The sequence below is a fragment of the Micromonospora sp. NPDC048935 genome (genome assembly GCF_043197875.1).
Taxonomy (GTDB): Bacteria; Actinomycetota; Actinomycetes; order Mycobacteriales; family Micromonosporaceae; genus Micromonospora.
The window spans coordinates 57,336-110,280 of sequence record NZ_JBICTZ010000018.1 but is presented as its reverse complement, the minus strand read 5'-3'; the positions used below and the strand labels follow the sequence as shown (position 1 = coordinate 110,280).

Genomic DNA, 52,945 nt, shown 5'->3' with positions numbered 1-52,945 from the left:
GCCGGATGCTCGGAAACGGGCACGTCCGGTTCGGGAGGCGGCATGGGGAAACGGGCCGGCCGGAAGACCGACACCGCGCCCCATGCCGACCTCACGAGCTGAATGCCGCAGGTGACGCGGTGGCTCGGCGGGAGCTGTTCGTGATGCGCGGTGGGGTGCAGGTCCTGGCGCAGGCAGCACGCACCGCCAGCGAGCCCCGCCGTCCGATTCGCCGCGCCCCATTGAGGGTCGGCTGATGGTGAGACTTGAGGACCACCTCCCGATCAGGCCCTCCTGGCGCTGCCCGGCCTGCGGCATCCTCTGGCCCTGTTCGGCAGCGAAGCTGCGCCTCCTCGGCGAGTACCGCAACGATCGGCCGGGGCTGTTGGTGCACCTGACGAAGGTCCAGGAGGAGGCGGTTGCCGACCTGGTCAAACTTAACCCGGGCACCGTGCTTCCCGACCTGACGCCCCGCTTCGTCGGGTGGGCCGAGGCCCGTTAGCCCCGCCCCCGGCAGGCCCAGCACGCGTTGTTCGAGAGGCTTGCGTCGCCGAAAGCCGTCCTGATGACGCACATTTGTCCTAGCGCCGACCCGGCCCCGCCCGCCAGTCGTCCCGTCCAGCGTTCGGACGTTGCCGGTCGTCGCCTGTGTCGGCAACCCGCCGAGGACGCCCGATCCGGTGGCAGCACCGCCCACGAAGGCCGACGCGACGCCGTCAGGCGGCACGCCCGAAGGAACTCATGCCCGCCTGACCCGGCTGCCGGGGTCGATCGGACACCAGCCGGTCGGAAGCCTCAGCGCTGTACGTGGCGTCGGCCAGGCAACGGGCAGCGCCAGTCCCCGTACTGGGGCGGGCGCTGTCGCCTCTTCGGTCGGTTAGCTCCGAATGCGGAACAGATCGGCCAGCGCCCGCAGAACAGCCGGCAACTTATCCGGCGGGACCTTGAACATCGCGACCAAGGCGACGATCAGGCGAGGCACGGCGTAGGCGACCAGGACAGCAATCAGGGTCCACGGTCCAGCGTGAGCGAGCAACTCTAGCGTGGGCACAGCGAAGCAACCCCTTAGGGTCAACCTCGCGGCGGCCAAGGCACGCGAGTCAGGTTCGCCGATCCCGGTCAGGCATGAAGTTCTGCTGGCAGCCTACCCCGGCGGCAGCTACTCGGCGACACGCGCCCAGGTCGGCGCGCCAAGAGGAATCTGTTGGATAACGCCAACACCGGGCAGTAGCAATACTCCAGTCCGGCAGCGCCCGCAGATCGCCGTCGCTGGATAGGCAACGTCTCCAGGGCGACGCGGGAGCGGAACCGCGCGTGGCGGGCGCCTCTCCGGTGCGATGGGGCCGTTTACAGGCTGATCGGGTCGGTTTGTGGGCCCTCGGCCGCTGGGTGTCCACAACCAAACCTGACCGCCCTTACCGGCATACAGGATGGCAATCGTGGTGTGTGGCTTCGAGCAGTCACACGTCAGTCGATCAAGCTCCCGGTACTGACCCGGATCAGCCTTGATCGTCGCGGCCTGCTCCTCGAAGACGTCCATAGCTCAATCCCTCTCGTCCCGCTTGATCAACGACTGCGCCGCCCTGACGGGATAGATGGACATCCGGTGAATGGCGGAAACCGGGGGCGGCGATGCTGCCGCCCCCGGTCCTTGTCAGCCAGCCGGCGGGAAAATCTCCGTCACGGCGACTGACATATCTCGCTCCCGGTGTAGGTCTAGGCCTACACTCGTTACATCGTCCGCCTCGTTACAACTCGTTACAACGAGGCGAGGCGACACGAGGGCCGACGCCTGGGCGTGGAAACTTCGGCGACGGCTTGACGCTGGTGGTGTGGGTCTGCCGGCCTGTTGGTTCAGGTGGGCCCACCCCCGGATGAGTCGGTCAGGATGACGACCAACGTCACCACGTAGTAGACGATCTTCAGTGCAGTTGCTGCTACTTCGCCCGCTCTCCGGCACCAGTCGGTGTTGAATCGCGAGCCGTGGCCCGATGGACGGGCCGAGTGTTTTCCCACTACCACCTCCCAAGGTCCGGGGGCCCACTACGGACCTTCCGTCGCCCCCGCGCGCTGGGGACGTGCTGTGAGACGTGGTGAGCGTTCCCATTTCAGGCTGGCCGATAGGGTCCCACCGCAGCCCTGGCCGCCCTCTCGACTCCTCCCTTCCTCCTTGATGGAGACGCTACAGCGCGCCAACAGCAGGCTGAACCCAACGTGTAGTCGCCTTGCAGCAAAGCAACTACTACATACAGTCGGTCCCACAGGAAGCCGGGTCAAGTTGACCGGCATGGCTGGCGCGTCATGGAACGTTCAGGTCCTCCTGGGATCACCGTGCAACAGCAAGCAGCATTGAGCGATGTGGAGAAATGCGGAAGCGAGCGGTCTAGACCGCTGTTCGCGATTTGCGATATCCGGCAATCGGGATGTGCAACGCAAAGACCCATTCGCGATCAACCCCAGGCTCGTCGGTCTGCGGCTGGACCTGGACAGGTCTTGAGGACCAGGACCGAGCCCAGCTTTGAGGACGCCTTCCGGCGTGGTCCGACAGGTCCGCCAGACCTACTAGCGACACGGACATGAGGGCCCTCGGGGATCTTGCACCCCGGGGGCCCTTGCGCGTCCTCGGTGCCGTGCCCGTGACTGTCCAGCTTCCCCTACCACGCCCCGGTGCCGGCCCACCCCGGCCACTCCGGTGGCCCGACTCCTGATTCGGCCGCACGGCACGCCGCGTCCTCGCCGTGAGCGTCGCGTGGTCGCGACTTGCTCAGCGTGAGGGTTTCTGTCGCGACCCTGGGAGTGATCCCCCTTAGCGCCGCCCCCACCGAAGTGGCATAGCGCCTCCCGGTCTGTACGGGCGTAGAGGTTGCGGTCAGCGGTTATGCGGCTGGCTCAAACAGCTCTCGGAACTGGTCGTCACTAACGACCGTCAACGATTTGCCGATCTTGACGAGCCACTGTCCCCGCTCAACCACGAAGTTCGCGCCGTCGTTGTACGCGTTGAAGTAACCCCGCGCGTTGTCGACGCTTGCTTGCGGGTGGACACCCTTCACGAGAGCCGCGAGGGCTTGAAAGCTGTCCTCGCCGTATTGCACAGCTTGAACCGGCTTACGCAACGTATACATGCCTTCTCCCAACCTTCCACTACTCAAAGCAGCGCCTATTGATCAACTATGACTCGGCAACAATAGCGGTCAGGTAGGACAATTCATCCCCAGTGGATGGTTCATGACCTTCAGCAGCCATCGAGCGCCTGCGGTCGCACACCTGACCTAGCCTGTGGTTGTGGTTAGACGAATCGCAGACCTTCGCCATGTGCCGGACGATGAACTTATAGCCGAGCACGACAATTTGGCCCAGCACACCATGTCCGGAACTGCCTACTATATGGACGAATTGGAGCGCCGCGAGCGCCGCAGAGCCATCGAAGCCTCAGACCGCCTCGCGCGTCGCGCCTACCGCCTCGCCTGGTCTAACACCCTCCTCGCGCTGGTCGCCGCCGCTGCCGCGATCGTGGCCCTCTTCAAGTAGTCCTGGCATGAGACAGTGTCCCGCCCGGCTCGATTCCGGTGCGGGGCCTCTCGGCTTTAGGCGGCGAGGGCTCCCGTCGGACGTTGAAGCCTCCGTCACGGGCAGAGGCAGGTCGTCAGTCCCCTCGGTAGTTGCCTACCCGTGTCGCCGGATGGTCCGACCGTACGCGTAATGGCCCTCGGAGGTCGCCGACTACCTCGGCGTCTCCCGCAGGGCGCCACGATCCTGGTTGGCCGCCCAGATTCCCCGGCCCCGACCGAGACGTTGACCGTCGGCCGAATCTGGGACGCGGTCGAGGGCCGCGAGTACGCCGCAAAGCGGCGGGAGCGCAACGAAGGCGGCGCGGGCTAGAAAGCCCTCGGCCGTTTGTCATCCGGGTCACGACGGCCTGCCCGATGCGGCGTGGCAGGCTGGCAGGTATGGGAACGACAGCGCGCGTACGTGCGCCCGAACTGCGGGGCCGCCAGTGGCTCAACACGGGCGGACGGAATCTGACCTTGCAGGACCTTCGCGGCAAGATCGTGATCGCGGACTTTTGGACGTTCTGCTGTATCAACTGCCTGCACGTGCTCGACGAGCTGCGCCCGCTGGAGGAGAAGTACGGCGACGTGCTCGTCGTGATCGGGGTGCACTCGCCGAAGTTCGAGCACGAGAAGGACGCTGACGCGCTCGTCGCCGCCGTCGAGCGGTACGGGGTGCACCACCCCGTGCTCGACGATCCCGAGATGGACATGTGGCAGCAGTACGCGGCCCGGGCCTGGCCGACCCTGTCGGTGATCGACCCCGAGGGTTACGTGGTGGCCACCATGGCGGGCGAGGGTCACGCCGAGGGGTTGGCCCGGCTGATCGACGAGCTGATCGCCACCCACGAGGCCAGGGGCACCCTGCACCGGGGCGACGGCCCGTACGTCTCGCCGCCGGCCCCGGAGACGGCGCTGCGCTTCCCGGGTAAGGCGGCGCTGCTGCCGACCGGCAACCTGCTGGTCTCGGACTCGGCCCGGCACTCCCTGGTCGAGGTGGCCCCCGACGGCGAGACGCCGGTACGCCGGATCGGCTCGGGCGAGCGGGGCCGGGCCGACGGGTCGGGTGCCGAGGCGACGTTCTCCGAGCCGCAGGGGGTGTGCCTGCTGCCCACGCATGTCGCCGAGGTGGCCGGCTACGACCTGGTGGTGGCCGACACCGTCAACCACCTGCTGCGCGGCGTACGGCTAGAGTCCGGCGAGGTGGTCACCGTGGCCGGCAGCGGCCGGCAGTGGCGCGCCGAGGTCGACGACCACGCCCACGACGCCCTCGCGGTGGATCTCTCGTCCCCGTGGGATCTGGCCTGGTACGACGACAAGCTGATCATCGCGATGGCCGGCATCCACCAGCTCTGGTGGTTCGACCCGATCAAGCGGACGGCCGGCATGTACGCCGGCACCACAGTCGAGGCGCTGCGGGACGGCCCGCTGGCCGAGGCGTGGATGGCGCAGCCGTCGGGGCTGTCCGTCTCCACCGACGGCACCCGGCTCTGGATCGCCGACAGCGAGACCAGCTCCCTCCGGTACGTCGAGAACGGCGTGTTGGGCACCGCCGTCGGGCAGGGCCTGTTCGACTTCGGGCACGTGGACGGTCCGGCGGAGTCGGCACTCCTGCAACACCCGTTGGGTGTGTGCGCGCTGCCGGACGGCTCGGTGCTGATCGCGGACACGTACAACGGTGCGGTTCGGCGCTTCGACCCGGCCACCAACCAGGTCTCCACCGTCGCCGACGGGTTGGCCGAGCCGAGCGACCTGGTGCTCACCCCGTCCGGTGAGGTGCTGGTGGTGGAGTCCGCCGCGCACCGGCTGACGCGGCTCGCCCCGGGTGCCCTGTCGGCGGCGGGTGCCAGCACGGTGGACGGCCCCCGGCACCGCACCGAGCGCAAGCCGACAGATGTCGCGGCCGGCGAGGTCACGCTGGACATCGTCTTCACCCCGGCGCCGGGGCAGAAGCTGGACGAGACGTTCGGGCCGTCGACCCGGTTGGTGGTCTCCGCGTCCCCGCCGGAACTGCTGGTCGACGGTGCCGGCACCGGCACCGAGCTGTCCCGCCGGCTGGTGCTCAACGCCGAGGTCACCGCCGGGGTGCTACAGGTGACCGCCCAGGCTGCGACCTGCGACGCGGACGTCGAACACGCGGCCTGCCACCTGACCCGGCAGGACTGGGGCGTACCGGTGCGGGTCGTCGACGGCGCCGTGACCCGACTGCCGCTGGTGCTGCGCGGCCTGGACGCCTGAGGTGATCGGAGGGGCCCGGGTGGGGCCCCTCCGATCACGCGAACGGGGCCAGGGTGATGTCGGCGTCGATCAGGCTGGCGCGGACGAGTTCGGCCGCGGAGACCGCGCCCGGGGTGTCGCCGTGTACGCAGATCGAGTCGACCGAGCAGGGGATGACGGTGCCGTCGATCGCCACCACGCTGCGTTCGGTGGCCATCCGCGCCGCCCGTTCGGCCACCTGCTCCGGGTCGGTGATCACCGCGCCGGGGGTGCCGCGCGGCACCAGTGCCCCGTTGGGCAGGTAGGCACGGTCGGCGAAGGCCTCCGCGACGACCGGCAGACCCGCGCCGACGGCGAGTTGGGCGAGCGTCGAGCCGGGTAGGCAGAGGATGGGCAGCTCGGGGTCGTAGCCACTGACCGCGGCGACCACCGCCGCCGCCTGGGATTCGTCTGTGCTGGCCGCGTGGTAGAGCGCGCCGTGCGGCTTGAGGTAGCGCACCCGGGTGCCGAACAGCCGGCAGAACGCGTCAAGCGCCCCCACCTGGTAGGTCACCTCGTCGCGTAGTTCGGCGAAGTCGTACGCGATGTGCCGCCGGCCGAAGCCGGCCAGGTCCCGGTAGCCGACCTGCGCGCCCACCGCGACCCCACGCCGCGCGGCGCCCTCGCAGACCCGCCGCATGGTGGACGGGTCGCCGCCGTGGAAACCGCAGGCGACGTTGGCGGAGGTGACGAGGCTCAGCAGCGCCTCGTCGTCGCCGAGTCGCCAGATGCCGAATCCCTCGCCCAGGTCAGCGTTGAGGTCCATGGAATCTGACGGTAGTCCCTGGCCGGGCCTGCGCGAGCAGGGTCACGTCGGTGACCACCCCGATGACGGGGTATCCGCCCGTGGTCGGATGATCGGCGAGGAAGATCAGGGGTTGTCCGTCCGCCGGCACCTGCACCGCGCCGAGCACGATGCCCTCGCTTGGCAGTTCGCCGGCCACCGCGCGGGGCAGCGGCGCTCCGGCGAGCCGCGCGCCGACCCGGTTGCTCACCGGGCTGACGGTGTACGCGGTGCCGAACAGCCTGTCGAAAGCGGTCGGCGTGAACCAGTCCTCGCGCGGGCCGAGGCGCAGCATCAGGTGCAGCTCCGGTGGGGGCGAGGAGCAGACGGTCAGGTCCACCGGCGCGGGTGCGCCGCACGGCTCACCGAGCGGCAGCAGATCGCCGTCGCGCAGCGCGGGCGGGCCGAGCCCGGACAGGGTGTCGGTGGCCCGACTGCCGAGCACCGGCGACACGTCGACACCGCCCGCCACCGCCAACCAACTCCGTACGCCCCGTCGGGCGGGACCGATCCGCAGCACCGTCCCCGCCGGCACGCTGAGCGGACGCCCAACGTCACCGGGCCGGTCGCCCGCGCGGACCGTCACCTCGGCACCGGTGACCGCCACCGTGGTGGCCCTGGTCAGCCGCAGTGTGCAGCCGGACAGGGTGATCTCCAGGCCGGCGGCGTGCTCCGGATTGCCGACCAGCCGGTTGGCCAACCGCAGAGCTGCCGGGTCGAGGGCACCGGACCGGGGTACGCCCAGATGCGCCCAGCCGGGCCGCCCCAGATCCTGCACGGTGGTCAACGCGCCGGCGTGGAGCACCTCGACAGCGGCCGAGCGGGTCATGCGGCCGCCATCCGGACCGCGGTGCCCGGGCCAAGCCGGGCCGGTGGGTCGGCGTACTCGTCGAAGAGGACCAGCTCGGTCCGGCCGACCAGCAACCAGCCGCCGGGAGACGCACTCGGATAGATGCCGGCGTACGGCCCGGCCAGGGCGACCGACCCGACCGGCACCCGGGGGCGAGGAGTGGCCAGCCGGGGCAGCGCCAACTCGCCGGGCAGCCCGGTCAGATAGGGGAACCCGGGGGCGAATCCGCAGAACGCGACCCGGAACCGGGTGCCTGTCAACCGACGCAACACGGCCGACACGGTCACGCCCCAGTGCTCGGCCACCGTCGGCAGGTCCGGCCCGTCGAACTCGACCGGAACGACCACCTCCGTACCGCCCCCGTGCTCGTCGGCGGCGTGCTCGTCGGCGGCGTTGGCGCGGTTCGTCTGGGGGACATTGGTCGCCCATTGGGTGAGCTGCTCGATCGTGACGGCCGGGTCGGGCAGGCCGTCGAGCAGGACGGTGCTGGCCGCTGGCACGATCTCGGCGGCGAGCAGTTCCCCGTGCTCGCGACGCCGCCACAGTTCGGCCCGCCAGGCTTCGACAAGCGTGGCTTCGGGAACGTCGGCGGGGGCGGTGCAGTCGAGGAGCAGGGCGTGCGCCCCGACGGGTCGGATCCGCATCCGTTCATCCTCGCCGATGTCGTGCCGATACGGAGTCCACGATGACGGGTGCCGGGTGTCACCAACGCCACTACTTGCAAGTAACCTACGGTGCCGTAGCCTGACTGCGTGAGCACCTCCGCCCCGCTGCGCCTGAAGCCGGTCGACATCGGTAAGCCCCGGATGCGCGGCTGGCTCCACACGTACGCCTTCTTCGTCGCCCTGCTCTGCGGCATCGTGCTCTGCTCGATCGCCGCCACCCGTCCGGGGTGGGCACCCCTGGTCAGCTGCCTGATCTACAGCCTCACGGTGTGCGGGCTCTTCGGCACGAGCGCGCTCTACCACCGTCGCGTGTGGTCAGAGCGCGGGTACCAGGTGATGCGCCGGATGGACCACTCGATGATCTTCGTGTTCATCGCCGGGACGTACACGCCGCTCTGCGTGCTGCTGCTCGCGCCCCGGCCGGCCACCGTGATGCTGGCCCTGGTCTGGGGTGGCGCACTTGCCGGCGTGGCCCTCAAGGTGATCTGGCCGCACGTGCCGCGCTGGGTGTCCGCGCCGCTCTACCTGGCGCTGGGCTGGGTGGCGGTGGCCATGCTGCCGGAGATTCTGCATGGTGGCGGTGTCGCGGCACTGGTGCTGCTGATCGCCGGTGGCGCCATCTACAGCGCGGGAGCGGTCTTCTACGCGTTGCGCCGGCCCAACCCGTGGCCGACCGTCTTCGGTCACCACGAGTTCTTCCACGCCTGCACACTGCTGGCGGCGCTCTGCCACCACATCGCGATCTACTTCGCACTGCTCGCCTGAGCGCCCACCCGACGACGAACGCAATCCAGCGCGGGTCAACCACTGCCTGATTGAGCCGGGGCCCCGCGACGCTGCGGGGCCCCGGAGTTCGCGGGCGAGGGTCAGACCGGGCGGCCCGGTCGACGCACCTCGCGGTACTCCTGGACGACCTGGTCGTCCTGGACCGGAACGACCCGGTCCGCTACGACGCGCTGCTCGCGGACCGGCGCGGCGACCACCGTGCGGCGGCGGCTGCTCCAGAAGTAGAGGGTCGTGATCAGGCCGGCGACACCGGCCAACATCAGCACCCAGCCGACCACGGACAGGTCCAGCCAGCCCAGGTCGGCATCCACGGCGAATGCGAGGATCGCGCCCAACGCGATCAAGAAGATGCTGCCACCAATGCCCATGTCTCGCTCCTCGGCTCTAACCTGGCGTACGACGCGCCGCGGCCGTCGGTAGGGGTGCGGCATCCATTGACTTACCCCGGCACGGAGATCGCCAATCGGGCAAGCTGAGGGCATGACGGACGCCGACCCCGAGACCCGGACACTGGTGTTGCTGCGGCACGCGAAGGCCGAGCAGGGCAACGACGCGGCAGACGATGCCCAGCGCCCACTCAGCGCACGTGGGGGCGCGGATGCGGCAGCGGCCGGCGCCTGGCTGGCGCACCACGGGTTGCTGCCCGACGTGGTGATCTGCTCGACGGCCAGACGCACCCGGCAGACCTGGCACGGGGTGGCGATGGGAATGACCGGTACGCCGCCGGAGGGCGGCCCGACCGGTCCTCGCCCGACGGTCCGTTACGAGCCCGGCGCGTACGACGCGCATCCCGAGGAGTTGTTGGCGCTGGTCCGCACGGTCGACCCGGCGGCCCGCACGGCGCTGCTGATTGCCCACAATCCGGGCATATCGCTACTCTCGGCTCTTCTCGACCCGGAGCGTGCGTCAGATGACGGTCTGCGAACCGCCGAAGTGGCGGTGCATCGTGGCCGGTTCGCCTGGGCGGAGTTGGCTCGCGCGGGAGCGCCGACCACGGCACGGCACACCGCACGCGACTGAGCCACCCGCCGATCACGACGGGTGGCTCAGGGGCGCGTGCCGGCTCAGGACGGCGGCGCGGTTGGTGGCGGTGGGTCCGGCGGTGGCGGCATCATCGCCGTCGGATGGGAGAGCCGGTTCTCCTCCACGATGAGGGTCCGGGCCCGCTTGCGTCGGTCCTGCCAGAACCAGACAGTGGTCAGCAGTACGGCCAGCCCGGCCAGGATGAACACCCAGCCGACCGCCCGCACGTCGATCCACCAGACGTTGGCCCTCAGTGCGAAGGTCAGGATCGCGCCGATCGCGATGAGAAAAATGCCGCTTCCTACACCCATGTGCGCTGCACTCCCCCGTGCGGTGGCTCTGGGCGTTCCCTTTCGAGGTCACGCGACGGTTACCCGCCACGCCGCCGGCATACCCGGCCAGCCTTGCCGAATACCTGCCCGCCCTCGCCGCGTCGGGGCTGACCACCTCTCCGCCATCCTTTGCTCTGCACCCGCGGAGGCACCAGCTACGGACCGTGAGCGTCGCCTCCGCGGGTGCAGAGCAAAGGAGCTGCGAGGGGGTGTGGTGGGTGGGAGCCCGGCGGCCCCCGGGGGAGGGAGGGAGGGGAGCACCCGCCCGCCCACCCACTCACCCACGGACGCGGCGACGGCCGGCGGGGCGGGTGCCCTACCGGCCGTCGATGTCGGTGCCGGGTGCTGCGATGCGACCCGGGATCGTCGGGAGTGCCGCTAGAAGGCCTCCTCCGGTAGGTCCATGATGTCGAGGTCGGCACCCTCGATGATCCGCCGATCGGCGCCGATGCGGGGCAGCACCTCGCGGGCGAAGAAGCGGGCGGCGGCCACCTTGCCGGTGTAGAACGCCTTGTCGCTGGCCGAGACCTCGCCGGCAAGCGCCTTCAGCGCCACGTCGGCCTGCTTCTGGAGCAGCCAGCCGACGATCAGGTCGCCGGTCGCCAGCAGGAACCGACGGCTGCTCAGCCCGACCTTGTAGAGCGCCCGGGTGTCACCGCCCTGCGCCTCGCCCAGCCAGCCGGTCAGCACACCGAGGATGTTCTGGATCTCGGCCAGTGCCTTGCCGAGCGCCTGCCGCTCCTCCTTGAGCTGACCGTTGCCGGCCTCGGAGGAGATGAACTCCTGGATCTCACCGGCGACCGCCATCAGCGCCTTGCCGTTGTCCCGGACGATCTTGCGGAAGATCAGGTCCAGGCTCTGGATGGCGGTGGTGCCCTCGTACAGGGTGTCGATCTTCGCGTCGCGGACGTACTGCTCCAGCGGGTAGTCCTGAAGGAACCCGGAGCCGCCGAAGGTCTGCAGGGCCTCGTGCCCGAGCATCTCGTACGCCCGCTCCGAACCGACGCCCTTGACCAGCGGCAACAGCAGGTCGTTGACCCGCTTGGCCAGCTTGGTGGCCTTCTCGTCGCCGGCGGCCTCGGCGATCGCGACCCTGTCCTGCCAGGTGGCGGTGTAGAGGACCAGGGCACGAAGACCCTCGGCGTACGACTTCTGCAGCAGCAGCGAGCGGCGCACGTCCGGGTGGTGGGTGATGGTGACCCGTGGGGCGGTCTTGTCCGCCTGCTGGATCAGGTCGGCGCCCTGCACCCGGCTCTTCGCGTACTCCAGGGCGTTGAGGTAGCCGGTGGAGAGGGTGGCGATGGCCTTGGTGCCGACCAGCATCCGGGCGTACTCGATGATCATGAACATCTGCCGGATGCCGTCGTGCTTGTCGCCGAGCAGCCAGCCCTTGGCCGGTACGCCGTGCTCGCCGAAGGTCAGCTCGCAGGTGTTGGAGACCTTCAGGCCCATCTTGTGCTCGACGTTCGTGGTGTAGACGCCGTTGCGCTCGCCCAGCTCGCCGGTGGTCTCGTCGAAGTGGAACTTCGGCACCACGAAGAGCGACAGGCCCTTGGTGCCCGGGCCGCCGACGCCCTCCACGCCCACCGGGCGGGCCAGCACGTAGTGCACGATGTTGTCGCTCAGATCGTGCTCGCCCGAGGTGATGAAGCGCTTGACGCCCTCGATGTGCCACGAGCCGTCCGGCTGCTGGGTGGCACGGGCGCGGCCGGCACCGACATCCGAGCCGGCGTCCGGCTCGGTGAGCACCATGGTGGAGCCCCACTGCTTGTCGATGAAGAGCTTGGCCCACGCCTTCTGCCGCTCGGTGCCCTCGACGTGCAGCACGTGCGCGAAGGACGGGCCGGAAGCGTACATCCAGATGGGGGCGTTCGAGCCGAGCACCAGCTCGGCGAGGGCCCACCAGAGGGCGCGCGGCGCGTTGGTGCCGCCCAGCGCCGGCGGGAGGTCGAGCCGCCAGAACTCGGAGTCCATGAATGCCTGGTAGGACTTCTTGAACGACGCCGGCAGCGGCGCGGTGTGCGTGGCCGGGTCGAACACCGGCGGATTGCGGTCACTGTCGGTGTAGCTGGCGGCCAGATCCTCGCGCGCGAGGCGGTCCAACTCGGCGAGGAAACTGCGGGCGGTGTCGGCGTCGAGGTCCGAGTACGGCTCCTGACCGAACGACCGGTCGGCGCCGAAGACCTCGAACAGGTTGAACTCGAGGTCCCGCAGGTTGCTCTTGTAGTGGGTCATGCTCACTGGCCCCGCTTCCGGACAGGTGTTACCGATCAGTAACCCCGACTGTATTACTCGCGGGTAGGCAGCGACAAGCGGATCACCCAAGTGACGGCGATTACACACAAGCCCGTAACAGAGCCCGATCAGCTCTCGGCGGCACCGACCTCCCAGCTCGGGACGGCCGCCGCAGCGCCGGTACGGGCACCGACGTACTCCATCAGGACCAGGGCGATGTCGTCGTCGAGCCGGCCGTGCACCCACTCGATCAGGGCGGTCTCCAGCGAGGCCAGCCCGTCGGCGACCGTGCCGTGACCGAGCAGTCGCCAGGCGCGGTCGGCGGTGGGGAAGAACTCGCCGTCCCGCCGCGCCTCGCCGAGGCCATCGGTGAACAGCAGCAGCCGGTCGCCCGGCTCCAGCCGCTCGACCCGGGGGCGGACCACCGGCATGAAGCCGAGCGGTGGCGCCGGTGCCGGCGGCTCCAGTGGGATCACCGCGCCCCGGCGCAGCAGCAGCGGCGACGGGTGACCGCAGTTGACGATGGTGAGCGTGCCGCCGCGCTCCTCGACAAGTGCCGCGGTCACGAAGTCCTCGTCGCCGACGTTACGTGCCACCGCGCGGTCCAGGTCGGCGACGACGGCACGCAGGTCGGCCCGCTCGTACGCGACGTGTCGGTAGGAGCCGAGAACGATGCTGGCCAGCCGAACGGCGTCCAGGCCCTTGCCGCGCACGTCACCGATGATCATGCGTACGCCGTAGGGCGTGTCGATCGCCTCGTACAGGTCGCCACCGATCTCGGCCGTGGCGGTGGAGGAGATGTAGCGTCCCGCGACCGAGAGCGTCCCGACCTGCGGCCCGAGCGGGCGCAGCACCGCCTGCTGGGCCACCGAGGCCAGCTTGGTCAGCTCGACGATCTGCTCCGTCTGTCGTTGCCGGAGCGACGCCATCGCCACCGCGAGTCCGGTGGCGACCGCGACCGTGACGACGTTGACCGGGGTGATCAGTGACGCCTCCGGCTCGGCCAGGGCGAAGCCGGCCCCGGTCAGGGTCGCCACGACCCCCACCCCCAGCACCACGGGCCAGGACGCAAGGGCTGCGGCCAGCAACGGTACGGCCGACAACAGCGCGACGTAGTGCGCGAAACGGCCGTCCGCCGCCTCCGCCGCCGACACGATCGCGAGCAGGACAAGGGCCGCGCCGAGGCCGGCGCGGGATCCGGGGCTCAGCGGGCGACGGCCCGGCTGGAGGAGTCGCGTGGATACGACTGACAGTTTGCCTGATCGGAGTGAACCAGTGAATGAACCTGACCCGTCGTCCAGGAAGGTTCTGTCCGGCCGGCCTGGTCGAGCGTCCGAATCGGCGCGACCCGACCCGGTCAGCCGAGCACCTCGTAGCGGACGGTGAGCGCGCCCACGTCGACCGAGGCGATGCTGGCGAACGCGGCCCGGGAGAGGTCGAGGCAGCGGCCGTCGATGAACGGGCCGCGGTCGTTGATCCGCACCACGATCGACTTGCCGTTGGCCGGGTTGGTCACCCGGACCTTGGTGTTGAACGGCAGCGTCTTGTGAGCGGCGGTCAGCGCGTCCGGGTTGAACGACTCACCGTTGGCGGTGAGCTGCCCGTCGGAGTAGAACGAGGCGCCACACGAGCCGCTCTCCAGCACCTTCGCCGCCGCCGTGGTCTTCTTCGCGGTCGGCTTCGGCTTCGGCGGCGCGGTGCGGGTCTTGCCCCGGGAGGCGGCCTGCGGCGACCGGATGGCCGACGGACTCGCGGACGCGCTGGCGGACGGGGAGACGGCCGGGGAGCTGGGGGTGAGGCTGCTCGCGGCCGTGGTCGGGGTGAGGTCGAGGGTCGTCTGCCCCGACTGCGCGGAGCCGGAGGTCAGCTGAACGGCACCGACGGTGCCCCCGACCGCGAGGGCGACGCCGACCGCCGCGGTGGCCACGATGCCCGCCGGGGAGGAGAAGATGCGGGTACGCGAGTGCTTGGCTGCCACCGGCCCGGTCCTTTCGTCGTCTGAACAAACCAGGTCGGACCGTAACGAGAGAAGCACTTCCGACGTCAACGTGATCATTGTGGTATGCCCGTATTTGCACTGGTACGTGTAGCCGATCATCCGACCCGGGGTGGGCCGGCCGGGCCGGGTCTCGGCACGCCGGCCACGGGTGCCGCAGGATGAGCGGATGACCGCCGAGCTGACCGAACGCCTGGCCACCCTGTTTCGGTGGGTCGACCCCGGACCGGACACCAGTCATCTGGTCAGCGACATCTCCGGCTGGTGGCGGGACCCGGCGGTGCTGGCCGAACTGGGACCGGCCCTGGTCGCGCCGTACCGGGCCGCCCGGCCGACCGTGGTGCTCGCCCCGGCGGTCACCGGGCTGCTGCTCGGGCCGTTGGCCGCGACCGCGCTCGGGGTCGGCTTCGTGGCCGCCCACAAAGCCGGCGACGGGCGGTTGCCGGCCGGCCCGCTCACCTGGGCGCAGAGTCCACCGGACTATCGGGGGCGGCGGGTCGACCTGGCCGTACGCAACCGGCACCTCGGCCCCGGCGACCGGGTCCTGGTGGTGGACGACTGGGTGCGTACCGGCGCTCAACTCCACGCTCTGTACGACATCTGCGCGGCCCGCGGCGCCGAGGTGCTGGGCACCGCCGTGGTGGCGGTCGACTGCCCACCCGAGGTCGCGGCCGACCTGCGGATCACCGGCCTGATCGACGGCGCGGACCTGCCGGTGTGACGGCGTATTGCGGCGACGGCACGCGCCATCCTGGCCTAGCCTCGGCAGGATGTGGCCTCGGATCGGTGAACTGCGCACCCTCGCCCTCGGCACTCCGGGCGAGCTGCGGGCGACCCTCAACACCCTCGTGCTGGCCGGCGTGAAGACCGCGACGGCCGGGCGGCTCGCGTACTACGCGGAGGAGGGCGAGGAGTTGGAGGAGGTCGGGGAACGGCTGGCCCTGGTCGACGACGACGACGCGCTGGCCGGTGTCGTGGAGATCACCGGAGTCGAGGTGGTCCCCTTCGCGGACGTGCCGTGGGACTTCGCCCGCGCCGAGGGCGAGGGGGATCGCTCGATCGAGGAGTGGCGGGCCGGGCACTCGGCCTACTGGGCGCGGCTCGGCACCCCGGTCGACGGCGACACCCCGATCGTCTGCCTCCGCCTACGCCTGGTCTCCGGCGGCGAGGGCGGCGTGGCCAGCGGCGACCTCGGCACCTGACGCCGTCACCTCAGCCCCGCAACTCCGGCAGCAACCGCGTCGCCACGTCCACCAGGACGGCCTCGTCGCCGGCGTACCAACTGCTGGCACGCGGCCAGTGCGTCACCATGTCGGTGAAGCCCAGGTCGGCGGCCCGGCCGACCTGGTCGGCGAAGAACTGCGCGCTGCTGAGAGAGAAGACCGGTGCGGCGTCCAGCGAGAGATAGCGGTCCAGAGTGGCGGGATCACGGCCGGCCTCGTCCAACGTCCGGTCCATCCGCGCGGACAGTGCCGCCACGCTGTCCCACCAGCCGGCCAGGTCGTTGTCGTCACCGGTGCCGGTGGTCACCCAGCCCTGGCCGAAGCGGGCCACCAGCCGCATCGACCGTGGCCCGTTGGCGGCCACCACGAACGGCACCCGGGGTTGCTGCACGCAGCCTGGGTTGTTGCGGGCGTCCACCGCGGCGAACCAGTCACCACGCCAGGTGGTGCCGTCCTCGCGGAGGATCAGATCCAGCAGCTCGACGAACTCGGCGAACCGGTCCACCCGCTGGCGCGGCGGCAGTGTCTCGCCGCCGAGCACCGCCGAGTCGAAACCGATGCCGCCCGCGCCCAGGCCGAGCAGCAGCCGACCGGCGGAGACGTCGTCCACCGTGGTGATCTGCCGGGCGAACGCGGCCGGGTGCCGGAAGTTCGGCGACGCGACGAGGGTGCCCAGCCGGATGCGGGAGGTCACCGTGGCGGCGGCGGTCAGCGTGCCCATCGAGTCGAACCACGGGCCGTCGACGAGGTCCCGCCAGCCCAGGTGGTCGTACGTCCAGGCGTGGTCGAAGCCCCACTCGTCGGCCTGCCGCCAGCGCTGCTGCGACTCGGCCCAACGCTGGTCCGGCAAGATCACGATGCCAATCCGCATGATCTTCAGCCTAGTCGCGTCGGAGGGGCCCCCGGCACCTCGCCACAGCAGGCAGCCCGGGGCTGGATCCGACACAGATCGTGATGCGCGTCACACGGTGGTCCGGTAGGGGGATCCCGGGCGGCTCCGACCTCTCCGGGAGCGGCACCCACGGTGAGGTGTCCGCCGAGGAGAGGACCAGACGCGATGACGAAGGTGACCGCACAACTGTCGGTGTCGGTGGACGGCTTCTACGCCGGCCCACGGTTCGAGGGCGACGGCAACTGGATGGACTCGGCGGAGAGCGCCGGGTTCTTCCGGGTCACCCGCTGGGTGACCGAGGCGTCGGCGTGGCGCGAACGGCAGGGCTTCGCCGGGGGCGAGCAGGACACCAACTCCGACGTGGTCGCCGAGTCGTTCGGGGCCGCTGGCGCGTACGTGATGGGACGCCGGATGGCCGACGGCGGTGAGGTGCCGTGGGGCGACGAGCCGCCGTTTCGCGCGCCGGTCTTCGTCGTCACCCACCGCCCCCGCCAGCCGTTGCTGCGGGGAGGAGGCACCAGCTTCACCTACGTCACCGATGGCGTGGCCAGCGCCGTCGAGCAGGCGCGCGCCGCGGCCGGCGGTAAGGACGTCGCTGTCGCCGGGGGAGGCAGCCTGGTGCGGCAGGTGCTCAAGGCCGGTCTGCTCGACGAGTTGGAGCTGCACGTCGTACCCGTCGTGCTCGGCACCGGTCTCCGGTTGCTCGACGCGGACCTCGACCTCGGCGAGAAGGAGGCGATCGAGCTGACGCCGATCCGGGTCATCCACACACCGCAGGTCACCCACGTCCGGTACGCGGTGCGCGGTCGCGCCCCGCTCGTGCTCGACGACCGGGGCAGCGGCGGTGGCCCGACGGTGACCACGAACTGAATCCACCCGGCAACCTGAGGAGAGAAAGCCATGCCACAACTACTGCGGGTGCAGTGCTTCAACGTGTCGCGGGACGGTTTCGGCACCGGTGTGGGGCAGAGCCTGGAACGGCCCTTCGGCCATGCGGACCCCACCCCGCTGTTCTCCTGGCGGGCCGCCACCGCCAGTTTCGTGTATCGCACCGAGCCGGGCGGCACTCGCGGCCTGGACGACTACCTGACCCGCGACGCCGAGTGCAACATCGGCGCGGAGATCATGGGTCGCAACAAGTTCGGCCCCCAGCGTGGCCCCTGGGAGAACCACGACTGGCAGGGCTGGTGGGGCGACAACCCGCCGTTCCACACGCCGGTCTTCGTGCTCACCCACCACGTGCGCCCGTCGTTCAGCCTGTCCGACACCACGTTCCACTTCCGCGACGTCAGCCCGGCCGAGGCCCTGGCCGAGGCGAAGCAGGCGACCGACGGTCGGGACGTACGCCTCGGTGGTGGGGTGGCCACCATCCGCGAGTTCATCGAGGCCGACCTGGTCGACACGATGCACATCGCCGTCGCGCCCGTCGACCTCGAACGGGGCGAGCGGTTGTGGGACAGCCCGGACGAACTGCTCGACCGTTTCCACCTTGAGTCGGTGCCCAGCCCCAGCGGAGTCACCCACCTGCTGTTCTGGCGACGCTGACGGCACGCCGACCGCTCTCCCCGGGCTGGTCGACCGACTCCTCGGCGACCGTCGTCATTCGCCTACCCTCTTGCGCAGAATGATTTGCGATGCAAACCTATTGGCAGCGCAGGGAAGCCGAGCAGCCTGGAGGCCACCGTGTCGGAACAACGGAGCACCGCGCCGGACGACAGAGACACACCCGGAGAACTCCTGGCATCGGTGGCCGCGCTTCGGCGGCGTACCCGGACCGACCGGCACGCCTACTGGTTGCCGCTCCTGCTGTTCGGGCTCCTGGTGGTGGCGGCGGCACCCCTGTACGTGGAGTCGGCCGACCCCCTCGCCATGCGCGCCACGCAGGGCAACCCCGCCCTGACCGGCCTCGGTGGTGACTTCCTCGAACGCTCGGCGGCCCTCGGGTGGTACTGGCTGGTGGCACTCATCGGCGGCTACCTGCTGACCCTCGGGTGGTACCGGTGGCGTGGCGCGCGGGCGGGCGTGCAGACCCCGACCCGGACGTACGTCATCGCCGGCATCGTCGGCACGCTGGTCGGGCTCGTGCTGCCGATCGTGCTGCGGTTCCTGCTGCTCAACTCGGCGACGGCGGTGTCGAGCGCGACAAGCTGGGTGACCACACCGCTGTTGGGCGTCTCCAATCGCGGCATGTTTCCGCACCTGGTCATCGCGGTGGGTCTGCTGGTCCTCGCCCGGCTGGAACGCAGTCGCGGCCTGACGGCCGTCAGCGTGGGCTACGCCGCCGCGGTCGTCCTCGTGAACGTCTACTTCCAGACCGCGAACTTCGAGCCGGGCGACCTGAGCCGACACAGTTTCCTGCTGGCGGCCCTACTGCCGGCGCCGATCCTGCTCGTCGGTGGCATCATCGCTCTTTTCACCACGGGTAAGAGGTCGACATGAGCACCGACACCGGCCCCGGCGGGCACCCGACGAACGGGCTCAGCGACACCGTCCACCAGCGCAACCGGCTCGGCATCCTCACCATCGCCGCCGAGGCCGAGCGGGTGGAGGTCGCCTACCTGCGCGACGCACTCGAACTCACCGCCGGCAACCTCTCCCGACACCTCGCCGTGCTGGAGGAGGCCGAGCTGATCCAGATCGACCGGGGCTACCACGGCCGCAGACCCAAGACCTGGATCAGGATCACCGAGCAGGGGCAGGCCGCACTGGCTGCCGAGATCAACGCCCTACGGGAACTGCTCCGCCGCCACCAGGAGTTGGGCAGCGCTCCGCCGGCCCGCTGACGTCGACCTACTGAGCGCGGTGAACGCCGGACAGGATGCGGGCGTTCACCGGGCTCGCCTATCGCCCCCAGGGCTCGGCGGGTCGGCAGTCAACTCCCGGCTCGCCGTAGACGAGGGTGCCGGCGGAGTCCACGTAGCAGTAGTCGAACTGCATCGACGGGCGAAACAGCAGGCGGCGGTCGATCTCGGATCCGGTGGCGTCATAGCTGATCAACTCGGCGTCCCTGGTGACGTTGGCACCCTCGGTGAGCAGGCCGAACACCCCGTTTACCAACCGCGCCGTGGTGGTGTGACCGTCGCCGTGTTCCAGCACCAGCCGGTGCACCCGAGCGCTGACCCGGCCGGTCACCGCGACGTCGCCTCCGTCGACTTTGCTCGACATGAGCAGGAGCTGCTGGATCGAGCCAGGCAACCAGTCCCGTTGCGGCCAGACACGTTCACCGCTGGTGCCCCCGGTGACCTCCTCGTGTGGCGGTCTTGCGACGTTACAGGTGAAGTACCCAGTTTTCGTCATGAACAGCGCCACGGCACGGTGGTCCTGCTCGGCGGCCACCGCCAAATCGTCAATCGACACCGGAAGCCGTTCGTGCTGCGCGTTCCACTTCAGGCACTGCTCCATCGCCCGGTGCAGCGTCGGTGACAGTTCACTCGAACCCATCGCCAGGTGCCGCACCTGCTCGTCGTTCGGCACCATCGCCACGCCGGCCACCACCGCCGCAGCCGTCGCCACGGTGGCGATGCCGAGTCGTACGCCCGTGCGGCGCCGGCGCCGAGGTCGGCGGATCGACGTCATCAGGTCCGCTCGCATTCGCGCCGCCTCGCCGGGCGGCAGATCACGCTCGGCAGGCGTGTCGAGAATGTCCTTCATCGCTCATCCTCCTGCTTGTTGCCGTCGGTAACCATCCGTGCCAGCCGAGCCCGTGCGCGACTCACGCGCGAACGGAGCGCGCCTTCGCTGATGCCGAGCACCGTCGCCGCCTCGCCGTACGGCACGCCGGACCACAGACACAGGGCCACCGCCTCCCGCTCCGCGCGAGGCAGCCGGCGGACCACCGCCAAGATCTTCTTCATCTGCCGTTCGTCATCGAGCCGCGCGACGATGTCGCCGGCCGGGTCCGCGCCCGCCTCCCGCTCCGGTGGCAACCTCCGCAGGGCTGTCCACCACCGCCGGGCCGAACGCCACTCGGTGCGTGTCGTATTGGTGGCGACCACCAGCAGCCACGGCAACACCAACCCGTCCACCAGGACCGCCGCTTCGCCGCGCCTACGCCACGCGACCAGGAAGGTCGCCTGCGTCACGTCCTCGGCGAGCGTCCAGGAGCCGGTGAGCCGGAACACGTGGTTGTAGACCGCCTTGGCGTACCTGTCGAAAAGCCGGGCGAAGGCGACCTCGTCACCGGCTGCGATTGTCGACCACAGATCCTGGTCGGACGGTTGAATCTGGCTCGTCACACCTGACTATTGCCGGTCGGGGCGAATCTGTTGCAGTCCTGCCCGAGGTCGGGGCGGGGACGAGGTAGGACACCGTGTCAGTGGCCGTGTCACGGTCGTGGCAGGGCGGTGACAGACCGCCCGCCGATGGTAGCTGCATGACGAGTTCAGCGATTGCGGTCTCCGGGCTGTGAAAGACCTACAAGGACAGGGTCCGGCGCGACCGGCCAGAGCGCCTCGCCGGTGCTGCCGAGCGGTTCAGCAACCCGCGCGGCCGCGCGCCCGGCACGTCGATGACGGTGCCGACGTCCGTGCGAACCTCGACTGGACCAAGCATCCTGACCTGCACCTGGCAGATCCTGCCACGAACGTGAGAAGCATCCGTGTCGCCGTGGTGCTCCGCCAACGGCTCTCCGGGCCGAGGTCGACCACGCTTTCCTGGCCCTGCGCGCGCCGGTGGCACGCGGGGTCACCCAGCGCGGTTGCGCCGGGTGGCGTTGTCGTACGACTCGCGGGCGTCGAGCAACTGGTCCCAATGCTGCTCGGTCCAGGCGCAGGCAACCGCGATCGGTTCGAGCATGCTGCGGCCCACCGGCGTCAGCTCGTACTCCACGTGCGGGGTGACCTCGGTGAAGACGGTGCGCTTGACCAGCCCGTCCCGTTCGAGGGAGCGCAGCGACTGGGTGAGCACCTTGGCAGTGACGCGGTGCAGCGGCACGCGCAGCTCCGAGAACCGGCGAGGCCCCTGCTCCAGACAGCGGATGATGAGCGCCGCCCACTTGTCGCCGAATCGGATCGGGTTGAGCGAGGACGGGCACAGCTCGTCGAACATGTCGGCGGGCAGGGGTTGCCTCATCACCAAACGATAGCTGGTATCCCGGCGGTAACCACGACCCTCGATAGCGTCGGCACATCGGCCGGGTGCACGGGCTCCGGCCTCTGGCGAGAGGCGCGACTCATGAGGATCGTGGTCTTTGGCGCGGGCGGTCGGGCCGGACGGCAGGCCGTCGCCGAGGCGCGACGGCGCGGCCACCAGGTCACCGCCCTGGTGCGCAACCCCGCTGACCACGGCGACCTGCCCGACGTACGGGTGGTGGCAGGCGACGTGACCGACGCCGGGAGCATCGCGCAGGCAGCCGCCGGGCACGACGCCGCCATCAGCGCCGCCGTCGACCTGTCCGTACCGCCGCACGACTTCTTCACCGCATCGTCGCGCGCCCTGGCCGCCGGCCTGACCAAGACGGGGGTACGTCGCCTGGTGGTGGTCGGTCTCGCCTCGATCATGCCCGGGGCATCCGGTGCCGCCCTGATGGACCAGCCCGGCTACCCGGACGAGTACCGGCCCTTCTACCTCGGTCACGCAGCGGGCCTCGACGAGATTCGGGCCTCCGACCTCGACTGGGCCTACCTGGCCCCCGCCGGTGACTTCGACCACGGCGGCACACGCACCGGCCACTACCGGATCGCCGAACATGGCGACCCAGCCAGTCGGATCAGCTATGCGGACTTCGCGATCGCACTTGTCGACGAGATCGAGGCCCCCCGCCACCACCGCGCCGCCGCGAGTGTCCGGGAGGTCTGATGCCCGAGGTCCACGACAGCCCGAACGCCTGGGTCGCGGAGCACATCCGCCGGTTCGAGGAGACCGGCGGCCGGCCCCGGCCCGGCGTGAACGACCTGCTCCTGACGACCCGAGGCCGACAGACCGGCAAACTGCGCCGCACCGCGCTCGTCTTCGCACGCGATGGCGACCACTATGTGCTGGCCGCCTCCAACCGCGGTGCAGACCGCCACCCCGCGTGGTACCTCAACCTGCTCGCCGACCCGTATGTCACGGTGCAGGTCGGTACGGAGACCTTCGGCGCGTACGCGCGCCCCGCCACGGCCGGGGAGCGTCCGCATCTGTGGCGCTTGATGGTTTCGGCCAGGTCGGAGTACGCCGCCTACCAACAACGCAGCACGCGGGAGATCCCCGTGGTTCTCCTGGAACCTGTAACGAAATGAGATGCGGACGGACTGGCGTACCTGTTGGATCTCGTCATGACGCATGAGCTTGTTCGCCCTCGGAAGGCTCGACCCGGGGACAAGATCGCGGTTCTCTCGCCGTCCTTCGCCGCGGCCGGCGCCTTTCCCGAGATCCACGAACAGGCCATGCGACGGCTCGCCGACCTGACCGGCCTCGTGCCGGTCGAATACCCGACCACCCGCACGGTGGGCGCGTCCGCGGCGGCGCGGGCGGCGGACATCAACGCCGCCTTCGCAGATCCCCAGGTACGCGGCCTTCTCGCCGTTGTCGGAGGCGACGACCAGATCACCGTCATCCCGCATCTCGACGCCGACCTCGCCCGAGCCGATCCGAAGCCGTTCCTCGGCACCAGCGACAACACCAACCTGCACCAGTGGCTCTGGGGCCTCGGCATCGCCAGCTTCTACGGTGGGTCCTCCCAGGTGCACCTCGGCCCCGGGCCGGCCGTGGACGACATCCACGCCCGGTCGCTGCGAGCGGCGTTACTCACCGGCGAGCGGTTGGAGATCACCGACCCGGGCGAGTCCGAGGACATCGGGATCGACTGGGCCGACCCGCGGGCGTTGACGTCCTTCGGAGAACGCGAACCGACGGAATCATGGAGCTGGCACGGGCCGCGTCGCGCAGTTACCGGCCCCACCTGGGGTGGGTGCCTGGAAGTCATCCAGTGGATCCTGACGGCGGGGCGCTTCCCGTCCACTCCGGAGGCTCTGCGGGGCGGGGTGCTGGTCATCGAGACGTCGGAGGAGCTTCTCCCGGCCGGCGAGGTCGGCTGGATCGTCCGATCGCTCGGTGAACGCGGTCTCCTCAGCGCCGTCGACGCGGTGCTGGTCGCCCGCCCCCCGGTCTCCGACCAGACGCGCCGACCCCCCGTCGCGGAGCGGGCACGGCTACGCGAGCAGCAGCGCGACACAGTCGTCGACATGGTGACCCGCTACAACCCGGAGGCAGTCGTCTGCGTCGGCATCCCCTTCGGCCACACCCGACCACAGTGGATCCTTCCCCACGGCGGCCCGGTCACCGTCGACGGTGTGGAACGCCGGGTGTTCGCCGACTACCGATAGAGCCCGTGCACTCGACGTCCAATCAATTGACAGGCGTTGATTGATGCGGTCAACTGGCGACGCCCGTATCCCCCGGCTCACCCAGGAGGACCCTCTTGCGTACGCTCCTGACGCTCGCCGCAGCCGCCGTCTGCGCCGCCGGTGCACTGGCCGTCCCCGCAGCGGCGGCGCAGGCCGATCCGGCCGGCACCGCCCCGGCCGGCGCGACCGTCCCGGCCGACGCCTGCGCCGGTACCGTCCAGATCCAGTCGCTCACCTTCAACCCGCCGCGGGTGGTTCCGGGCCAGGCCGTCACCGCCACGGCCGTCGGGCAGAACTGCACCGCCCAACAGCAACAGTTCGGCACGGCGATCTACGCCCGGTTCGTCGGCTCCACCCCCGGCATCCCCACCGGCTGCCCGGCCCTTCCCCCGCTGCCGGGCTGGGCGGTCACTGTCGATCCGGGCGCGACCTTCAGCTGGCGCGACGGTTACCTGGTCTCCTCCGGCTGTACGGCCACCGGTCTGGAGGTCACGGTCCGGGTAGAGGACACCGCCACCGGCACCGTGCTCACCCGGACCGCCACGGTGCCGATCGGCCCGCCGCCGGCGGCGCCCTGCACCGTGAGCTACCGCACCGGGAGCGAGTGGCCGGGAGGCTTCACCGCCCAGATCACCATCAAGAACACCAGCACCGTGCCGGTCAACGGTTGGGCGCTCAGCTTCACCTTCCCCGGTGACCAGCACATCGTCCAGTCCTGGTCCGCCACCGCCCAGCAGAGCGGTGCCACCGTCACGGCCCGGAACGCCAGCTACAACCCCCTGGTGGCGCCGGGCGCCTCGGTGGTCTTCGGCGTCCTGGGCACCTGGCAGGCCAGCGACGCGGTACCAATTGCGTTCACGCTCAACAACGTCAGCTGCGCCGCCGGGTAGCCCGCGCACCGGACCCGGCAACACGCTCGCGTCGCGGGCGCCCGGCGCCAGCCTGCGAGACATCGTGGCCCGGATGGGCCACGACAGTCCCCGCGCGACGCTGATCTATCAGCACGCCAATCGGGAGGCCGACCAGGTCATCGCCGACGCGATCGACAAGGCCGTCAGGGCGGCCCGACGCAAGCCGAGCAAGCGCAAGGTCAAGCGGGTTGCCGAGGGCAACGGACCGGCCGCCGAGGCGAGCTAATGGCCCACTAATGGCCCATCCCTGTTTCAGCATGACCTAGAACCACGGAAGCCCTGGCGGGACATCCGTCCTGACCAAGGCTTCCGTACGTGGAGCGGGTGACGGGAATCGAACCCGCACTGTCAGCTTGGGAAGCTGATGTTCTGCCATTGAACTACACCCGCAAGCGGCACCACTGTACCCGAGTCGCCGTGCCCGTGCACCCAGGCACCCCGGCCCGCCGCTTGCCCGCGTGCCGCTCTGCCCGCTCTGCCTGGTTCGGCCCGGGTTCGGCCCGGCTTGATCCACTCGGGTTCCTGAAAGTCGGGGTGTCCGAGCGGCCGGGACACCGCGATTTCATGATAATCGAGTCGATCATGCGGGGCGGCGCCCGCAGGCCGGTGCCGGGCAGCGCCGGACGGGGCGGGGCAGGGCAGGGCAGGGCAGCGCGCGGCGGCGCGGCGCGGGGGGCAGCGCCGGGCGTACGGCCGAATGCCGGCTCCGTCAGCACGGAGCCGGCACCGACTGTCTCTGGGCCGTGGTCAGGCGGCCGTGCACTGGACGTCGCGACTGCGGCGGGCCGGGCGGGTCGACGGCACGGTGAGTGGCGCGGCAGCCGCCGTCGGGGCGTGCGGGTCGAGCCAGACCCGAACGGCCGGACGGCCCGGCGTAAGGCCCGGGACGCCCGCGAGGTGCTGCTCGCGGCGGGTGAGCATCGCCACGTCGATGGTGAACTCGAAGAGCCTCCAGTCGACCTGCGGCTCGGCGCGGGCGCTCTGCGCCAGTTGCGCCACCCGGGCCGGATCGGTCACCGGACGGGCATGCCCCGCCACGTACGCCTCGTCGTCGCTCTCCTCCGGGGGGAACGAGTGCAGCGCGTAGCGGCCGTCGCGTTCGAGGTCACGGCGCTTCGGAGAGTCGATGATGAAGCAGAACAGACCCTCGTCGGTGATGACCGGGGAGACCGGATGGACCCGGGGCCCGCCGTCGGCGCGGACCGTGGCCAGGTAGCCGAAGCCCGGCCCGTACTGCTGGAGGAGAACGCGGATCCCGTCGGCGAGTCGGGGCTCGTCGGCGGCGAATTCGGACCAGGAAGCCATGCGAGCATTCTATCGAACAAATGTACGAGCAGCGACCTCGACACGCTGGTCACCCCCCGCCTCGCTATGGTGGTCCGATGCTGCTCTCCGACCGCGACCTGGTCTCCGAGATCAAGGCCGGCACGCTGGGCCTGGAGCCGTTCGAGCCCACCCTGGTCCAACCTTCCAGCATCGACGTGCGACTGGACCGGCTGTTCCGCGTCTTCAACAACCATCTCTACACCCACATCGATCCGGCGATGCAGCAGGACGACCTGACCTCGGCGATCGAGGTGCCCGACGGGGAGCCGTTCGTGCTGCACCCCGGTGAGTTCGTGCTCGCCTCGACGCTGGAGGTCATCTCGCTCGGTGACCAGCTCGCCGGCCGGCTGGAGGGCAAGAGTTCGCTGGGGCGGCTCGGGCTGCTCACGCACTCCACGGCCGGCTTCATCGACCCCGGCTTCTCCGGTCACGTCACGCTGGAACTCTCGAACGTGGCCAACCTGCCGATCACCCTCTGGCCGGGAATGAAGATCGGGCAGCTCTGCATCTTCCGGCTCTCCTCGCCGGCCGAGCACCCGTACGGTTCGGCGGTCTACGGCTCGCGCTACCAGGGGCAGCGGGGGCCGACGCCGAGCCGTGCCTGGCAGCACTGGCGCACCTGGCCCACCCGCTGAACCCGTGACGACGAGGGCCCGCCGCGGCGGATCGCGACGGGCCCTCGGTCAGCGCACTGATCAGCCTGGACGGCCGTAGCTGTGGACCTGACCGTCGTCGGCCCGCTTCATCTTGACCGGTTCGCCGGCCTGCGAGGCGTGCACCACCCAGCCGTCACCGACGTACATGCCGACGTGGTGGATGTCGCTGTAGTAGAAGACCAGGTCACCGGGGCGCAGGTCGCCCTTGCTGACCTTCCTGGTGGCGCGGCTCTGCGCGGCGGCGTTGTGCGGCAGGGACACCCCGGCCTTCGCCCAGGCGGCCAGCATCAGCCCGGAGCAGTCGTACGAGTTCGGGCCCTCGGCACCCCAGACGTAGGGCTTGCCGATCTGCGCGCAGGCGAACTTGACCGCCGTGCCGGCGGCGCCACCGGGATAGCTGGCAGGGCAGGGCGCCGGGCGCAGCGGACCGCCGCCACCGCTGCCGTACACCTTGAGGCGCAGCTTCTGTAGCTTGTCGATCTCCTCGTTGATCTGCTTCTTCTTCGCCGCCAGCTGAGCCTCGGTGCGGGTCAGTTGGGCCACCATCGCATCGAGCGGCGCCTTCTGCCCGGCCAACGTGTCGCGCAGGTCGGCCACCTCGCGGACGTCCTGTTGCTGGTTGTGCGCGAAGCGGTCGAGCATTTCGAGCTGCCCGACCACCTCGCTGGGCGACCGGCTGCCCAGCACGGCGTTGACGGTCAGCACGTTCTCGCCCTTGTACGCGCGCACCGCCAGGGCGCTGACCTTGTCCATCGCGGCGTCGACCTGGCGCTCCAGCGGGACGATCCGGGCGGCAAGCGCGTCGGCCTGCCTGCGCTTGGCGGCGAGGTCGATCCGGGTGGCGTTGTGCTGTTCGATGATCGGTTCGAGTTTGTTCCAGTCGGCGTCGATCTGGCGCTCGATCTCGGCGACGGACGGGTCGGCGTGGGCCGCGGTGACGCTGCCGGTCAGGACGACGGCGACGCCGGCCAGTGCGGCGAGCGCGGTGGTGAAGCGGGACCAGCGTGGGCGCGGCGCGATCGACATGGGGTCGGCTGTTGCCGACCGCTCGGACGACGGCCGCGGGGCATGGAGTGCCACCGGGGTTCCGTACTCCTTCTTCCTGACCGCCTACCGGGTTAGCTGACGGGTTCGGGCGGGAAGTCGGCGCCCTACCGCAGTGGCTGCGGATTCACCCCGAGGGACGTGGGTCCCCGGTTCGTTCGGAAACGACTCGGCGGTGTCGGTCCGTTACCGCCCGGGCTGGGCGGAGCTGCTATCGGGCCGACGAAAGACCAGAGTAGAGACGCTCGTTACCACTTCGCAACCCGCACGGCCGTGACACTCCGTATCGATCGGAGAGGAGCATCGACCAGATGCGAAGATTTCTTTCTGGGCGGGTCGACACATAGAAAGGTATTGACGCGGACTCCCGGGCGGCGCGAAGGTGACCTGACCTGCACCCGTGGAATCTAGGGGGTTCGATGCACCCTCCAACCCTGTCCCCCGGCCGGCGCGCACTGCTCGCCGCCGCCGTGGTCGCCGCCGCGACCGCGGTGCCGCTACCCGCCAACGCCGCCGCCGCGCCCAGCGGCGACCGCCAGCAGCAGTACGCCGCCGCGGCGGCCGAGTTCGGCGTACCGACCGACGTGCTGCTCGGCGTCTCCTACCTGGAGTCCCGCTGGGACAGCAACGCCGGCACACCCAGCACCAGCGGCGGTTACGGCCCGATGCACCTGACCGACGCCAGACACGTGGCCGCGCTGCCCGTGGCCGGCCACCACGACACCGGCACAGGCACCGGCACCGGCACCGGCACCGGCACCGAGGATCCGCGCGGCGACGACTCCCGTACCCCGCTGGCACCCGCGCCTCGGCCGGCGGACCCGGCACCACCGGCCGCCGCGTTGCAGACCGTGGACGCCGCCGCCGCGCTGACCGGCGCGGCCCCCGACGCGCTGCGTACCGACGTCGGCGTCAACATCCGCGGCGGCGCGGCGCTGCTGGCCTCGTACCAGCGGGAGTTGGGTGCGCCCGTCGGTGCCGGCACCGACCCGGCCACCTGGTACGGCGCGGTGGCCCGCTACTCCGGCGCGGACACCGTCGACGCCGCGGCGGCCTTCGCCGACGAGGTCTTCACCACCATCGGCACCGGTGAGTCGCGGATGACCGACGACGGAGCGCGGATCACGCTGCCGGCCCGGGCGATCCGTCCGGAGCGCTCCTGGCTGGACCGACTGGGTCTGCGCCGGCTCGCCCGCCCGGACGGGCTGGAGTGCCCCCGCACCATCTCCTGCGAGTGGATCCCGGCGCCCTACGCGGCGTTCGGCGACGGGGACTACGGCAACCACGACCTGTCCGACCGGCCCGCCCGGCAGAAGGTCGAGTACATCGTCATCCACGACACCGAGGGCAGTTGGGCGACCACCCTGCAACTCGTGCGGGACCCGACCTACGTGAGCTGGCACTACACGCTGCGCTCGGTGGACGGGCACGTCGCCCAGCACGTGAAGACCAAGGATGTCGCCTGGCACGCCGGCAACTGGTACGTCAACGCCAAGGCGATCGGGCTGGAGCACGAGGGCTTCGCGGCGCAGGGCACCTGGTACACCGAGGCCATGTACCGGGCCTCGGCGAAGCTGGTCCGGCACCTCGCGCTGCGGCTGGGCGTCCCGCTGGACCGTCAGCACATCATCGGCCACGACAACGTGCCCGGCACCATCGCCGCGAACGTCCGGGGGATGCACTGGGACACCGGCCCGTACTGGGACTGGACGCACTACTTCATGCTGCTGCACGCGCCCCGGCTGGACACCGGCACCCCGGCCACCGGTCTGGTCCGGATCGACCCGGACTTCGCCACCAACCAGCCGGCGTTCATCGGCTGCGTCACCGCCGGTGTGCCGTGCGCGCCACGCGGCTCCTCGGCGGTGGTGCTGCGCTCCGCACCGGCCGCGGACGCGCCGCTCGTCAACGACATCGCGCTCCGCCCCGACGGCACCCCCAACACGATGGAGGTGTCGGACCACGGTGCCCGCGCCTCCGCCGGTCAGACGTACGCGCTTGCCGGCCGGCAGGGCGACTGGACGGCGATCTGGTACCTCGGGCAGCGGGCGTGGTTCCACAACCCGGCGTCCGCGCCCACCGCCAGCTGGACCGTCGGCGTGGTGGCCACCCCGAAGCCCGGTCGGGCCACCATCCCGGTCTACGGACGCGCCTACCCGGAGCAGGCCGCCTACCCGGCAGGTGTGCCCTACCAGGCGATCTCGCCGCTGCAGTACACCCTGGCCGCCGGACAGCGGTACGCCGTCGGCGCGGTGCTGCCGGGCGAGTACTACCGGGCCAGCACGTTCGACGGTTCCTCGCCCGGCGACTGGACGGTGATCCGCGGCAGGAACCGGTACGCGCAGATCCAGTTCGGCCACCGCATCATGTACGTCGACCTGGCCGACGTGCAGCTTCTGCCGTCCCCGGTGGGTGCGCCCCGCTGAGAAACCACGACGGCCCCCGGTCGGTGACCGGGGGCCGTCGTGTCGCGCGAGGTGGATCAGCCAGGTCTGCGGAACCCGGCGACGGGCATGGTGTTGATGCTGGACACCGACACCGGTTTACCGGCTCGTGGCGCGTGCACCATCTGGTTGTTACCCAGATACAGCCCGACATGACTCAGACCGGAGTAGAAGAAGACCAGGTCACCGGCACGGGCCTCGGATCGCGAGACGGCCTTGCCCTCGTTCCACTGGTCTCCGGTGTGGTGGGTGAGGTAGATCCCGGCCGACTTGTAGGCGTACTGGGTCAGCCCCGAGCAGTCGAACGAGTTCGGGCCGACGGCGCCCCAGACGTACGGATCGCCGACCTGCTGGCAGGCGGTCTTGATCGCCTTCTGGGCGGCCACGGAAACCACACCGTTGATGGTCGGGCACCCGGCGGTCTTGACCGTGGTCTTCGGCATCGACGCCTCGAGCTGCTTGATCTCGGCGTCGATCTGCTTCTTCTTGGCCGCCAGCTCGTTCTGCTGCTTGGTCTGGGTCGCGATCAGCGTGTCCAGCTTCTGCTTCTCGCCGTCGTACTTGGCCCGTACGGCAAGGACGCCCTCGACCTCCTTGCGCTCTTGCGCGGCCAGCCGGTCGAGGATGGTGAGCTGCTCGGTGAGCGTGTCCGGCTTGGCGCTGACCAGCAGCGCGCCAATGTCGTGCGACGGGCCCGAGATGTAGTAGCGGGAGGCGAGATCGCCGACCCGGTTGAGCGCCAACTCGCTCTGTAGCGCCAGCGGCTCGATCTTCTTCTGCAGGTCGACCGACTTCTGCCGATTGACCTTCAGCTGCGCCCTGACCTTGTTGTACTGCTCGATAGTGGGCTCCAACTGCTCCCACTTCTTGTCGATCTGCGCTTCGATCTCGTCGACCGTGGGCGCGGCGTGCACCGGCGCGGCGAGCAGGCCCGCGCCGACCGTCGCAGCGGCCACCAGGACGAGCAGACGGCGAGTAGCACGGCGCAGAACACCCGGCCGAGCAGACGCAAACAGGTCGTGACGATGAGGGGGCATGGTTGCCACCGGCACCGACTCCTTTGCCACCGACCGCCGGGCGCCTCGCGTGAGGGAAGGGCCGAGGCAGACGACCCACAGCGGTCGGTGCCCCACATTAGGGAAGCGCGGGGCGGTAATCAAGGCGAGCGGGGTAACCGTCACTGTCGGACAACCGCTCGCACACCAAGGGTATGCGCGAATCATCCAACGATTGCCGTCAATACATCATCGAGGGTGACCACACCGAGAGGGCGCCGACCGTCGCTGACCAGCACCATGTGCCGCCGTTCCCGGCGCATGGCCAGCAGCAGATCCGCAAGCGTACGCTCCGGCGGCACCACCGCCAGCGGCCGATAGACCTGGGCCGGCACCGGCGACCGGCGACCCTGTCCCGCGTACCCGAGCACGTCCTTGACGTGCACGAAGCCGAGCACCCGACGGGTCGAGCGCTGCACCACCGGGAACCGGGACCGACCGGTCCGGGTCGCCAACACCTCCAACGACGCCGGCGAGACGTCCTCGGCCACCGTCACCACCGTCGACCACGGCTGTAGGGCGTCCGCCGCCGTGCGGCTGTGCAGGGCCAGCGCGCCGGTGATCCGCACGTGCTGCTCCTCGTCGAGCAATCCCTCGGTGCGGGCCTGCGAGACGAGCCCGGCCAACTCCTCGGCGGTGAACACCGTCTTCACCGCCTCGGACGCCTCGATCCGCCAGATCGCGAGCACCCGGCGGGCCGCCCACTTCATCGCCAGCAGCAGCGGCTTGGTGGCCACGCAGAACGCCAGCATCGCCGGACCCAGCCAGAGTGCGGACACCTCCGGGCCGGCCAGCGTGATGTTCTTCGGCACCATCTCACCGACGACCGTGTGCAGGAAGACCACCACGCCCAGGGCCAGCACGAACGCCACCGGGTGCACCGCCCGTTCGGGCAGGCCGGCCGCGTGGAACGGTGGCTCCAGCAGGTGCGCCAGCGCCGGCTCGGCGATCGCCCCCAGGCCCAGCGAGCAGACCGTGATGCCGAGCTGCGCGCCGGCGATCATCAGCGGGATCTGGTTCATCGCCGACAACGCCCACCGGGCCCGCTTCGACCCGGCCGCCAGCGGCTCGATCACCGTCCGGCGGGACGCGATGAGCGCGAACTCACTGCCCACGAAGAACCCGTTGCCGAGCAGCAGCAGGACGGTCACCAGCAGCTCAGTCATCGTCGTCCGGCTCCGCCGGGCGCAACACCCGGACCTGCTCGATCCGGTGCCGTTCCACCTCCACCACAGTGAACTCCCAGCCGCCCGCCTCGACCGTCTCGCCGGCCAGCGGGATGTGCCCGAGCTGGGCCATCAGGAAGCCGGCCAACGTCTCGTACGGCCCCTCGGGGAGCCGGAAGCCGGTCTGCTCGGCCACCTCGTCGGAGCGGAGCACCCCGTCGACGAGCACGGTGCGCTCGCCACCCGGCACCGTCAACTCGTCAAGGTCGGCGTCGTCGACACTCGCCGGGTCGAACTCGTCGGCGATCTCCCCGACCAACTCCTCGACGAGGTCCTCGACCGTCACCACGCCGTCCGTGCCGCCGTACTCGTCGACCACAATGGCCAGGTCGGCCCCGGCCGCCTTCAGGGCCGCCAGCACGCCGTCCAGGTTGAGGCTCTCCGGCACGTAGACGGGCTCACGGGCCACCGACCCGACACGTGTCGAGGCCCGGTCGGCCAGGGGCACACCGAGCGCGTCGGGCACCCCGGCCACACCGGTCACCAGGTCCAGGGTCTCCTCGTACACCGGGAACCGGGTCCGCCCGGTCTGCCGGGACTGCTCAAGCAGCTCGGCCACGGTGGCCGTGGCGCGCAGCGCGACCACGTCCACCCGGGGGGTCATCGCCTCGGCGGCCCGCTTGTCGCCGAACCGGATGGTGCGGCGAAGCAGCATCGCGGTGTCCGTCGGCAGCGCGCCGGCCCGAGCCGAGATGGCCGCCAGCAGGCCCAACTCCTCCGGTGAGCGGGCGCTGGCCAGCTCCTCCTGCGGTTCGACGCCGAGCGCCCGGACCAGCCGGTTCGCCGAGCCGTTCAAGCCCCGGATCAGCCAGCCGAACGTCCGGGAGAAGGTGTGCATCGGACCGGCCGTGGCCAGCGCCGCCGGCATGGGCCGGGCCAGCGCCGCGTTCTTCGGCACCAGCTCACCGAAGAGCATGGAGAGCAGCGTGGCCAGGGCCAACGCCAGGAACGGGGTGTAGCGCTCGGTGTTCTCCCCGGCCAGCGGACGCAGCAGCGGGGTGAAGAGCCGCGCCAGGGCCGGTTCGGCCAGGTAGCCGGTGAGCAGCGCGGTGATGGTGATGCCGAGCTGTGCGCCGGAGAGCTGGAAGGAGAGTTCGCGCAGCGCGGTGCGTACCGTCAGGGCGGCCTGGTCGCCTGCGGCGGCCCGCCTGTCGATCTCCGCGCGGTCGACCGTGACCAGGGCGAACTCGGCCGCGACGAAGAACGCGTTGCCCGCGGTCAGCGCAACGAAGCCGACCAGGGGCAACAACGTCATCAAGAGCAGGCCGTCGATGTCGCCTCACCTCGGCGAGATTCTTGCACGGCGACGGCGGCCCGCATGGGGCCGCCGTCACCGCCGATGAACAGATCCCAGGTGTACGAGTCTCAGCCGGCGACCGGCGTCGTCTCCCTGCCGCCCTGCGGCTGCTCCGGCTTGACCGAACGGAGCAGCACGCTCGCCACGTCGATCACCTCGACCTGCTCGCCTGCGCCCTTGCCGTTGACCCCGTCGTTGAGCATCGTCGAGCAGAACGGGCAGCCGACGGCGACCGTCCGGGCCCCGGTGGCCATGGCCTCCTCGACCCGGTCCACGTTGATCCGCTTGCCGATCTTCTCTTCCATCCACATCCGGGCGCCGCCGGCACCGCAGCAGAAGGAGCGTTCGCTGTTGCGCGGCATCTCGGTCAGCTCGCCCGCGATGGCGTCACCGAGGACCTCACGGGGTGCCGCGAAGACCCGGTTGTGCCGGCCCAGGTAGCAGGGGTCGTGGTAGGTGACGCCGCCGTCGACCGGCTGCACCGGCGTGAGCTTGCCGGTGGCGACCAGGTGGGCCAGCAGTTGGGTGTGGTGGACCACCTCGAACTCGCCGCCGAGCTGGCCGTACTCGTTGCCCAGGGTGTTGAAGCAGTGCGGGCAGGTCGCGACGATCTTGCGCTTGGTCCTGTCCCGGCCCTCGAACGCCTCGTTCAGGGTCTCCACGTTCTGCTGGGCGAGCATCTGGAAGACGAACTCGTTGCCGATCCGCCGTGCCGGGTCGCCGGAGCAGGTCTCGCCCTCGCCCAGGATCGCGAACGACACGCCCGCCTCGTTGAGCAGCGTGGCCACCGCGCGGGTGGTCTTCTTGGCCCGGTCCTCGAAGGCACCCGCACAGCCGACCCAGAACAGGTACTCGAAGTCGTCCACCTCGCCGACCCGGGGCACCTCGAAGTCCAGGCCCCTGGTCCAGTCCTCGCGGGTGTTCTGCGGTGCACCCCACGGGTTGCCCTTGTTCTCCAGGTTGCGCAGCATCACGCCGGCCTCGGAGGGGAAGCTCGACTCGATCAGCACCTGGTAGCGGCGCATGTCGACGATGTGGTCCACGTGCTCGATGTCGACCGGGCACTGCTCGACGCAGGCGCCGCAGGTGGTGCAGGACCAGAGCACGTCCGGGTCGATGACACCGCCCTCCTCGGCGGTGCCGATCAGCGGCTTGTCGGCCTCGGCCAGGGCCAGCACGTCCAGGTGGGCGAGCTGCGCCTGGGTGGCCTTCTCCTCGCCGGTCAGGTCCTTGCCGCCGCCGGCCAGCAGGTAGGGCGCCTTGGCGTACGCGTGGTCGCGCAGGCTCAGGATGAGCAGCTTGGGCGACAGGGGCTTGCCGGTGTTCCACGCCGGGCACTGCGACTGGCAGCGACCGCACTCGGTGCAGGTGCTGAAGTCCAGCAGACCCTTCCAGGTGAACTGCTCGACGTGGGCGACGCCGAACTGGTCGGACTCCGGGTCGGCCTCCTCGAAGTCGAGCGGCTTGCCCTGGCTGGTCATTGGTCGCAGCGCGCCGAGGCCGGAGCCGGCCGGCCGGGCCGGCTCACGCTTGAAGAAGATGTTGGGGAACGCCAGGAAGCGGTGCCAGGCGACACCCATCGTGACGTTCAGGGAGATGACGATCAGCCAGGTCATCGAGATGATGATCTTGATGGCGGCGGCGACGCTGACCCCGTCCGCCCAGGCCGGCAGCACCGCGCCGACCGCGTGGCTGACCGGGGTGGCCCAGACCGGGAACTCGAAGTGGTCGGTGGCGACCTTGAAGCCCCGGATCACGAACCCGAAGATCAGGACCAGCAGCACGATCCACTCGACGAAGTAGCCCTGCCACATGGTCGAGCCGGTGAACCGGGACCGCCCGCCCGGCCGGGTCGGCCGGTTGCGGAGCCGGATCGCCATCAGCACCAGGATGCCGACCAGGCCCAGCACCCCGATGATCTCGGTGACCAGGCCGAAGATCGTCCAGTGCCCGATGATCGGCAGGCCACCGTCGGTGGTGACCACCTCGAAGTACGCCTCAAGCACCAGCAGCGACAGCACGACGAAGCCGACCATCACGAACCAGTGCGCGGCACCCACCACGCCCCACTTGAGCATCCGGGTGTGGCCGGCCGTCTCGACGAGCATGGTCCGGGCGCGGGTGATCTTGTCGCTGAACCGTTCCGGCGCCGGCTGCCCGAGCCGGATGACTGCCACCATCTTCAGGACCGCACGCACCGCAAGCCACACCGCCACGGCGGTGATGGCGGCCGCGAGGATCGTGGTGACGATCTGGACGCTGCCCATCGAGTTGGCCTCCCCGGTCTGCTGCCTGATGACCTCGCTCCGCTCGGTCATGCAGTGCAGCCTACGCGAAGGTTACCCAGCAGTAACGTGAGTCATCTCGCAGTAGGCCACGCTGCCTGCGGACACCATAGGGGGCCCCACCCGATCCTGCCGGGCAGGGGCACGGTGGGTCGACGTGGGACCGCCGACGCGACGGCCCCCGAGCCGGCTCAGCGCCAGCGGGAGAGCAGCCCCAGCGAGGCGACCATCGCGCCGAAACCGACCGCGAGGTTCCAGTAACCCCACGCGGCGACCGGGTACTCCTGCTCGGACAGGTAATAGAGCACCAGCCAGCCGATGCCCACGACGATCAGGGCGACCGCGGCGACCGGCAACCACACCGGGCTAGGCTTGCGCGTCGACGCCGCCGTCGTCGGACGGACGTCCGTCGGCGGGGTGTACACCTTCTTCTTGCGGACCTGAGACTTGGGCACGACGCTCTCCAGAGGGGTGACGACCTCGTCCGGCCTGACAACCGGGCGCGGGGGCGACGGTCCATGGCCAATAATGTTCGACAGCTAGCGTAGTCCCGATTGCCCGTCCGGACCATGAATGGGGTCAGGCCGGTGCACGGAGTGACCGAAAAAGGCGGGACTGTTCGCATCACCGGCCCAGCCGGGACGGACCGATCCCCGACACGCGGAAGGAACGCTCGGTGGAGTACACATCCGGCGCAACCTCCTGGCAGAAGGTCCTCCGACGGGCCGCCGCCGGGCTGCTGCCCCGGCGCCCGCGTCAACGGCGTCCGGGCTGGTCGGTCGGGGTGCCCCTGATCGCCGCCGCGGCGGGCCTGCTCTTCACCACCACCGCGACCACCGCCGGCGGCACCGCGCTGCGGGAGGACCGACGCCCCCAACTCAACCAGTTCATCGAGGACCGGCGTGAGCAGGTGGCCGCGAGCGAACGCCGGGCCGCCACGCTGCGCGGCGAGGTCGAGCAACGGACCGACACCCTGGCCGGCTCGGACGCCCCGATCAAGGAGCAGCAGAACCGCGCCCAGGGCAGCCTCCAGGCCGCCGGGTTCACCGCCCTCGGCGGGCCCGGGGTCACGGTCGAGCTGAACGACGCACCGCAGCTCGAACAGACCCAGTCGGACGCCAGCAACGACGACCTGGTGGTGCACCAGGCCGACGTGCAGGCGGTGGTCAACGCGCTCTGGGCCGGCGGAGCGGAGGCCATGTCCATCATGAACGTCCGCGTGCTCGCGACCAGCGCGGTACGCTGCGTCGGTAACACCCTGCTGCTGCACGGCCGGGTGTACTCCCCACCGTTCAAGATCGTGGCGATCGGCGACCCCGCTGCCCTCCAGCAGGCCCTCGCCAGCTCACAGGGGGTCCAGTGGTTCAAGGACGCGGTCGACGACTACCAGCTCGGCTACAAGGAGACGGTCTCCACGGTGCGGGTCCCCGCATTCGAGGACTCGACCTCCCTGCGCTCGGCTACGGTGCCTAAATGAGCGGGCCGGACGACCGTCGCGACGGGCGACATCGGGACCAGACCGACGATCCGACCGCCTTCCTGCCCAAGGTCGACCGACCCGAGCCGACGCCTGCCCGACCGACCCCGACCGGCAACTGGCCTGAGCCGGTGTTGCCCGCCCGTCCCGGTGCGGCGCGCCCGTCGACCCCACCTGAGCCTCCCCGCCCGGCCGAGCCGACTCCCACCACCGGCCGCCCGGGTGTCGACGCACCCCCGCCGTGGCCGGGTGCCGCCACCCGGCACCCCGCCTCCGACGTACCGTCCGCTCCCGGCCGACCGGCCGCGACCAGCCCGAGCCCGGCGCGGCCGGCGGTCCCGAGCGACGCCCCGAATCGTCCCGCCACGCCACCTGGCCCGTCCAGCGCCGCGACGCCCGGGGCAGCACCCACCCATCCGTCGGCACCAGCCCGGCCGGCGGCACCCACTCGGCCGTCGGCACCCACCCATCCGGCAGGGCCCACCCATCCGGCAGCACCCGCCCGGCCGTCGGCCACCGGTGGCGCGCCGGGTGCCACCCCGACCGTCCCGGGCCCGCCCGGTGGGACGCCGACCTCCGGCGCGCCGAGTCAACCTGCCCCGTCCGGCCCTCCGCCGCCGCCGGTCGCCGACGCGCCGACCGCGCTCATCCCGCAGATCGCCGCCCGGCCCTCCCGACCGACCGGCTCCCCGGTCGGCCAGGAGGCCCTCTCCGTGGCCGGGCCGGGCCAGGTCCCGCCCGGCGGGCCGGATCGCGTCGCCGACCCGGCCGCCACCGCGTTGATCCCCGTCGTGCCCGCCAGACCCGCCACCCGGCCGCCAACCATGGACTCGACCACGCTGATGGGTGCCGTCCCGCGTACGTCAGGCCCGCAGGAGCCGACCGGCGGCGACAACCCCGCCGAGCCGCCCCGGCCCCGGCGCGGCGAGCGGGTGATCCAGCTCCGGCCGCACCAGACCGGCGAGGGATACAAGAGCGTCTACTCCGAGCTCACCCGCCCGTCGCTCGGCTCACGAATCCGCACCGGTGTCCGCGTCACCGGCGAAATCCTGATCACCTTCGGTCTGGTGGTGCTGCTCTTCGCCGGCTACGAGGTGTGGGGCAAGTCGGCGATCGTCGACGCCCACCAGAACGACCTCACCAACGAGCTGGAGCAGGCGTGGGGAGGCCCGGCCGACGACCCGACGGTCGTCCCGTCGGCTCGCCCGACTGGCAAGCCTTCGCCGCCGGTACGCGGCAAGCCGCTCGCCGGCCTCTACATCCCGAAGATCGACAAGACCCTGGTGGTGGTCGAGGGCGTCACCCAGGAGGACATCCGCTACGCCCCGGGCCACTACCCGACCAGCGCGATGCCCGGCCAGGTGGGCAACTTCTCCGTCGCCGGGCACCGCAACCGGGCCACCTTCTGGAGACTGGACGAGCTGGGCGAGGGCGACTCCATCGTGGTCGAGAGCAAGACCGACTGGTACGTCTACCGGGTGTCGCAGTCGCGGATCGTCCGACCCACCCAGGTGGAGGTGGTGGCACCGGTGCCCGGCGAGCCCAACAAGAAGCCGACCAAGCGGATGCTCACCCTGACCACCTGCAACCCCAAGTGGGACAACTACCAGCGGCTGATCATCCACGCCGAGCTGGACCGCACCCAACCCAAGTCGGCGGGCCGCCCGGCTGAGCTGGGAGGCTGACCCGATGTACGCGTTCATCTGGCGCAAGCTGCCGTTCGGCGTGGTCGGAAAGCTGGTCGGCTCGGTGCTGCTGGTGGCCGCCACGGTGGCGCTGCTCTGGTATGTCGCCTTCCCGTGGGCCGAGCCCCTGCTGCCCTTCGACGACGTTCAGGTCGAGTCGGGTGTTCCCGCCGAATCGGGCGACGGCGGCCCGGTGACCGGCGACACCCCGGCCGGCGACGAGCACGATCTGCCGTACGACACCAACCAGAACAACCCAGCGCCGACCTCCCCGAGCAGGTGACCATGCGCATCCTGGTGATCGACAACTACGACTCGTTCGTCTTCAACCTCGTGCAATATCTCGGCCAGCTCGGCGTGGACTGCGAGGTCCGCCGCAACGACGAGATCGACGTCGAGGCGGTGGGCAGGGTGGGCGCGGCCGGCATCCTGCTCTCCCCGGGGCCGGGCAGCCCCGACCGCGCCGGCATCTGCCTGGACGTCATCCGACGGTACGCGGGCGAGCTGCCGATCTTCGGCGTCTGCCTCGGCCACCAGGCGATCGGTGAGGCGTTCGGTGCGACAGTGACGCGCGCACCCGAGTTGCTGCACGGCAAGACCTCCGAGGTACGCCACGACTCGGTCGGCGTACTCGCCGGCCTGCCCGACCCGTTCACCGCCACCCGCTACCACTCACTCGCCGTGCTGCCCGACACGCTCCCCGAGGAGCTGGAGGTCACCGGCTGGACCGGCTCCGGTGTGGTGATGGCGATGCGGCACCGGACGCTTCCCATCGAGGGCGTCCAGTTCCACCCGGAGTCGGTGCTCACCGAGGGCGGCCACCTGATGCTGGCCAACTGGCTGGCCGGTTGCGGTCACCCGGAGGCGTTGGAGCGCGCCCCCGCGCTGGCCGCCGAGGTCGACGCCCGCCGCCGGGCGGCCTTCGCCACCACCTGAGGCAGCTCGGCCGGTGGGTCGTCCCGCTGGCCGGGTCAGCCGCGCAGCGCGTCCTGCACTGCCGGATCCGCAGGTGAGCGGATCGCCGGAGCACGATCCCGGGCCGCGTCCCACGCCGCCTTGCCGCTTGCGAAATAGTCCCGGATCGACTTCTCGGCGAGCAGGACCGGACCGCAGCCGTCGCACCCTGCGGTGACACCGTCGACGTCGAGGCCGAGGTGCCGGCACAGCGTCACCGCCCGGGACAGGTGGTAGGACTGGGTCACGACCAGGGCCCGCTGGACGCCGTACACCTCGCGAGCTCGGGCACAACTGTCGTACGTGTCCAGGCCGAACGGGTCGGCCACCACGCGACGCGCGTCGACGCCGAGTTCGGTGAGGTACGACGTCATCACCGCCGGCTCGTCACCCGACGCGCCGCCCCCGTCGCCGGACACGAGCACGACCTTGGCCCGCCCGCTGGTCACCAACTCGGCGGCGGTCTCCAGCCGCCCGGCGAGCCGGTCGCCCGGCCGTTGCCGATCAGCCGCCACGGCGGTACCGAGGACGATCACCACCTCGGCGGCCGGGGCGTCGGCCTCGGCGTACAGGTGACCGCGGGCGGCAACCGTCGTCCACAGCCACGGAAGACTGGCGAGCAGCAGCACGGCGGCCGCCAGGATGGCCGCGCGTCTGAGGCGTCGAGGGCGTCGGCGTACCGCGCCGACACCTGACGCGTCGGTGTCACTCATACCGAAACGCGCGCTAGTCCTCGGGAAGCCGGCTCGGCGGGGGCGGGAACGGCAGACCGACGCCGCCCCCGCCGCCGGGCGTGGTTGGCGTGGCCGACGGCGTGCCGCTGGGCGTCCCGCTGGGCGGCGGGTCGACCACCTTCAACGGAATGCCGATCTCGATGGTCACGGTCCTGTCCTTGGCCAGTGCGGTGCCCGCGTTCGGACTCTGCCGCTGGACCCGACCGGCCTGGTCCGCCGGAACCTCGTCACCATCGCGGAACTCGACCTTGTAACCCGCCTCGCGGAGCTCCTGGGCGGCCTCGTCGCGCGGCGAGTTGACCACGTTGGGCACCTTGCTGACGTTGCCCCTGGAGACCTCGACGACCACCGTGCTGTCCTGCGCGACGGTGGTCCCCGACGGCGGGGTCAGCTTGAGCACGGTGCCCTTCGCCGCCGGGTTGTCCACCTGCTTGTCCTCGACCTTCAGCCCCTGGCCCTCAAGCTGAGACTTGACAAGCTCGTACTGCGAGTTGATCAGGCCAGGGGGGATCTTCACGTCCGGCTTGCCGTCGCAGAGCTGAATGGTCACCGAGCTGCCCTGCTCCAACCGGGTGTTCGGCGGCGGATCCTGCTTGGCGACGGTGTTCTTCGTGCAGTCGTTGGCCCGGACCGGGTCACCCAGCTTCGGCTGGAGGTTGGCGCCCTGGATCTCGGTGAAAGCGGCGGTCTGGCTCTTGCCGGCGAGGTTGGGCACCAGCTTGTTGGCCTTGTCCTGTTGCATGTTCCAGAGCAGGGCGGCGACCAGGGCGATCACCGCCAGCACGCCGACCGCGCTGAATGTCGCGATCACCCAGGAGGACGCCTTACGCTGGCGCGGATCACCCACCCGGGCGGGGATCTGCCCGGTCTGGGGCCCACCGGCGGGCGCCGGGTAACCACCCCGGCCGCCGGCCGGAGCCATTGCCACCGTCTCCGCCTCGCGCAACACCGGAGTGGCCAGCACGGGCCGTCCGGCGGCGGCGCGGAGCAGGTCGGCGCGCATCTCGCCGGCGCTCTGGTAGCGGTTGAGCGGGTTCTTCGACAACGCCTTCAGCACGATCGCGTCGACGGCCGGGGTGACATCCGGGTTGATGTCACTCGGCGTCGGCGGCGTCTCCCGGACGTGCTGGTACGCCACGCTGACCGGGCTGTCCCCGACGAACGGCGGGTGCCCACAGACCAGCTCGAAGAGCACACAGCCGGCCGCGTACACATCGGAGCGGGCGTCGACGGCCTCGCCGCGCGCCTGCTCCGGGGACAGATACTGAGCCGTGCCGATCACCGCGCTGGTCTGCGTCATGGTGGTCGCGCCACTGGCCAGCGCACGGGCGATGCCGAAGTCCATCACCTTGACCTGGCCGGTCTGGGTGAGCATCACGTTGCCGGGCTTGATGTCCCGGTGGATGATGCCGTGCCGGTGGCTGAACTCCAGCGCGGCGCACATGTCGGCGCAGATCTCCAGCGCCCGGCGCGGCTGTAGCCGCCCCTCGGCGCCGAGGACCTCCTTCAAGGTCCGTCCGTTGACGAACTCCATCACGATGAACGGCAGTGTCTCGCCGGTCGGCGCGGTCTCCTCACCGGTGTCGTAGACCGCCACGATCGCCGGGTGGTTGAGCGAGGCGGCGTTCTGCGCCTCCCGACGGAACCGCATCTGGAACGTCGCGTCCCGAGCCAGGTCGGTGCGGAGCATCTTGATCGCGACGTCCCGACCGAGCCGGAGATCGCGACCGCGGTGCACCTCGGCCATGCCGCCGTAGCCGAGCAGCTCGCCGACCTGGTACCTGCCACCGAGCAGGCGGGCCTGCGCTGTCATCGCGTCTGTCGTCCTTCGCTCGTCGTCGTCCCGCCGTCGCCCGGCTGGAGTCGTATCTCCCGACGGTACGACGTCTGGGTCATATCGTCGCGTCCGTCGAGTCGCAGCACGCCGGACGTCGCGGTGCGCGTACTCGGCCCGACGGGTTCGCCGGCCTGCAACTGCTTCTTCAGGTTGAAGGAAATCACGCCGGAGCAGAGCAGGACCAGCGCGGCCAGCAAGATGGCCAGGAGCACCATCCCCGGCCGGGACCGCCGAGGCTCGGGTGACGGCGCCGATGGGCCGGGCTGCCGGGCGTACGCCGGCTGCTGTTGCTGCCGGGGTGCGGTCGGCACCGCCGCGGCACCGCGCGGGTAGCCGTTCGGTGCGGCCGGTGGCCGGGCGGCCGGCGCGACAGCGGTGGGGCGCGGCTGCTGGGCCGGCGAGACGGCGGTGGGCCGTGGCTGCTGGGCCGGCGCGACAGCGGTCGGCCTCGGCCCGGCGGCGGCCGGCGGGCGGGCACCCGGCGGTCGCATCTGGTGCGCCTGCGGCACCTGGGCCCGACCGGGCGCGGCCGGCGAGGCCGGTGCCGCGGAGACCGGCCCGGAGTTGCCACCGGCCCTGGCCTGCTGGGAGAGCGCGGCCTTGAGTTGACGGGCGACCCCGGCGAGGGCGGCGGCGCTCGGCCAGCGGGCGGCCGGGTCCTTCGCCAACGCCCGTTCGACCACCGCGCGCACCTGCGGGGGAATGTCCGACGGCAGTGGCCGGGGCGTCTCCCGGACGTGCCGCATCGCGATGTCGAGCGGGTTGTCGCCCTCGAACGGACGCCGCCCGGCCAGGCACTGGTAGGCGACCACGCCGAGCGCGTACACGTCGGACGCCGGGGTGGCCACACCGCCGGTGGCCTGCTCGGGCGAGATGTACGAGGCGGTGCCGAGCACCGAACCGGCGGCGGTGAGCTGGCCGACCAGGTCGGAGCGGGCGATGCCGAAGTCGGTCAGCACCAGCGTGCCGTTCGGCCGGACCAGCAGGTTGCCCGGCTTCACGTCGCGGTGCACGATGCCCTTTTCGTGCGCGGCGTGCAACGCGTCGGCGGCCTGGGCGACGAGGGCCATCGTCCGGGCCGGGGTGAGCCGGCCGACCCGACTCAGCGTGGACGACAGGGCGTCGCCCTCGACGTACTCCATGACCAGGAACGCGATCTGCTGGTCGTTGCCGAAGTCGTAGACGTCCACCACGCCGGGGTGGTTGATGGTGGCCATGGTGCGGGCCTCACCGCGGAACCGCTCGGCGAAGTCCGGGTCGTCGAGCAGCGCGGGAAGCAGGCTCTTGACCGCGACCGTCCGGCCGAGCACCTGGTCGGTGCCGCGCCAGACGTCGCCCATGCCGCCGCTGGCGATCCGCTCGTCGAGACGGTAGCGGTTGCCGAGCTGGACGCCGGGGCTGAGCATGTCAGCGCCCCCCGGGGTCGCGGATGGCGGCCCGCATGATCTGGCCGGCGATCCGGGCTGCCTCGCCGCTGCCACCGGGCCCGGCCTGTTCGAGCATCACGCAGACCGCGGAGATCGGGGTGCCGTTCTTGTCCAGTGCGAAGCCGATGAACCAGCCGTGGTCGGGCCGGTCCGGTGCGGACTGGGCGGTGCCCGTCTTACCGCCGACCGTGTAGCCGCTGACCGCGGCCTTCCGGCCGGTGCCGTTCTGGACGACGCTGACCATCATCTCGCGCAGGTCGGCGGCGACCTGCGGCTCGACCGGCTGACGCAGCTCCCGTGGCTTGGCGGTGAAGTAGCTGGTGGTCCGGTCCGGGGCGAGCAACTGCTGGACCAGGTAGGGCCGCATCTGGCTGCCGTTGTTGGCGATCGCACCGGCGATCATGGCACCTTCGAGCGGGGTCATCCGGACGTTGTTCTGGCCGATCGAGGACTGGGCCAGCGCGGCCTGGTCGACGCTGCCGTCCGGGTTCAGCATGTCCCCGGTCCGGCTGGCCGCCGTGGGCAGACCATCGTCGCCGAGGTGACCGACGGTCAGGTCCTCCTGCTCGAAGCCGAACTGCCGGGCCTTCTCCTTGACGGCGTCGGCGCCGAGCCGCACGCCGAGTTGCGCGAAGCCGGTGTTGCACGACTCGGTGACCGCCTCCAGCAGGGTGACCTTCGACTCCGGGCAGATCGACGGGTCGGCGTTGCGGATCGGGGTGCCGGAGGTGGGCGGCGTCCAACTGGGACCGGCCGCGATCTGGGTGGTCTTGCCGACGCCGTTCTCCAGTGCCGCCGCGGCGACCACGATCTTGAACGTGGAGCCCGGCGGCAGTGTCTCGGAGAGCGCCCGGTTCTTCAGGGGGCCCGCCGGGTCCTGCTCCAGCTTGTTGTACGCCGCGGCCGCATCCTTGTCGGTGTGGCTGGCCAGCGGGTTCGGGTCGAAGCTGGGCATGGAGACAAGCGCCTGCACCGCCCCGGTACGCGGGTCGATGGCGATGGCCGCGCCCCGCTTCGCCCCCACCTGGTTGTCGCGTAGCTGGTTGTACGCCACGTCCTGGGCCTGCTTGGAGAGGCTGAGCAGCACGTTGCCGCCACCGCTCTCGTCGCCGGTGAACATGTCCTTGATCCGGTCGCCGATCAGCTGGTCGCTGGTGCCGGCCAGGAAGTCGTTCTCCACCCGCTCGATGCCCGTGTCGGCCAGGCTGACCGGCTTGTAGCCGAGCACGTGAGCGTACTCCGCGCCGCCCGGGTAGGTGCGCTGGAACTTGAGCCTGCCGGTGGTCTCCTTGCTGGTCGCCACCGCCGTGCCGCCGGCCTCGATGTTGCCGCGTTTGCGCTTGTAGTCGGCGACCTGGACCCGACCGTTGTAGTCGCTGGTTCGGTACTCGTCGGCCTTCTGGAACTGCACCCAGTTGAGGTTGGCGAAGAGCAGGCCGAACAGGACCATGACGACGACGCCGACGCGGCGCAGTGGTGCGTTCACGGCTTGATCACCTCCGTGGGAGCACCGTGTAGCTGCTCCGGTGCGCCACCGGTGGGTCGGGCGGCCTTGCTGACGCTCCCGCCGACCGGCCGGCGGGCTCCGTCGGAGACTCGCAGCAGCACGGCGATGAGCAACCAGTTGGCCATCAACGACGAGCCACCGGCGGACAGGAACGGGGTGGTCTGACCGGTCAGCGGGATGAGCTTGCTGATCCCACCGACGATCACGAAGACCTGGAGGCCGAGAGTGAACGCGAGACCGCCGGCGAGCAGCTTGCCGAACGAGTCCCGGACCGCGAGCGCGGCCCGCAGCCCTCGCTCCACGATCAACAGGTAGACGACAAGCAGGGCGGAGAGGCCGAAGAGGCCGAGTTCCTCACCGAGGCCGGCGAAGATGAAGTCGTTCTGCACCTCGGGCAGGCTGTCCGGTTGGCCGCCGCCCGGCCCGGCGCCGAAGAGCCCACCCGTGCCCAGGGCGAGCAGGCCCTGCACGAGTTGGTAGCCCTTGTCGGTCGGGTCGGCGAACGGGTCCAGCCAGATCTCCGCCCGGACGTAGAAGTTGGCGAACGGGCCGCCGACCGTCGAGCCGAGGACGTAGGCGAGGTAGGCCCCACCGAAGAAGAGGACGAGACCGATCAGCAGCCAACTGACCCGTTCGGTGGCGATGTAGAGAGTCACCACGAACATGCCGAAGTAGAGCAGCGACGTGCCCAGGTCCTTCTCGAAGACGAGGACCATGAGGCTGACCAGCCAGACACCGACCACCGGGCCGAGGTCGCGCCCGCGCGGGAAGTCGATGCCGAGGAACCGCCGACTCGCCAGCGAGAGCACCTCGCGCTTGCGGACCAGGTAGTAGGCGAAGAAGACAAGCAGCGCCAGCTTGGCGAACTCACCCGGCTGGATGGAGAAACCACCCACCCGGATCCACAGCTTCGCGCCGTTGATCTCGGAGATGCTCCGGGGTAGCACCGCCGGGAGCATCACCAGCACGATGCCGGCCAACCCCAGGGTGTACGCGTACCGGGAGACCGAACGGTGGTCGCGCATGATGGCGAGCAGGCCGGCGGCGAGGATCACCGCGCCGAGCGTCCACGCCAACTGCCGCCCGCCGATGCCGGCGAAGGTGGCCAGGCTCTCCCGGTCGGCCACGGGCGCGTCGCCCAGGTCGATCCGGCGGAGGAAGCCCACCCCGAGCCCGTTGAGCAGGGCCACCGCCGGCAACAGGGCCGGGTCGGCGAACGGGGCGAGGAATCGGATGACCAGGTGCAGACCGAGGAAGACCGCGCCGAGCGCGGCGGCGGGCACCCAGAAGTCCGGGGTGACGGTGTCCAGCAGGTTCGCCTCGACGGTTGCCCCGTACGCGGCCACCAACGCCATGGCGAGCAGCAGAAGGGACAGCTCGGCGTTGCGGCGCGACCGCGCCAGGCGTACGCCGGACTGCTCGCCCGCGGTGGCGGGCGAGGGTGCCGGTGTGGCCGCTACGGTCACAGGTGGAATCCTCGGGATCTCAGCCGACGCTCACTCAGGAGATCGGCAGGCGGCCGGGTCGAGCGCCGGCGTGGCCGAGTCGGAGGGCGTGACGTCGGGTGTGGTGGACGAGCCGATGGCGGTGGCGCCGACGGTCGGGCTCGCGCTGACAACCACGTTGGATGTCGGGGACGCGATGGTGCTCGGGCTGCCGTTGGGGCTCGGACTGCCGTTGGGGCTCGGGCTGCCGTTCGGGCTCGACGTCGGATTGGCCGGTGGCGGCGTGGGTGTCGGCGTGCCACCCGCCGCGGCGGACGGATCGAGCGGGCAGAGCGGCTTCAGGTTGGGGTTGCTCGGGGTGTCGCTGGTCAGCTCGGCGAGCTGACGCTCGGCGTCCGGCTCGTTCTTGGCCCGGATGCCGACCCGGACGGTGTCCTGTGCGGCGACCGTGAGGTCGTCCAGTCGGGTGCCGCTGCGGCGGTGCACGGTGGAGAGGTCCATCCCGGCGATCTGACCCTGGACGCCACGGAAGACAGCGACCTGGCCTTCCTCGGTGGCTCCCACGTAGTACTGCCGCTGGGTGTACGTCCACCCTCCGAAGGCCCCTCCGCCCACGATCACCAGCAGGGCCAGCGCCATGGCGGCGGTGCGCACCGGGCGGCGCTTCGGACGGTCCGGTTCGTCGTCCGACGCCGCCGGCTCCTCGGGCACGGCCGGACGCGGCGCGGCGAGCGCCGAGGCCCGGGCGGCCGGGGTCGAGTCGTCCGCGGAGGTCGCCATGCCCCGGTCCCGGGCGGCGGCGCCGCCGACGATCGGGCTCGCCTCGACGATGTCCTGATCCGTGGCGTCGGCGATGATCACCGTGATGTTGTCCGGGCCACCGCCGCGCAACGCGAGCTGCACCAGCCGCTCGACGCACTGCTGTGGGTCGGTGTATTCCCGCAGGGTCTCGCCGATGGTCTCGGCGCTGACCACACCCGACAGGCCGTCGCTACAGATCAGGTACCTGTCGCCGGGCAGCACCTGGCGCACCGAGTATTCCGGGTCGATGTCCCGACCGTCGAGGGCACGGGTGAGCAGCGACCGCTGCGGGTGACTGCTCGCCTCCTCGGCGCTGATCCGACCTTCGTCGACGAGCATCTGGACGTAGGTGTCGTCCTTGGTGATCTGCGCGAAATCACCGTTGCGCAGCAGGTAGGCCCGCGAGTCGCCGATGTGGACCATCCCCAGTTTGCTGCCGGTGAAGAGGGTCGCCGTCAGCGTGGTGCCCATCCCCTCCAGCTGCGGGTTGGCGTCCACGGTGTCGCGGAGTTGTTGGTTGGCGGTGCCCACGGCCGAACGCAACGCGTCGACGAGAGCGTCCCCGGGGACGTCCTCGTCGAGCGGCGCCATGGCACCGATGACGATGTTGCTGGCGACGTCACCGGCGGCCATGCCGCCCATGCCGTCGGCAACGGCGAGTAGCCGCGGCCCGGCGTAGACGGAGTCTTGATTGCCGTCTCGGATCAGACCGCGGTCGCTGTGGGCCGCATAGCGCAGGGTCAGAGTCATGGCCGTAATTCGAGGGAAGTGCGGCCGATCCGGATCGGCACGCCGAGGGGGACGGGGGTTGGTCCGGTGACCTTAGCGCGATCGAGGTACGTGCCGTTAGTCGAGCCGAGATCCTCGACGTACCACTGCCCTTCGCGCGGCACGAGCCGGGCGTGTCGCGCGGAGGCGTAGTCGTCGGTGATGACCAGGGTGGAGTCCTCAGCTCGACCAATGGTGATCTGCGCTTCGCCGAGAGTGATCCTGGTGCCGGCCAGTTGACCGGCTGTCACCACGAGCTGGTGTGCCGCCCTACCCCGTTTGACCTTCGCCGGTTTCGTCGCCTGCCCCGTCGAGGCGCCCACCGCGCGCGGCGCGGCCACCAGACGACCGGAGCGGGCGCCCGCGAAGAGATCCCGGCGGATCACGCCGACCACCGTGAACACGAAGATCCACAGCAGGATCAGGAACCCGAACCGGGCAACTGTGATGACCAGTTCCGGCAAGGCGGGTCAGCCGTCCACGCGGAAGGTCAGCGTCGTCGTGCCGAGCTGGACCATGTCACCGGGGTTGAGTGCGACAGCGGAGACCCGCTGCCCGTTGACCATGGTGCCGTTGGTCGACCCCAGATCGGTCAGCACGACCTGCCCCCCGTCGAAATCCAACCGGGCGTGTCGCCGGGAGATGCCGACGTCGGGCAGACGCAGGTTGGCCTGGTCGCCGCGACCGATCACCGTCGACCCCATCTGAAGGGGGTAGGTGCGACCGTCGCCGGAGACCAGCCGCACGTTGCGACCGCCACCGTGCCCGGGCGGAGGGCCGTAGCCACCACCCTGGTCGTACGCGGGGTAGGCGGGCGGGCCGGCGTCGTAGCCGGGTGCCGACACCGGGGCGACCTCGCCGCCGGTGTAGACCTCGGCTGTGACACGGAACATGCCCGTGTCCAGGCCCTCGCCTCGCTCGATCTCGACGATCACGTCGCCGTAGACCGTCCAGGCCTGCTCGCCGATGAACTCCGCCTGCGACTGGGCCAACTCCTGGGCCAGTGCAGCGGCGTACGGCGCCAGCCGACTGTGGTCGAACGGCGAGAGATCGATCACGTAGCGGTTGGGCACCAACGTGCGCCCACCGGCCAGGATCGCCTTGTGCGCCTCGGCCTCCCGCTGCATGGCGTTGAGGATCTCCACGGGGTGGACCACCCCTTTGAAGACCTTGGCGAAAGCCCCTTCTACCAGGCCTTCCAGACGCTTCTCGAAGCGTTGCAGCACGCTCACCGGCTCCTCCTCGGGTCCCGAGGACATGATGGTATCCGGCCGGCGCGCGCGCAGCTCACACGCCGCTCGGCCACCTGCTCTCGGCCCGTTCGGAAGGGCCGGGATTGCCGTGCTAATCTTTCGTCCGCCACGAACGGTAATCGCTCGTGGCGAGCGCCTTGGACAGCGTAGTATTCCCGGGGCCGCTGGAGACAGCGGGGCCGGGGCGGCTACAGTGTTCCGGGTCGTGCCACGGGGATGTGGCGGAATGGCAGACGCGCACGGTTCAGGTCCGTGTGCCCGAAAGGGCGTGGGGGTTCAACTCCCCCCATCCCCACCACCGACGAGGGCTCCGCTTACCGCGGGGCCCTTCCGTCATATCGGGACGAGCCAGACGTCACGCTATGCTGCGATGGATTCTGCCTCCGATGGACCGGGAGTGGCGTGTGAGTGTCGCGTTGGTGACAGGGTCGGGTGGCCTGATCGGCTCCGAGGCGGTCCGGCACTTCGCCGGCCTCGGTCTGGACGTCGTCGGCATCGACAACGACATGCGCCGGTATTTCTTCGGCGAGGACGGCTCCACATCCTGGAGCCTGGAGCGGCTCGCTCGCGACCTGGGCAGCGCGTACACGCATTTCGCGGTGGACATCCGGGACCGCGACGGCCTGGAGCAGGTTTTCAAGAAGTACGCCTCGGACATCGCCGTGGTGATCCACAGCGCCGCTCAGCCGAGCCACGACTGGGCGGCCAAGGAGCCGTACACGGACTTCGACGTGAACGCCGGCGGCACGCTCAACATCCTGGAGAACACCCGCCGGCACGCGATCGACGCGCCGTTCATCCACTGCTCGACCAACAAGGTCTACGGCGACCGGCCCAACAGCCTGCCGCTGGTCGAGCTGGAGACACGCTATGAGCTGCCCGAGGACCACCGCTGGTACGAGGGCATCACCGAAGAGATGTCGATCGACCACTCGCTGCACTCGGTCTTCGGCGCATCCAAGGTCGCGGCGGACGTCATGGTCCAGGAGTACGGGCGCTACTTCGACATGAAGACCGCCTGCTTCCGCGGCGGCACGCTCACCGGTCCGGCGCACTCGGCCGCCGAGCTGCACGGGTTCCTGGCGTACCTGATGCGCTGCGTGATGGAGGGCCGGACATACAACCTGTTCGGTTACAAGGGCAAGATGGTCCGGGACGCGATCCACTCCCGCGACGTGCTCACCGCGTTCGAGGCGTTCTTCCGGGCCCCGCGCTCCGCGGAGGTCTACAACCTCGGTGGCGGCCGGCACTCCAACACCTCCCACATCGAGGCGTTCCGGATCGCCGAGGAGATCACCGGCCGCGAGGCGCGGATCAACTACGTCGAGCAGAACCGCACCGGCGACCACCAGTGGTATGTCAGCAGCATGGCCCGGTTCGAGGCGCAGTACCCGGACTGGAAGATCACTTACGACGTGCCGATGATCCTGCGGGAGATCTACGAGGCCAACGTGGGTAAGTGGGTATTCAAGGCATGACCGCGCGGACCAAGCGCAACGTGCTCGGCGTCCTGGTCGACGCCACCGACTACGCGACGGCGACCGACGCGGTGGTGACCGCGGCGCACGAGCGGCGTCCGCTCGCGCTGACCGCGCTGGCCGTGCACGGCGTGATGACCGGGGTGCTGGATCCGGCGCACAACGCCCGGCTCAACTCGTTCGACGTGGTCACGCCGGACGGGCAGCCGGTGCGGTGGGCGCTCAACCTGCTGCACCACGCCGGGCTCGCCGACCGGGTCTACGGGCCGACGTTGACCCTGCACGTGTTGTCGCGCTTCGCCGACGAGGGGCTACCGGTCTACCTGTACGGCTCGACGGAGGAGACCCTGGCCCGGTTGATCCCGGCGCTGGAGCGGATGTTCCCGGCCCTGAAGATCGCCGGGGTGGAGCCGTCCAAGTTCCGTGCCGTCCGGCCGGGTGAGGACGCCGAGATCGCCGACCGCATCCGGTCCAGCGGTGCCCGGTTGGTCCTGGTCGGGTTGGGCTGCCCGCGCCAGGAGGTCTTCGCGTACGCCATGCGGCCGCTGCTGGACATGCCGTTGATGGCGGTCGGTGCGGCCTTCGACTACCACGCCGGGCTGCTGCGCCAGCCTCCGCGCTGGATGCAGCGCGCCGGCCTGGAGTGGTTCTGGCGTCTCGGTCTGGAGCCGAAGCGGCTCTGGCGTCGCTACGTCATCCTCAACCCGGCCTACCTGAGCCGGCTCGCCGCCCAGAAGGTCGGCCTGTGGAAGGCCCGCCCGCCGGCACCGGCGACCGAACGGCCGGCCACCTTCTCGGTCTGACCCCTGATCGCGTACGACACGAGGCCCCATCCGATCTTCCGGTTGGGGCCTCGTGCGTGGGGAGGGAGGGTCAGACGGTCAGGGTCCAGCTGTTGATGTAGCCGGTGTCGGCCGCGTAGGTGTCCCGCACCTGAAGCCGCCAGATGCCGTCGGCGGCCTCACCGGACACGTTGGCCGTGTAGGTGGTGTTCACGTTGTCGGCGCTGTCCGAGGTGCTGCTGTTCTTCAGCCGGTACGCGCTGCCGTCCGGGGCGAGCAGGTCGATGACCAGGTCACCACGGTAGGTGTGCACGATGTTGACCGCCACGGTGGAGGCCGACGAGGCGTTGCGCCCGCAGCCGGAGATGGTGATCGAGCTGGTCACCGCCGCGCCGGCGTCCGGGATCGACACGTCGGTGCCGTTGGTGCCGGTGCAGCCGGTGGGCGGCGGCGGGGTGGTGCCGGTGCCCACGTAGAGCAGCAGGTTCGGTGAGCCCGAGCCGGGGTTGCTCACCACGTTGGGCGTGGCGCTGGCCACCAACTGGTTGCGGACCTGCGCCGGGGTCCAGCTCGGGTTGGCGCTGGCCACCAGGGCCGCCGCTCCGACGACGTGCGGGGTGGCCATCGAGGTGCCGCTGATCGTGTTGGTCGCGGTGTTG

53 protein-coding genes, 2 tRNA genes and 1 riboswitch (1 of these 56 running past the window's edge) are annotated in these 52,945 nt (G+C 70.5%); of the genes, 25 read left to right on the top strand and 30 right to left on the bottom strand.

The genetic code is table 11. The annotated features are described in order from the left end of the window. The first annotated feature begins 235 nt into the window (after positions 1-235). Positions 236-481, top strand: coding sequence for a flavin reductase (locus tag ACGFIW_RS32495; RefSeq protein ID WP_393324051.1), 246 nt, complete (start codon positions 236-238; stop codon positions 479-481). A gap of 2,374 nt (positions 482-2,855) precedes the next feature. Here ACGFIW_RS32495 and ACGFIW_RS32490 read toward each other — a convergent pair. Next, the gene (locus ACGFIW_RS32490; RefSeq protein WP_393324048.1) at positions 2,856-3,101 is read right to left on the bottom strand and encodes a hypothetical protein; all 246 of its coding nucleotides are present in this window, start codon (positions 3,099-3,101) and stop codon (positions 2,856-2,858) included. Between the two features lie 160 nt (positions 3,102-3,261). Here ACGFIW_RS32490 and ACGFIW_RS32485 point away from each other — a divergent pair, with 160 nt between their 5' ends. Together ACGFIW_RS32485 and ACGFIW_RS32480 are read left to right on the top strand one after the other, a co-directional pair. Next, entirely contained in the window at positions 3,262-3,507 is a 246-nt protein-coding gene (locus ACGFIW_RS32485; RefSeq protein WP_393324045.1) for a hypothetical protein, read from the top strand. Positions 3,508-3,926: 419 nt separating this feature from the next. Continuing rightward, positions 3,927-5,765, top strand: coding sequence for an NHL domain-containing thioredoxin family protein (locus tag ACGFIW_RS32480; protein ID WP_393324042.1), 1,839 nt, complete (start codon positions 3,927-3,929; stop codon positions 5,763-5,765). A 34-nt stretch (positions 5,766-5,799) separates the two neighbouring features. Here ACGFIW_RS32480 and ACGFIW_RS32475 read toward each other — a convergent pair whose 3' ends face one another. Genes ACGFIW_RS32475 through ACGFIW_RS32465 form a run of 3 tightly spaced genes read right to left on the bottom strand, consistent with a single transcriptional unit; the run spans position 5,800 to position 8,061 of the window. Beyond that, positions 5,800-6,549 carry a LamB/YcsF family protein gene (locus ACGFIW_RS32475; protein ID WP_393324039.1) on the bottom strand — a complete coding sequence of 250 codons (750 nt, stop codon included), beginning with the start codon at positions 6,547-6,549 and terminating at the stop codon, positions 5,800-5,802. After that, positions 6,533-7,396, bottom strand: a complete 864-nt coding sequence (locus ACGFIW_RS32470; RefSeq protein WP_393324037.1) for a biotin-dependent carboxyltransferase family protein — start codon at positions 7,394-7,396, stop codon at positions 6,533-6,535. Before ACGFIW_RS32470 ends, ACGFIW_RS32475 begins: the two co-directional genes overlap by 17 nt. Then, the gene (locus tag ACGFIW_RS32465) at positions 7,393-8,061 is read right to left on the bottom strand and encodes an allophanate hydrolase subunit 1 (RefSeq protein ID WP_393324034.1); all 669 of its coding nucleotides are present in this window, start codon (positions 8,059-8,061) and stop codon (positions 7,393-7,395) included. The genes ACGFIW_RS32470 and ACGFIW_RS32465 overlap by 4 nt, the downstream gene beginning before the upstream one ends. Before the next feature lie 108 nt (positions 8,062-8,169). On the opposite strand from ACGFIW_RS32465, the gene ACGFIW_RS32460 reads away from it, so the two are divergent. Then, positions 8,170-8,847, top strand: a complete 678-nt coding sequence (locus tag ACGFIW_RS32460) for a hemolysin III family protein (protein ID WP_393324031.1) — start codon at positions 8,170-8,172, stop codon at positions 8,845-8,847. Between the two features lie 101 nt (positions 8,848-8,948). Here ACGFIW_RS32460 and ACGFIW_RS32455 read toward each other — a convergent pair whose 3' ends face one another. Continuing rightward, positions 8,949-9,236, bottom strand: coding sequence for a DUF6458 family protein (locus ACGFIW_RS32455; protein ID WP_393324028.1), 288 nt, complete (start codon positions 9,234-9,236; stop codon positions 8,949-8,951). Between the two features lie 112 nt (positions 9,237-9,348). Here ACGFIW_RS32455 and ACGFIW_RS32450 point away from each other — a divergent pair, with 112 nt between their 5' ends. Then, positions 9,349-9,888: a SixA phosphatase family protein gene (locus ACGFIW_RS32450; protein ID WP_393324025.1), complete on the top strand. Its 540-nt coding sequence runs from the start codon at positions 9,349-9,351 to the stop codon at positions 9,886-9,888. A gap of 44 nt (positions 9,889-9,932) precedes the next feature. On the opposite strand, the gene ACGFIW_RS32445 is transcribed toward ACGFIW_RS32450, so the two are convergent. From ACGFIW_RS32445 to ACGFIW_RS32430, 4 genes are all read right to left on the bottom strand, one after another. After that, complete coding sequence (locus ACGFIW_RS32445; RefSeq protein ID WP_030487564.1) at positions 9,933-10,202, bottom strand: DUF6458 family protein; 270 nt, start codon at positions 10,200-10,202, stop codon at positions 9,933-9,935. A gap of 399 nt (positions 10,203-10,601) precedes the next feature. Next, the gene (locus ACGFIW_RS32440; protein WP_393324065.1) at positions 10,602-12,458 is read right to left on the bottom strand and encodes an acyl-CoA dehydrogenase; all 1,857 of its coding nucleotides are present in this window, start codon (positions 12,456-12,458) and stop codon (positions 10,602-10,604) included. A 128-nt stretch (positions 12,459-12,586) separates the two neighbouring features. Beyond that, a complete protein-coding gene (locus ACGFIW_RS32435) occupies positions 12,587-13,711 on the bottom strand; it encodes a PP2C family protein-serine/threonine phosphatase (RefSeq protein WP_393324062.1) in 1,125 nt (374 codons plus the stop codon). A gap of 104 nt (positions 13,712-13,815) precedes the next feature. Then, the gene (locus tag ACGFIW_RS32430) at positions 13,816-14,436 is read right to left on the bottom strand and encodes a septal ring lytic transglycosylase RlpA family protein (protein WP_393324023.1); all 621 of its coding nucleotides are present in this window, start codon (positions 14,434-14,436) and stop codon (positions 13,816-13,818) included. 187 nt (positions 14,437-14,623) lie between these two features. On the opposite strand from ACGFIW_RS32430, the gene ACGFIW_RS32425 reads away from it, so the two are divergent. Together ACGFIW_RS32425 and ACGFIW_RS32420 are read left to right on the top strand one after the other, a co-directional pair. Beyond that, positions 14,624-15,175: a phosphoribosyltransferase family protein gene (locus ACGFIW_RS32425; protein ID WP_393324020.1), complete on the top strand. Its 552-nt coding sequence runs from the start codon at positions 14,624-14,626 to the stop codon at positions 15,173-15,175. Between the two features lie 49 nt (positions 15,176-15,224). Continuing rightward, complete coding sequence (locus ACGFIW_RS32420; RefSeq protein ID WP_393324017.1) at positions 15,225-15,656, top strand: ASCH domain-containing protein; 432 nt, start codon at positions 15,225-15,227, stop codon at positions 15,654-15,656. Positions 15,657-15,666: 10 nt separating this feature from the next. Here the strand turns inward: ACGFIW_RS32420 and ACGFIW_RS32415 are convergent, their stop codons facing one another. Then, the gene (locus tag ACGFIW_RS32415; protein ID WP_393324014.1) at positions 15,667-16,548 is read right to left on the bottom strand and encodes an LLM class flavin-dependent oxidoreductase; all 882 of its coding nucleotides are present in this window, start codon (positions 16,546-16,548) and stop codon (positions 15,667-15,669) included. Between the two features lie 186 nt (positions 16,549-16,734). Between ACGFIW_RS32415 and ACGFIW_RS32410 the strand changes: the two genes are divergently transcribed. The 4 genes from ACGFIW_RS32410 (at position 16,735) to ACGFIW_RS32395 (ending at position 19,352) form a co-directional block, all read left to right on the top strand. Continuing rightward, the gene (locus tag ACGFIW_RS32410) at positions 16,735-17,439 is read left to right on the top strand and encodes a dihydrofolate reductase family protein (RefSeq protein WP_393324011.1); all 705 of its coding nucleotides are present in this window, start codon (positions 16,735-16,737) and stop codon (positions 17,437-17,439) included. 30 nt (positions 17,440-17,469) lie between these two features. After that, positions 17,470-18,114 carry a dihydrofolate reductase family protein gene (locus ACGFIW_RS32405; RefSeq protein WP_393324008.1) on the top strand — a complete coding sequence of 215 codons (645 nt, stop codon included), beginning with the start codon at positions 17,470-17,472 and terminating at the stop codon, positions 18,112-18,114. 138 nt (positions 18,115-18,252) lie between these two features. Then, positions 18,253-19,008 carry a hypothetical protein gene (locus ACGFIW_RS32400; protein WP_393324005.1) on the top strand — a complete coding sequence of 252 codons (756 nt, stop codon included), beginning with the start codon at positions 18,253-18,255 and terminating at the stop codon, positions 19,006-19,008. Continuing rightward, positions 19,005-19,352 (top strand): transcriptional regulator, encoded by a 348-nt coding sequence (locus ACGFIW_RS32395; RefSeq protein WP_393324002.1) that lies wholly within the window; start codon positions 19,005-19,007, stop codon positions 19,350-19,352. Before ACGFIW_RS32400 ends, ACGFIW_RS32395 begins: the two co-directional genes overlap by 4 nt. 58 nt (positions 19,353-19,410) lie before the next feature. Here the strand turns inward: ACGFIW_RS32395 and ACGFIW_RS32390 are convergent, their stop codons facing one another. From ACGFIW_RS32390 to ACGFIW_RS32380, 3 genes are all read right to left on the bottom strand, one after another. Continuing rightward, positions 19,411-20,220 carry a hypothetical protein gene (locus tag ACGFIW_RS32390; protein ID WP_393323999.1) on the bottom strand — a complete coding sequence of 270 codons (810 nt, stop codon included), beginning with the start codon at positions 20,218-20,220 and terminating at the stop codon, positions 19,411-19,413. After that, positions 20,217-20,804: an RNA polymerase sigma factor gene (locus tag ACGFIW_RS32385; RefSeq protein ID WP_393323996.1), complete on the bottom strand. Its 588-nt coding sequence runs from the start codon at positions 20,802-20,804 to the stop codon at positions 20,217-20,219. The genes ACGFIW_RS32390 and ACGFIW_RS32385 overlap by 4 nt, the downstream gene beginning before the upstream one ends. Before the next feature lie 448 nt (positions 20,805-21,252). Next, on the bottom strand, positions 21,253-21,639 hold the full coding sequence (locus ACGFIW_RS32380; RefSeq protein ID WP_393323993.1) for a winged helix-turn-helix transcriptional regulator: 387 nt from the start codon (positions 21,637-21,639) through the stop codon (positions 21,253-21,255). Positions 21,640-21,741: 102 nt separating this feature from the next. Between ACGFIW_RS32380 and ACGFIW_RS32375 the strand changes: the two genes are divergently transcribed. The 5 genes from ACGFIW_RS32375 to ACGFIW_RS32355 all read left to right on the top strand — a co-directional run bounded on the left by ACGFIW_RS32375 (position 21,742) and on the right by ACGFIW_RS32355 (position 25,031). Next, positions 21,742-22,365, top strand: coding sequence for an NAD(P)-dependent oxidoreductase (locus tag ACGFIW_RS32375; RefSeq protein ID WP_393323991.1), 624 nt, complete (start codon positions 21,742-21,744; stop codon positions 22,363-22,365). Beyond that, positions 22,365-22,787 (top strand): nitroreductase family deazaflavin-dependent oxidoreductase, encoded by a 423-nt coding sequence (locus tag ACGFIW_RS32370; RefSeq protein ID WP_393323988.1) that lies wholly within the window; start codon positions 22,365-22,367, stop codon positions 22,785-22,787. Before ACGFIW_RS32375 ends, ACGFIW_RS32370 begins: the two co-directional genes overlap by 1 nt. A gap of 36 nt (positions 22,788-22,823) precedes the next feature. Next, entirely contained in the window at positions 22,824-23,873 is a 1,050-nt protein-coding gene (locus ACGFIW_RS32365) for an LD-carboxypeptidase (protein ID WP_393323985.1), read from the top strand. Positions 23,874-23,968: 95 nt separating this feature from the next. Continuing rightward, positions 23,969-24,784, top strand: a complete 816-nt coding sequence (locus tag ACGFIW_RS32360) for a cellulose binding domain-containing protein (protein WP_393323982.1) — start codon at positions 23,969-23,971, stop codon at positions 24,782-24,784. 73 nt (positions 24,785-24,857) lie between these two features. Further along, positions 24,858-25,031 (top strand): hypothetical protein, encoded by a 174-nt coding sequence (locus tag ACGFIW_RS32355; RefSeq protein WP_393323979.1) that lies wholly within the window; start codon positions 24,858-24,860, stop codon positions 25,029-25,031. Between the two features lie 90 nt (positions 25,032-25,121). On the opposite strand, the gene ACGFIW_RS32350 is transcribed toward ACGFIW_RS32355, so the two are convergent. Both ACGFIW_RS32350 and ACGFIW_RS32345 read right to left on the bottom strand, forming a co-directional pair. Continuing rightward, a tRNA-Gly gene (locus ACGFIW_RS32350) sits at positions 25,122-25,195 on the bottom strand. A gap of 357 nt (positions 25,196-25,552) precedes the next feature. Then, positions 25,553-26,110: a pyridoxamine 5'-phosphate oxidase family protein gene (locus ACGFIW_RS32345; protein WP_393323977.1), complete on the bottom strand. Its 558-nt coding sequence runs from the start codon at positions 26,108-26,110 to the stop codon at positions 25,553-25,555. 77 nt (positions 26,111-26,187) lie between these two features. Here ACGFIW_RS32345 and dcd point away from each other — a divergent pair, with 77 nt between their 5' ends. Beyond that, on the top strand, positions 26,188-26,766 hold the full coding sequence (gene dcd / locus ACGFIW_RS32340) for a dCTP deaminase (RefSeq protein ID WP_357066363.1): 579 nt from the start codon (positions 26,188-26,190) through the stop codon (positions 26,764-26,766). Positions 26,767-26,826: 60 nt separating this feature from the next. Here dcd and ACGFIW_RS32335 read toward each other — a convergent pair whose 3' ends face one another. Further along, the gene (locus ACGFIW_RS32335) at positions 26,827-27,813 is read right to left on the bottom strand and encodes an NlpC/P60 family protein (RefSeq protein WP_393323974.1); all 987 of its coding nucleotides are present in this window, start codon (positions 27,811-27,813) and stop codon (positions 26,827-26,829) included. Positions 27,814-27,880: 67 nt separating this feature from the next. Beyond that, positions 27,881-28,016: riboswitch (cyclic di-AMP (ydaO/yuaA leader) on the bottom strand. A gap of 234 nt (positions 28,017-28,250) precedes the next feature. On the opposite strand from ACGFIW_RS32335, the gene ACGFIW_RS32330 reads away from it, so the two are divergent. Continuing rightward, entirely contained in the window at positions 28,251-30,257 is a 2,007-nt protein-coding gene (locus ACGFIW_RS32330; protein ID WP_393323971.1) for an N-acetylmuramoyl-L-alanine amidase, read from the top strand. A 56-nt stretch (positions 30,258-30,313) separates the two neighbouring features. Here the strand turns inward: ACGFIW_RS32330 and ACGFIW_RS32325 are convergent, their stop codons facing one another. The 5 genes from ACGFIW_RS32325 to ACGFIW_RS32305 form a co-directional block, all read right to left on the bottom strand. After that, positions 30,314-31,327: an NlpC/P60 family protein gene (locus ACGFIW_RS32325; protein ID WP_393324059.1), complete on the bottom strand. Its 1,014-nt coding sequence runs from the start codon at positions 31,325-31,327 to the stop codon at positions 30,314-30,316. A 167-nt stretch (positions 31,328-31,494) separates the two neighbouring features. Beyond that, a complete protein-coding gene (locus tag ACGFIW_RS32320) occupies positions 31,495-32,496 on the bottom strand; it encodes a hemolysin family protein (protein ID WP_393323968.1) in 1,002 nt (333 codons plus the stop codon). Then, positions 32,489-33,811, bottom strand: a complete 1,323-nt coding sequence (locus ACGFIW_RS32315) for a hemolysin family protein (protein ID WP_393323965.1) — start codon at positions 33,809-33,811, stop codon at positions 32,489-32,491. Before ACGFIW_RS32315 ends, ACGFIW_RS32320 begins: the two co-directional genes overlap by 8 nt. Positions 33,812-33,921: 110 nt before the next feature. Then, the gene (locus ACGFIW_RS32310; RefSeq protein WP_393324056.1) at positions 33,922-36,120 is read right to left on the bottom strand and encodes a (Fe-S)-binding protein; all 2,199 of its coding nucleotides are present in this window, start codon (positions 36,118-36,120) and stop codon (positions 33,922-33,924) included. A 209-nt stretch (positions 36,121-36,329) separates the two neighbouring features. Continuing rightward, entirely contained in the window at positions 36,330-36,593 is a 264-nt protein-coding gene (locus ACGFIW_RS32305; RefSeq protein ID WP_393323962.1) for a cell division protein CrgA, read from the bottom strand. A 221-nt stretch (positions 36,594-36,814) separates the two neighbouring features. On the opposite strand from ACGFIW_RS32305, the gene ACGFIW_RS32300 reads away from it, so the two are divergent. Genes ACGFIW_RS32300 through ACGFIW_RS32285 form a run of 4 tightly spaced genes read left to right on the top strand, consistent with a single transcriptional unit; the run spans position 36,815 to position 40,236 of the window. After that, entirely contained in the window at positions 36,815-37,615 is an 801-nt protein-coding gene (locus tag ACGFIW_RS32300; RefSeq protein WP_393323959.1) for a DUF881 domain-containing protein, read from the top strand. Continuing rightward, complete coding sequence (locus ACGFIW_RS32295; RefSeq protein ID WP_393323956.1) at positions 37,612-39,300, top strand: class E sortase; 1,689 nt, start codon at positions 37,612-37,614, stop codon at positions 39,298-39,300. Before ACGFIW_RS32300 ends, ACGFIW_RS32295 begins: the two co-directional genes overlap by 4 nt. A 4-nt stretch (positions 39,301-39,304) precedes the next feature. Continuing rightward, positions 39,305-39,583 (top strand): hypothetical protein, encoded by a 279-nt coding sequence (locus tag ACGFIW_RS32290; RefSeq protein WP_393323953.1) that lies wholly within the window; start codon positions 39,305-39,307, stop codon positions 39,581-39,583. A gap of 2 nt (positions 39,584-39,585) precedes the next feature. Beyond that, entirely contained in the window at positions 39,586-40,236 is a 651-nt protein-coding gene (locus ACGFIW_RS32285; RefSeq protein WP_393323951.1) for an aminodeoxychorismate/anthranilate synthase component II, read from the top strand. A 35-nt stretch (positions 40,237-40,271) separates the two neighbouring features. Here ACGFIW_RS32285 and ACGFIW_RS32280 read toward each other — a convergent pair whose 3' ends face one another. The 8 genes from ACGFIW_RS32280 to ACGFIW_RS32245 are packed head-to-tail and all read right to left on the bottom strand — an operon-like array spanning position 40,272 to position 50,032. Beyond that, positions 40,272-40,967: a vancomycin high temperature exclusion protein gene (locus tag ACGFIW_RS32280; protein WP_393323948.1), complete on the bottom strand. Its 696-nt coding sequence runs from the start codon at positions 40,965-40,967 to the stop codon at positions 40,272-40,274. Between the two features lie 13 nt (positions 40,968-40,980). Further along, complete coding sequence (pknB, locus tag ACGFIW_RS32275) at positions 40,981-42,801, bottom strand: Stk1 family PASTA domain-containing Ser/Thr kinase (RefSeq protein WP_393323945.1); 1,821 nt, start codon at positions 42,799-42,801, stop codon at positions 40,981-40,983. Continuing rightward, positions 42,798-44,231, bottom strand: a complete 1,434-nt coding sequence (locus tag ACGFIW_RS32270; protein WP_393323941.1) for a protein kinase — start codon at positions 44,229-44,231, stop codon at positions 42,798-42,800. The genes pknB and ACGFIW_RS32270 overlap by 4 nt, the downstream gene beginning before the upstream one ends. A gap of 1 nt (position 44,232) precedes the next feature. Then, on the bottom strand, positions 44,233-45,738 hold the full coding sequence (locus ACGFIW_RS32265) for a peptidoglycan D,D-transpeptidase FtsI family protein (RefSeq protein ID WP_393323938.1): 1,506 nt from the start codon (positions 45,736-45,738) through the stop codon (positions 44,233-44,235). Further along, positions 45,735-47,225, bottom strand: a complete 1,491-nt coding sequence (locus ACGFIW_RS32260; protein WP_393323935.1) for an FtsW/RodA/SpoVE family cell cycle protein — start codon at positions 47,223-47,225, stop codon at positions 45,735-45,737. Before ACGFIW_RS32260 ends, ACGFIW_RS32265 begins: the two co-directional genes overlap by 4 nt. Before the next feature lie 30 nt (positions 47,226-47,255). Then, positions 47,256-48,755: a PP2C family protein-serine/threonine phosphatase gene (locus ACGFIW_RS32255; protein WP_393323932.1), complete on the bottom strand. Its 1,500-nt coding sequence runs from the start codon at positions 48,753-48,755 to the stop codon at positions 47,256-47,258. Beyond that, complete coding sequence (locus ACGFIW_RS32250) at positions 48,752-49,237, bottom strand: FHA domain-containing protein (RefSeq protein WP_357066314.1); 486 nt, start codon at positions 49,235-49,237, stop codon at positions 48,752-48,754. The genes ACGFIW_RS32255 and ACGFIW_RS32250 overlap by 4 nt, the downstream gene beginning before the upstream one ends. Positions 49,238-49,243: 6 nt before the next feature. Next, entirely contained in the window at positions 49,244-50,032 is a 789-nt protein-coding gene (locus ACGFIW_RS32245; RefSeq protein ID WP_007454122.1) for a DUF3662 and FHA domain-containing protein, read from the bottom strand. A gap of 206 nt (positions 50,033-50,238) precedes the next feature. On the opposite strand from ACGFIW_RS32245, the gene ACGFIW_RS32240 reads away from it, so the two are divergent. The 3 genes from ACGFIW_RS32240 (at position 50,239) to ACGFIW_RS32230 (ending at position 52,307) form a co-directional block, all read left to right on the top strand. Then, a tRNA-Leu gene (locus tag ACGFIW_RS32240) sits at positions 50,239-50,324 on the top strand. A gap of 64 nt (positions 50,325-50,388) precedes the next feature. Beyond that, entirely contained in the window at positions 50,389-51,504 is a 1,116-nt protein-coding gene (locus tag ACGFIW_RS32235; protein WP_357555072.1) for an NAD-dependent epimerase/dehydratase family protein, read from the top strand. After that, a complete protein-coding gene (locus tag ACGFIW_RS32230) occupies positions 51,501-52,307 on the top strand; it encodes a WecB/TagA/CpsF family glycosyltransferase (protein WP_393323928.1) in 807 nt (268 codons plus the stop codon). The genes ACGFIW_RS32235 and ACGFIW_RS32230 overlap by 4 nt, the downstream gene beginning before the upstream one ends. 70 nt (positions 52,308-52,377) lie before the next feature. Here ACGFIW_RS32230 and ACGFIW_RS32225 read toward each other — a convergent pair whose 3' ends face one another. Continuing rightward, positions 52,378-52,945 carry the final stretch of a S8 family serine peptidase gene (locus ACGFIW_RS32225; RefSeq protein ID WP_393323925.1) on the bottom strand. It continues 989 nt past the right edge of the window, so 568 of the gene's 1,557 nt are visible here — the last part of the coding sequence; the start codon falls outside the window, past its right edge — the gene reads right to left on this strand; the stop codon is at positions 52,378-52,380.

What these genes read in the sequence shown, in the direction of transcription:
- ACGFIW_RS32335 (WP_393323974.1), bottom strand. Translation starts at nt 27,813, where the DNA reads ATGTCGATCGCGCCGCGCCCACGCTGGTCCCGCTTCACCACCGCGCTC.
- ACGFIW_RS32465 (WP_393324034.1), bottom strand. Translation starts at nt 8,061, where the DNA reads ATGCGGATCCGACCCGTCGGGGCGCACGCCCTGCTCCTCGACTGCACC.
- ACGFIW_RS32390 (WP_393323999.1), bottom strand. Translation starts at nt 20,220, where the DNA reads ATGAAGGACATTCTCGACACGCCTGCCGAGCGTGATCTGCCGCCCGGC.
- ACGFIW_RS32290 (WP_393323953.1), top strand. Translation starts at nt 39,305, where the DNA reads ATGTACGCGTTCATCTGGCGCAAGCTGCCGTTCGGCGTGGTCGGAAAG.
- ACGFIW_RS32375 (WP_393323991.1), top strand. Translation starts at nt 21,742, where the DNA reads ATGAGGATCGTGGTCTTTGGCGCGGGCGGTCGGGCCGGACGGCAGGCC.
- ACGFIW_RS32455 (WP_393324028.1), bottom strand. Translation starts at nt 9,236, where the DNA reads ATGGGCATTGGTGGCAGCATCTTCTTGATCGCGTTGGGCGCGATCCTC.
- pknB (WP_393323945.1), bottom strand. Translation starts at nt 42,801, where the DNA reads ATGACAGCGCAGGCCCGCCTGCTCGGTGGCAGGTACCAGGTCGGCGAG.
- ACGFIW_RS32270 (WP_393323941.1), bottom strand. Translation starts at nt 44,231, where the DNA reads ATGCTCAGCCCCGGCGTCCAGCTCGGCAACCGCTACCGTCTCGACGAG.
- ACGFIW_RS32280 (WP_393323948.1), bottom strand. Translation starts at nt 40,967, where the DNA reads ATGAGTGACACCGACGCGTCAGGTGTCGGCGCGGTACGCCGACGCCCT.
- ACGFIW_RS32345 (WP_393323977.1), bottom strand. Translation starts at nt 26,110, where the DNA reads ATGGCTTCCTGGTCCGAATTCGCCGCCGACGAGCCCCGACTCGCCGAC.
- ACGFIW_RS32285 (WP_393323951.1), top strand. Translation starts at nt 39,586, where the DNA reads ATGCGCATCCTGGTGATCGACAACTACGACTCGTTCGTCTTCAACCTC.
- ACGFIW_RS32245 (WP_007454122.1), bottom strand. Translation starts at nt 50,032, where the DNA reads ATGTCCTCGGGACCCGAGGAGGAGCCGGTGAGCGTGCTGCAACGCTTC.
- ACGFIW_RS32310 (WP_393324056.1), bottom strand. Translation starts at nt 36,120, where the DNA reads ATGGGCAGCGTCCAGATCGTCACCACGATCCTCGCGGCCGCCATCACC.
- ACGFIW_RS32395 (WP_393324002.1), top strand. Translation starts at nt 19,005, where the DNA reads ATGAGCACCGACACCGGCCCCGGCGGGCACCCGACGAACGGGCTCAGC.
- ACGFIW_RS32235 (WP_357555072.1), top strand. Translation starts at nt 50,389, where the DNA reads ATGCTGCGATGGATTCTGCCTCCGATGGACCGGGAGTGGCGTGTGAGT.
- ACGFIW_RS32355 (WP_393323979.1), top strand. Translation starts at nt 24,858, where the DNA reads ATGGGCCACGACAGTCCCCGCGCGACGCTGATCTATCAGCACGCCAAT.
- ACGFIW_RS32330 (WP_393323971.1), top strand. Translation starts at nt 28,251, where the DNA reads ATGCACCCTCCAACCCTGTCCCCCGGCCGGCGCGCACTGCTCGCCGCC.
- dcd (WP_357066363.1), top strand. Translation starts at nt 26,188, where the DNA reads ATGCTGCTCTCCGACCGCGACCTGGTCTCCGAGATCAAGGCCGGCACG.
- ACGFIW_RS32320 (WP_393323968.1), bottom strand. Translation starts at nt 32,496, where the DNA reads ATGACTGAGCTGCTGGTGACCGTCCTGCTGCTGCTCGGCAACGGGTTC.
- ACGFIW_RS32230 (WP_393323928.1), top strand. Translation starts at nt 51,501, where the DNA reads ATGACCGCGCGGACCAAGCGCAACGTGCTCGGCGTCCTGGTCGACGCC.
- ACGFIW_RS32380 (WP_393323993.1), bottom strand. Translation starts at nt 21,639, where the DNA reads ATGAGGCAACCCCTGCCCGCCGACATGTTCGACGAGCTGTGCCCGTCC.
- ACGFIW_RS32295 (WP_393323956.1), top strand. Translation starts at nt 37,612, where the DNA reads ATGAGCGGGCCGGACGACCGTCGCGACGGGCGACATCGGGACCAGACC.
- ACGFIW_RS32480 (WP_393324042.1), top strand. Translation starts at nt 3,927, where the DNA reads ATGGGAACGACAGCGCGCGTACGTGCGCCCGAACTGCGGGGCCGCCAG.
- ACGFIW_RS32405 (WP_393324008.1), top strand. Translation starts at nt 17,470, where the DNA reads ATGCCACAACTACTGCGGGTGCAGTGCTTCAACGTGTCGCGGGACGGT.
- ACGFIW_RS32370 (WP_393323988.1), top strand. Translation starts at nt 22,365, where the DNA reads ATGCCCGAGGTCCACGACAGCCCGAACGCCTGGGTCGCGGAGCACATC.
- ACGFIW_RS32470 (WP_393324037.1), bottom strand. Translation starts at nt 7,396, where the DNA reads ATGACCCGCTCGGCCGCTGTCGAGGTGCTCCACGCCGGCGCGTTGACC.
- ACGFIW_RS32475 (WP_393324039.1), bottom strand. Translation starts at nt 6,549, where the DNA reads ATGGACCTCAACGCTGACCTGGGCGAGGGATTCGGCATCTGGCGACTC.
- ACGFIW_RS32420 (WP_393324017.1), top strand. Translation starts at nt 15,225, where the DNA reads ATGTGGCCTCGGATCGGTGAACTGCGCACCCTCGCCCTCGGCACTCCG.
- ACGFIW_RS32450 (WP_393324025.1), top strand. Translation starts at nt 9,349, where the DNA reads ATGACGGACGCCGACCCCGAGACCCGGACACTGGTGTTGCTGCGGCAC.
- ACGFIW_RS32490 (WP_393324048.1), bottom strand. Translation starts at nt 3,101, where the DNA reads ATGTATACGTTGCGTAAGCCGGTTCAAGCTGTGCAATACGGCGAGGAC.
- ACGFIW_RS32425 (WP_393324020.1), top strand. Translation starts at nt 14,624, where the DNA reads ATGACCGCCGAGCTGACCGAACGCCTGGCCACCCTGTTTCGGTGGGTC.
- ACGFIW_RS32445 (WP_030487564.1), bottom strand. Translation starts at nt 10,202, where the DNA reads ATGGGTGTAGGAAGCGGCATTTTTCTCATCGCGATCGGCGCGATCCTG.
- ACGFIW_RS32255 (WP_393323932.1), bottom strand. Translation starts at nt 48,755, where the DNA reads ATGACTCTGACCCTGCGCTATGCGGCCCACAGCGACCGCGGTCTGATC.
- ACGFIW_RS32315 (WP_393323965.1), bottom strand. Translation starts at nt 33,811, where the DNA reads ATGACGTTGTTGCCCCTGGTCGGCTTCGTTGCGCTGACCGCGGGCAAC.
- ACGFIW_RS32415 (WP_393324014.1), bottom strand. Translation starts at nt 16,548, where the DNA reads ATGCGGATTGGCATCGTGATCTTGCCGGACCAGCGTTGGGCCGAGTCG.
- ACGFIW_RS32440 (WP_393324065.1), bottom strand. Translation starts at nt 12,458, where the DNA reads ATGACCCACTACAAGAGCAACCTGCGGGACCTCGAGTTCAACCTGTTC.
- ACGFIW_RS32495 (WP_393324051.1), top strand. Translation starts at nt 236, where the DNA reads ATGGTGAGACTTGAGGACCACCTCCCGATCAGGCCCTCCTGGCGCTGC.
- ACGFIW_RS32365 (WP_393323985.1), top strand. Translation starts at nt 22,824, where the DNA reads ATGACGCATGAGCTTGTTCGCCCTCGGAAGGCTCGACCCGGGGACAAG.
- ACGFIW_RS32410 (WP_393324011.1), top strand. Translation starts at nt 16,735, where the DNA reads ATGACGAAGGTGACCGCACAACTGTCGGTGTCGGTGGACGGCTTCTAC.